General features: G+C 70.2%; 54 protein-coding genes and 1 pseudogene (1 of these 55 cut by a window edge). 17 read left to right on the forward strand and 38 right to left on the reverse strand.

Features of this window, described 5'->3' with window-relative positions; all coding sequences use genetic code 11:
• Positions 1 to 432: 432 nt before the first annotated feature.
• Entirely contained in the window at positions 433 to 1623 is a 1191-nt protein-coding gene (gene mqnC / locus ACIBF5_RS08390; protein WP_396809431.1) for a cyclic dehypoxanthinyl futalosine synthase, read from the reverse strand.
• A gap of 175 nt (positions 1624 to 1798) precedes the next feature.
• Between mqnC and ACIBF5_RS08395 the strand changes: the two genes are divergently transcribed.
• The gene (locus tag ACIBF5_RS08395; RefSeq protein ID WP_396809433.1) at positions 1799 to 2083 is read left to right on the forward strand and encodes a hypothetical protein; all 285 of its coding nucleotides are present in this window, start codon (positions 1799 to 1801) and stop codon (positions 2081 to 2083) included.
• Here ACIBF5_RS08395 and paaE read toward each other — a convergent pair.
• The 5 genes from paaE to paaA are packed head-to-tail and all read right to left on the reverse strand — an operon-like array spanning position 2071 to position 5764.
• Positions 2071 to 3186: a 1,2-phenylacetyl-CoA epoxidase subunit PaaE gene (gene paaE / locus ACIBF5_RS08400; protein ID WP_396809435.1), complete on the reverse strand. Its 1116-nt coding sequence runs from the start codon at positions 3184 to 3186 to the stop codon at positions 2071 to 2073. The two genes, ACIBF5_RS08395 and paaE, sit on opposite strands and share 13 nt — an antisense overlap.
• Positions 3183 to 3665 (reverse strand): 1,2-phenylacetyl-CoA epoxidase subunit PaaD, encoded by a 483-nt coding sequence (gene paaD, locus ACIBF5_RS08405; RefSeq protein WP_396809935.1) that lies wholly within the window; start codon positions 3663 to 3665, stop codon positions 3183 to 3185. The genes paaE and paaD overlap by 4 nt, the downstream gene beginning before the upstream one ends.
• A gap of 13 nt (positions 3666 to 3678) precedes the next feature.
• A complete protein-coding gene (gene paaC, locus ACIBF5_RS08410) occupies positions 3679 to 4404 on the reverse strand; it encodes a 1,2-phenylacetyl-CoA epoxidase subunit PaaC (protein WP_396809437.1) in 726 nt (241 codons plus the stop codon).
• Complete coding sequence (gene paaB / locus ACIBF5_RS08415) at positions 4401 to 4685, reverse strand: 1,2-phenylacetyl-CoA epoxidase subunit PaaB (protein WP_121158135.1); 285 nt, start codon at positions 4683 to 4685, stop codon at positions 4401 to 4403. Before paaB ends, paaC begins: the two co-directional genes overlap by 4 nt.
• Entirely contained in the window at positions 4682 to 5764 is a 1083-nt protein-coding gene (gene paaA, locus ACIBF5_RS08420; protein ID WP_396809439.1) for a 1,2-phenylacetyl-CoA epoxidase subunit PaaA, read from the reverse strand. Before paaA ends, paaB begins: the two co-directional genes overlap by 4 nt.
• Positions 5765 to 6173: 409 nt before the next feature.
• Here paaA and ACIBF5_RS08425 point away from each other — a divergent pair, with 409 nt between their 5' ends.
• Positions 6174 to 7157, forward strand: a complete 984-nt coding sequence (locus ACIBF5_RS08425; protein ID WP_396809441.1) for a serine hydrolase — start codon at positions 6174 to 6176, stop codon at positions 7155 to 7157.
• Positions 7157 to 8110 carry a serine hydrolase gene (locus ACIBF5_RS08430; protein WP_396809443.1) on the forward strand — a complete coding sequence of 318 codons (954 nt, stop codon included), beginning with the start codon at positions 7157 to 7159 and terminating at the stop codon, positions 8108 to 8110. Before ACIBF5_RS08425 ends, ACIBF5_RS08430 begins: the two co-directional genes overlap by 1 nt.
• 9 nt (positions 8111 to 8119) lie before the next feature.
• Here the strand turns inward: ACIBF5_RS08430 and ACIBF5_RS08435 are convergent, their stop codons facing one another.
• On the reverse strand, positions 8120 to 8968 hold the full coding sequence (locus ACIBF5_RS08435; RefSeq protein ID WP_396809445.1) for a menaquinone biosynthetic enzyme MqnA/MqnD family protein: 849 nt from the start codon (positions 8966 to 8968) through the stop codon (positions 8120 to 8122).
• A gap of 368 nt (positions 8969 to 9336) precedes the next feature.
• Here ACIBF5_RS08435 and ACIBF5_RS08440 point away from each other — a divergent pair, with 368 nt between their 5' ends.
• The 6 genes from ACIBF5_RS08440 to ACIBF5_RS08465 all read left to right on the forward strand — a co-directional run bounded on the left by ACIBF5_RS08440 (position 9337) and on the right by ACIBF5_RS08465 (position 14941).
• Positions 9337 to 11319, forward strand: a complete 1983-nt coding sequence (locus ACIBF5_RS08440) for a HelD family protein (protein WP_396809937.1) — start codon at positions 9337 to 9339, stop codon at positions 11317 to 11319.
• 88 nt (positions 11320 to 11407) lie between these two features.
• Positions 11408 to 12229, forward strand: a complete 822-nt coding sequence (locus tag ACIBF5_RS08445; protein WP_396809447.1) for an NmrA family NAD(P)-binding protein — start codon at positions 11408 to 11410, stop codon at positions 12227 to 12229.
• Positions 12230 to 12316: 87 nt separating this feature from the next.
• Positions 12317 to 12958 (forward strand): transporter, encoded by a 642-nt coding sequence (locus ACIBF5_RS08450; protein ID WP_396809449.1) that lies wholly within the window; start codon positions 12317 to 12319, stop codon positions 12956 to 12958.
• A complete protein-coding gene (locus ACIBF5_RS08455; RefSeq protein ID WP_396809451.1) occupies positions 12955 to 13278 on the forward strand; it encodes a transcriptional regulator in 324 nt (107 codons plus the stop codon). Before ACIBF5_RS08450 ends, ACIBF5_RS08455 begins: the two co-directional genes overlap by 4 nt.
• Positions 13275 to 14189: an ABC transporter ATP-binding protein gene (locus tag ACIBF5_RS08460; protein ID WP_396809453.1), complete on the forward strand. Its 915-nt coding sequence runs from the start codon at positions 13275 to 13277 to the stop codon at positions 14187 to 14189. The genes ACIBF5_RS08455 and ACIBF5_RS08460 overlap by 4 nt, the downstream gene beginning before the upstream one ends.
• A gap of 14 nt (positions 14190 to 14203) precedes the next feature.
• Positions 14204 to 14941: an ABC transporter permease gene (locus ACIBF5_RS08465; RefSeq protein ID WP_396809455.1), complete on the forward strand. Its 738-nt coding sequence runs from the start codon at positions 14204 to 14206 to the stop codon at positions 14939 to 14941.
• A 120-nt stretch (positions 14942 to 15061) separates the two neighbouring features.
• On the opposite strand, the gene ACIBF5_RS08470 is transcribed toward ACIBF5_RS08465, so the two are convergent.
• From ACIBF5_RS08470 to ACIBF5_RS08550, 17 genes are all read right to left on the reverse strand, one after another.
• On the reverse strand, positions 15062 to 16951 hold the full coding sequence (locus ACIBF5_RS08470) for a M14 family zinc carboxypeptidase (protein WP_396809457.1): 1890 nt from the start codon (positions 16949 to 16951) through the stop codon (positions 15062 to 15064).
• Between the two features lie 207 nt (positions 16952 to 17158).
• The gene (locus ACIBF5_RS08475) at positions 17159 to 17491 is read right to left on the reverse strand and encodes a DUF4229 domain-containing protein (protein ID WP_396809459.1); all 333 of its coding nucleotides are present in this window, start codon (positions 17489 to 17491) and stop codon (positions 17159 to 17161) included.
• A gap of 14 nt (positions 17492 to 17505) precedes the next feature.
• The gene (locus ACIBF5_RS08480) at positions 17506 to 17928 is read right to left on the reverse strand and encodes a hypothetical protein (protein ID WP_396809461.1); all 423 of its coding nucleotides are present in this window, start codon (positions 17926 to 17928) and stop codon (positions 17506 to 17508) included.
• Positions 17929 to 18024: 96 nt separating this feature from the next.
• Entirely contained in the window at positions 18025 to 18852 is an 828-nt protein-coding gene (locus ACIBF5_RS08485; RefSeq protein WP_396809463.1) for a hypothetical protein, read from the reverse strand.
• Position 18853: 1 nt separating this feature from the next.
• Positions 18854 to 19951 (reverse strand): DUF916 domain-containing protein, encoded by a 1098-nt coding sequence (locus tag ACIBF5_RS08490; RefSeq protein ID WP_396809465.1) that lies wholly within the window; start codon positions 19949 to 19951, stop codon positions 18854 to 18856.
• Positions 19952 to 20119: 168 nt separating this feature from the next.
• Positions 20120 to 21361, reverse strand: a complete 1242-nt coding sequence (locus ACIBF5_RS08495) for an Ig-like domain repeat protein (protein ID WP_396809467.1) — start codon at positions 21359 to 21361, stop codon at positions 20120 to 20122.
• A 303-nt stretch (positions 21362 to 21664) separates the two neighbouring features.
• The gene (locus tag ACIBF5_RS08500; protein ID WP_396809469.1) at positions 21665 to 22504 is read right to left on the reverse strand and encodes a phosphate ABC transporter ATP-binding protein; all 840 of its coding nucleotides are present in this window, start codon (positions 22502 to 22504) and stop codon (positions 21665 to 21667) included.
• Positions 22505 to 22535: 31 nt separating this feature from the next.
• Complete coding sequence (locus tag ACIBF5_RS08505) at positions 22536 to 23453, reverse strand: sortase domain-bontaining protein (protein ID WP_396809471.1); 918 nt, start codon at positions 23451 to 23453, stop codon at positions 22536 to 22538.
• A 14-nt stretch (positions 23454 to 23467) separates the two neighbouring features.
• Complete coding sequence (locus ACIBF5_RS08510) at positions 23468 to 24580, reverse strand: Ig-like domain-containing protein (RefSeq protein WP_396809473.1); 1113 nt, start codon at positions 24578 to 24580, stop codon at positions 23468 to 23470.
• Positions 24581 to 24626: 46 nt separating this feature from the next.
• On the reverse strand, positions 24627 to 25460 hold the full coding sequence (locus ACIBF5_RS08515) for a hypothetical protein (protein WP_396809475.1): 834 nt from the start codon (positions 25458 to 25460) through the stop codon (positions 24627 to 24629).
• A gap of 158 nt (positions 25461 to 25618) precedes the next feature.
• Complete coding sequence (locus tag ACIBF5_RS08520) at positions 25619 to 26365, reverse strand: hypothetical protein (protein ID WP_396809477.1); 747 nt, start codon at positions 26363 to 26365, stop codon at positions 25619 to 25621.
• Between the two features lie 127 nt (positions 26366 to 26492).
• On the reverse strand, positions 26493 to 27578 hold the full coding sequence (locus tag ACIBF5_RS08525) for a hypothetical protein (protein ID WP_396809479.1): 1086 nt from the start codon (positions 27576 to 27578) through the stop codon (positions 26493 to 26495).
• 210 nt (positions 27579 to 27788) lie between these two features.
• Positions 27789 to 30272, reverse strand: a complete 2484-nt coding sequence (locus ACIBF5_RS08530) for a hypothetical protein (protein WP_396809481.1) — start codon at positions 30270 to 30272, stop codon at positions 27789 to 27791.
• A complete protein-coding gene (locus ACIBF5_RS08535; protein ID WP_396809483.1) occupies positions 30269 to 31927 on the reverse strand; it encodes a phosphate ABC transporter substrate-binding protein PstS in 1659 nt (552 codons plus the stop codon). Before ACIBF5_RS08535 ends, ACIBF5_RS08530 begins: the two co-directional genes overlap by 4 nt.
• 16 nt (positions 31928 to 31943) lie before the next feature.
• Positions 31944 to 33311 (reverse strand): phosphate ABC transporter permease PstA, encoded by a 1368-nt coding sequence (gene pstA, locus ACIBF5_RS08540; RefSeq protein ID WP_396809485.1) that lies wholly within the window; start codon positions 33309 to 33311, stop codon positions 31944 to 31946.
• A 9-nt stretch (positions 33312 to 33320) separates the two neighbouring features.
• Positions 33321 to 34349 carry a phosphate ABC transporter permease subunit PstC gene (pstC, locus tag ACIBF5_RS08545; protein ID WP_396809487.1) on the reverse strand — a complete coding sequence of 343 codons (1029 nt, stop codon included), beginning with the start codon at positions 34347 to 34349 and terminating at the stop codon, positions 33321 to 33323.
• On the reverse strand, positions 34349 to 34825 hold the full coding sequence (locus ACIBF5_RS08550) for a hypothetical protein (protein ID WP_396809489.1): 477 nt from the start codon (positions 34823 to 34825) through the stop codon (positions 34349 to 34351). The genes pstC and ACIBF5_RS08550 overlap by 1 nt, the downstream gene beginning before the upstream one ends.
• Before the next feature lie 549 nt (positions 34826 to 35374).
• Between ACIBF5_RS08550 and ACIBF5_RS08555 the strand changes: the two genes are divergently transcribed.
• A complete protein-coding gene (locus ACIBF5_RS08555) occupies positions 35375 to 35824 on the forward strand; it encodes a hypothetical protein (RefSeq protein ID WP_396809490.1) in 450 nt (149 codons plus the stop codon).
• A gap of 77 nt (positions 35825 to 35901) precedes the next feature.
• Here the strand turns inward: ACIBF5_RS08555 and mqnE are convergent, their stop codons facing one another.
• Complete coding sequence (gene mqnE, locus ACIBF5_RS08560) at positions 35902 to 37071, reverse strand: aminofutalosine synthase MqnE (RefSeq protein WP_396809491.1); 1170 nt, start codon at positions 37069 to 37071, stop codon at positions 35902 to 35904.
• A gap of 279 nt (positions 37072 to 37350) precedes the next feature.
• Between mqnE and ACIBF5_RS08565 the strand changes: the two genes are divergently transcribed.
• From ACIBF5_RS08565 to ACIBF5_RS08580, 4 genes are all read left to right on the forward strand, one after another.
• Complete coding sequence (locus ACIBF5_RS08565; RefSeq protein ID WP_396809492.1) at positions 37351 to 38895, forward strand: C40 family peptidase; 1545 nt, start codon at positions 37351 to 37353, stop codon at positions 38893 to 38895.
• 157 nt (positions 38896 to 39052) lie between these two features.
• Positions 39053 to 40570, forward strand: a complete 1518-nt coding sequence (locus tag ACIBF5_RS08570; RefSeq protein WP_396809494.1) for a hypothetical protein — start codon at positions 39053 to 39055, stop codon at positions 40568 to 40570.
• Positions 40571 to 41001: 431 nt separating this feature from the next.
• The gene (locus ACIBF5_RS08575; RefSeq protein WP_396809939.1) at positions 41002 to 42630 is read left to right on the forward strand and encodes a DEAD/DEAH box helicase; all 1629 of its coding nucleotides are present in this window, start codon (positions 41002 to 41004) and stop codon (positions 42628 to 42630) included.
• Between the two features lie 133 nt (positions 42631 to 42763).
• Positions 42764 to 43402, forward strand: a complete 639-nt coding sequence (locus ACIBF5_RS08580; RefSeq protein ID WP_396809496.1) for a putative glycolipid-binding domain-containing protein — start codon at positions 42764 to 42766, stop codon at positions 43400 to 43402.
• 56 nt (positions 43403 to 43458) lie between these two features.
• On the opposite strand, the gene ACIBF5_RS08585 is transcribed toward ACIBF5_RS08580, so the two are convergent.
• The gene (locus tag ACIBF5_RS08585; protein WP_396809498.1) at positions 43459 to 43929 is read right to left on the reverse strand and encodes an Lrp/AsnC family transcriptional regulator; all 471 of its coding nucleotides are present in this window, start codon (positions 43927 to 43929) and stop codon (positions 43459 to 43461) included.
• 248 nt (positions 43930 to 44177) lie between these two features.
• Here ACIBF5_RS08585 and ACIBF5_RS08590 point away from each other — a divergent pair, with 248 nt between their 5' ends.
• Entirely contained in the window at positions 44178 to 44459 is a 282-nt protein-coding gene (locus ACIBF5_RS08590) for a BldC family transcriptional regulator (protein WP_121158100.1), read from the forward strand.
• 110 nt (positions 44460 to 44569) lie between these two features.
• Here the strand turns inward: ACIBF5_RS08590 and ACIBF5_RS08595 are convergent, their stop codons facing one another.
• Positions 44570 to 45217: a UbiX family flavin prenyltransferase gene (locus tag ACIBF5_RS08595; protein ID WP_396809501.1), complete on the reverse strand. Its 648-nt coding sequence runs from the start codon at positions 45215 to 45217 to the stop codon at positions 44570 to 44572.
• A gap of 190 nt (positions 45218 to 45407) precedes the next feature.
• On the opposite strand from ACIBF5_RS08595, the gene ACIBF5_RS08600 reads away from it, so the two are divergent.
• Positions 45408 to 46412, forward strand: coding sequence for a terpene synthase (locus ACIBF5_RS08600; RefSeq protein WP_396809503.1), 1005 nt, complete (start codon positions 45408 to 45410; stop codon positions 46410 to 46412).
• Positions 46413 to 46429: 17 nt separating this feature from the next.
• Here ACIBF5_RS08600 and mqnP read toward each other — a convergent pair whose 3' ends face one another.
• From mqnP to hemL, 10 genes and pseudogenes are all read right to left on the reverse strand, one after another.
• Entirely contained in the window at positions 46430 to 47344 is a 915-nt protein-coding gene (gene mqnP, locus ACIBF5_RS08605; protein ID WP_396809505.1) for a menaquinone biosynthesis prenyltransferase MqnP, read from the reverse strand.
• 10 nt (positions 47345 to 47354) lie between these two features.
• Positions 47355 to 48812, reverse strand: a complete 1458-nt coding sequence (locus ACIBF5_RS08610; protein WP_396809507.1) for a menaquinone biosynthesis decarboxylase — start codon at positions 48810 to 48812, stop codon at positions 47355 to 47357.
• A 64-nt stretch (positions 48813 to 48876) separates the two neighbouring features.
• A complete protein-coding gene (locus tag ACIBF5_RS08615; RefSeq protein WP_396809509.1) occupies positions 48877 to 49281 on the reverse strand; it encodes a hypothetical protein in 405 nt (134 codons plus the stop codon).
• 124 nt (positions 49282 to 49405) lie between these two features.
• A complete protein-coding gene (locus ACIBF5_RS08620; protein ID WP_396809511.1) occupies positions 49406 to 50005 on the reverse strand; it encodes a hypothetical protein in 600 nt (199 codons plus the stop codon).
• Between the two features lie 78 nt (positions 50006 to 50083).
• Positions 50084 to 51055, reverse strand: a complete 972-nt coding sequence (gene ccsB / locus ACIBF5_RS08625) for a c-type cytochrome biogenesis protein CcsB (RefSeq protein WP_396809513.1) — start codon at positions 51053 to 51055, stop codon at positions 50084 to 50086.
• A complete protein-coding gene (locus tag ACIBF5_RS08630) occupies positions 51056 to 52591 on the reverse strand; it encodes a cytochrome c biogenesis protein ResB (protein ID WP_396809941.1) in 1536 nt (511 codons plus the stop codon). It lies immediately after the preceding gene.
• A gap of 137 nt (positions 52592 to 52728) precedes the next feature.
• Positions 52729 to 53625 (reverse strand): cytochrome c biogenesis CcdA family protein, encoded by an 897-nt coding sequence (locus tag ACIBF5_RS08635; RefSeq protein ID WP_396809514.1) that lies wholly within the window; start codon positions 53623 to 53625, stop codon positions 52729 to 52731.
• Positions 53626 to 53729: 104 nt separating this feature from the next.
• Positions 53730 to 54305, reverse strand: a pseudogene (locus tag ACIBF5_RS08640) (TlpA family protein disulfide reductase); the annotation flags it as partial.
• A 2-nt stretch (positions 54306 to 54307) separates the two neighbouring features.
• Entirely contained in the window at positions 54308 to 54955 is a 648-nt protein-coding gene (locus ACIBF5_RS08645) for a histidine phosphatase family protein (protein ID WP_396809516.1), read from the reverse strand.
• Between the two features lie 4 nt (positions 54956 to 54959).
• Positions 54960 to 56297, reverse strand: a complete 1338-nt coding sequence (gene hemL, locus ACIBF5_RS08650) for a glutamate-1-semialdehyde 2,1-aminomutase (protein WP_396809518.1) — start codon at positions 56295 to 56297, stop codon at positions 54960 to 54962.
• A 187-nt stretch (positions 56298 to 56484) separates the two neighbouring features.
• On the opposite strand from hemL, the gene ACIBF5_RS08655 reads away from it, so the two are divergent.
• On the forward strand, positions 56485 to 56820 hold the full coding sequence (locus ACIBF5_RS08655; RefSeq protein WP_396809520.1) for an STAS domain-containing protein: 336 nt from the start codon (positions 56485 to 56487) through the stop codon (positions 56818 to 56820).
• A gap of 182 nt (positions 56821 to 57002) precedes the next feature.
• Here the strand turns inward: ACIBF5_RS08655 and ACIBF5_RS08660 are convergent, their stop codons facing one another.
• Positions 57003 to 57259, reverse strand: the 3' portion of a protein-coding gene (locus ACIBF5_RS08660) for a hypothetical protein (protein ID WP_396809522.1). The gene runs 94 nt beyond the window's last position; only the last 257 of its 351 coding nucleotides appear in the window; the start codon falls outside the window, past its right edge — the gene reads right to left on this strand; its stop codon occupies positions 57003 to 57005.

Below are 57259 nucleotides of genomic sequence, written 5' to 3' on the forward strand. Positions count from 1 at the left end.
GTGGCCCTGCCTGGTTTTTTTACCAAACCACCCCCCCCCCCCCCCCCCCCCTTTTTGTTTTACCCGTCCAAAAAAAAAAACCCCCCCCCCCCCCCGGGGGGGGGGGGGGCCCCCCCCCCCCCCCCCCGCCGACTTGCGTTATGTGGACGGCCCCGCTGGGCCGATGGAGTACGGACGCGCGATTCACCACCGACGCGGCCATGGTGGCGCGGCGGCGCAGAGAATCGCCAGGAGTTTCCCGGAGAAAAGGGAACTACAACCGACGTTAGCGATCACCGTCGACCCGCCGCTACCCGCGTAACTCTTCCGTTATGACGTGCGACGCTGCCGTTTCAGGAATGTCCCATTGATCGGCCCGACCGGCCGGTGGCAGCATCCGACCGGAGCGACCGGGCAACCGGTCGGCCCATGCTGGGCGGCCGACCGTCAGCCCTACTTCGCCTCCACCAACGGTAACGACTTGCCCACCCCTCCGCCCGGCAGGGCGATCGAGGAGAAGTGGGAGACCACCCGGTCGTCACGCGGGTCCTCCTCCGGGGTGCGGTGCACCGCCAGGTGGCGGTAGAGGGTGTCCCGCTGGGCCGGGATCCGGCCGGCGGACCGGATCATCCAGATCAGGTCCTGGAGGTTCGAGCGGTGCCGGGCACCGGCCGAGGAGATGACGTTCTCTTCCAGCATGATCGAGCCCAGGTCGTCGACGCCCATGTGCAGCGCGAGCTGCCCCGCCTCCTTGCCCGTGGTCAGCCAGGACGCCTGCAGGTGCGGCACGGTCTCGAAGAAGAGCCGGGCCACCGCGATCAGCCGCAGGTATTCCAGGGTCGTGGCCTGGGTCCGCCCCTTGAGGTGGTTGTTCTCGGGCTGGTACGTCCACGGGATGAACGACCGGAACCCGCCCGTCCGGTCCTGCACGTCGCGGATCATCCGCATGTGCTCGATCCGTTCGGCGTTGGTCTCGCCGGTCCCCATCATCATCGTGGCGGTGGACTCGATCCCCTGACGGTGGGCGAGCTCCATCACCTCAAGCCAGCGCTGCCCGGACTCCTTCAACGGCGCGATCGCCTTGCGCGGCCGGTCCGGCAGCATCTCGGCGCCGGCGCCCGCGATCGAGTCCAGCCCGGCGACCTTGATCCGACGGATCGCCTCGTCGAGTGAGACGCCGGACACCTTCGCCATGTGCAGGATCTCACTTGGCCCGATCGAGTGGATCACCAACTGCGGGTACGCCGCCTTGACCGAGGAGAAGAGTTCCTCGTAGTACTCCACGCCGTAGTCGGGGTGGTGACCGCCCTGCAACATCACCTGGGTCGCACCGAGTTCGACCGCCTCACCGCACCGGCGCAGGATCTCCTCCGTGGGGTGGGTCCAGCCCTCGCCGTGTTTCGGTGCCCGGTAGAACGCGCAGAACTTGCACGCCGTGACGCAGACGTTGGTGTAGTTGATATTGCGGTCGATGAGGTACGTGACGATGTTGTCCGGGTACCGGCGGCGGCGTACCGCGTCGGCGGCCTCACCGAGGGCGTGGAACGGCGCCTCGGTGTAGAGCAGCAACGCCTCCTCGGGCGTGATCCGCCCACCGTCGGCACCACGTTGCAGGATGTTGTCGATCTCGCGGCTCCCAGTCACAGCTCCGAGCGTACTGGCCGGCCCGGGGGGCGCCCGCAATCGGCCGGGTCAAGCCGGCGTCGGGCCCCCTCCGGAGGTCGATCATCCCGGCACGGGTCCCCCGATCGGTCACCGCGAGGCGATCGAGCCTCGACGGGACAACCGGGTTCGGGGCGAACCCCCAGGCTTCGACGCGATGATCGACACGCGTGGCGGGTGGCCCCAGACCAGTGACAGCGACCCGGGCGCGGATACCCGGTCGGCCCGGTTACGACGCTGGGCGTGGCGACACTCCGCCCCGATCGCCGTAATGCCGTCGCTGTTCTTCATCGGGGTGGGTGCGGTGCTGGGAGCACACCGGATCATGGCGGTACGCCAGGCCGCCGAACCCGCAGCGGAGCCGGCGACAGCCACCGGGCCGGCAACGGCGGCAGAGGTGCCGACGGCGGACGCCGGCCCGGCCACCGGTCAGGCGTCGTAGTCGATCACGAGGCGGTCGCCGACCGGGCTGGACTGGCAGGTCAGGACATAACCAGCGGCGACCTCCTCCGGCTCCAGCGCGTAGTTGCGCGCCATCGACACCTCGCCGGTCACCACCTTCGCCCGGCAGGTCGAACAGACCCCGCCCTTGCACGCGTACGGCAGTTCCCCGCGTACCTTGAGCGCGGCGTCGAGCACCCGCTCGGTCCGGTCCATCCGGAACGACGAGGCCCGACCGTCCAGCACGATGGTCACGTCGGTGCCGGCGGTCGCCGCCGTGGTCGGCCGCACCGGCGGCGCGGGCGGCTCGTCGACATGGAACAACTCGGTGTGTACGGCCTCGGCCGCGACTGCGCGAGCGGCGAGCACGTCCCGGGCGTCGGTGACCATCCCGTACGGGCCGCAGAGGAACCACTCGTCGATCCGCCCGGCTGGCACCAGGTGGTCCAGCAGCCGACGCAGCCGGTCGGCGTCGACCCGACCGGAGAGCAGCGGCGACTCACCGGGCTCCCGGGAGAGCACGTGGATCAGGTGCAGCCGGGACGGGTAGCGGTCCTTCAGGTCGGCCAGTTCCTCGGTGAACATGACGCTGCGCGCGTTGCGGTTGCCGTACACCAGGGTGAAGGTGCTCGCCGGTTCGACGGCGAGGGCGGTCGCGATCAGCGAGAGCACCGGCGTGATCCCCGAGCCGGCCACCACTGCGGCGTAGTGCCGGGTCCGGTCCGGGTGCGGCGCGGTACTGAAGTGCCCGAGCGGCGGCATCACCTCGACCGTGTCGCCGGCGCGGAGCAGACGTCCGGCGAAGCCTGAGAAGGCACCGCCGGGAATCTCGCGGACCCCGATCCGGAGCCGGCCGTGCCCGGCCAACTCGGACGGAGTGGAGCAGATGGAGTACGACCGGCGCACCTCGTCACCGGAGTGTTCGTCGCGTCGCCGCACGGTGAGGTGCTGTCCGGCCTGGAACGCGAAGGTCTCCCGCAGGTCGTCCGGGACCGCGAAGGTGATCGCGACCGCGTCGTCGGTGAGCCGGTCCACGGCGGTGACCGGTAGCGGGTGGAAGACCGGCCGGCGGCGTACCGGACGGGTGATGGTCACGCTGCTCATAACGCCTTCATCTGATCGAACGGTTCACGGCAGGCGCGGCAGCGCCAGAGCGCCTTGCAGGCGGTGGAGCCGAACCGGCTGACCTGCTCGGTGTCGACCGAGTCGCAACGCGGGCAGCGTACGGTCAGCCGCAGCGGCACCGGGCCGTCCGCCGAGGGCGCGGGTCCCGGCGGGGCGATGCCGGCGGCGGCGAGTTTGGCCCGGCCGGACTCGGAGACCCAGTCGGTGCTCCAGGCCGGCGCGTAGACGGTCTCGACCTCGACGTCCGGGTAGCCGGCGGCGGCGAGGGCGATCCGGATGTCCTCCCGGATGACGTCCATCGCCGGGCAGCCGGTGTAGGTGGGGGTGATCGTCACGGTCACCCGGCTGGTTCCCGGGTCCTGCCGCACGTTGCGCAGGATGCCGAGTTCCTCGATGGTCAGCACCCGGATCTCCGGGTCGACCACGGCCGCCGCCGCTGTCCACGGGCTCACCGTCAGCTCCGTCACGGCGTCACCAGCGCGCACCGGGATGCGCCCGGTGCAGCACCTGCATCTCGGCCAGCAGGTACGAGAGATGCTCGGTGTGCACCCCTGAGCGTCCACCGGTCGGCGCCCAGCCGTCGGCCGGGCGTACCAGCGTCGCCTCGGTCAGCACGGCGTCGACCGTGTTCATGAAGGCGGGCCGCAGGCTGGACGGGTCGACCGGCCCCTGGAGGTCGGCGGCGAGGAGTTCGTGCGTGTACGGCCAGATCTGGTCGATCGCCGCCTGCATCCGGTGGTGTGACTCGTCGGTGCCGTCGCCGAGCCGGATGGTCCAGAGTGAGGCGTGGTCGAGGTGGTACGCCGACTCCTTGCGGGCCTTGTCGCCGATGGCGGCGAGCCGCTCGTCGCCGCACCGGCTCAGCGCGGTGTAGAGCGGGAGTTGGTACGCGGCGAGGAAGAGCAGCTTCGCCATGGTGACCGCGAAGTCGCCGTTGGGGAGTTCCACGAGCAGGCAGTTGCGGTACTGCCGATCGTCGCGCAGGTACGCCAGGGCGTCCTCGTCCCGGCCGGCGCCTTCCCGCTCGCCCGCGTACGACAGCAGCAGCCGTGCCGCGCCGAGTTGGTCGAGCGCGATGTTGGCCAGCGCGATGTCCTCTTCCATCTCGGGCGCGGTGGCGGCCCACTCCCCGAGCCGTTGCGCGGCGACGAGGGCGTCGTCGCCGAGCTGGAGCAGGTGTTCGACTGAGGTGGTCACAGGTGAGCCACCCCGTCGGGCACCTCGTAGAAGGTCGGGTGGCGGTAGATCTTGTCGGCGGCCGGTTCGAAGAAGGCGTCCTTCTCGTCCGGGCTGGACGCGGTGATCGCACCCGCCGGCACCACCCAGATGGATACGCCCTCCTGGCGCCGGGTGTAGAGGTCCCGGGCGTTACGCAGGGCCAGTTCTGCGTCGGGCGCGTGGAGGCTGCCGACGTGTGTGTGGGACAGACCCCGCCGGGCCCGTACGAACACCTCCCACAACGGCGACGACTCGCTCATCGGGCCGGCTCCAGGGTGCGGGCGGCGCGCTTGGCGGCGTACGCGGTGGCGGCCTCACGTACCCAGGCGCCCTCGGTGTGCGCCCGACGGCGGTGGTCGATCCGTTGCCGGTTGCACGGCCCATCGCCCTTGATCACTCGCATCAGCTCCGCGTAGTCCGGCTGGGTGTAGTCGTGTGCCTGGCGCTGCTCGTTCCAGCGCAGATCCGGGTCGGGCAGCCGGAGACCGAGGAAGCCGGCCTGCTGTACACACATGTCGACGAAGCGTTGTCGCAGTTCGTCGTTGGAGAAGCGCTTGATCTTCCAGGCCATGGACTGGGCGGAGTGGGTCGAGTCGCCATCGGGTGGACCGAACATCGCCAACGACGGGTACCACCAGCGGTCCACCGCGTCCTGGGCCATGGCCTGCTGGTCCGGGGTGCCGTGGGACAGGGTGTGCAGGATCTCGTAGCCCTGACGCTGGTGGAAGGACTCCTCCTTGCAGACCCGGATCATGGCGCGGGCGTACGGCCCGTACGAGCACCGGCACAGCGGCACCTGGTTGACGATCGCCGCACCATCCACCAGCCACCCGATGGCACCAACGTCGGCCCAGGTCAGGGTGGGGTAGTTGAAGATCGAGCTGTATTTCTGGCGGCCTTCGAGCAGCATGTCGACAAGTTCGTCCCGGCTGATCCCGAGCGTCTCGGCGGCGGCGTAGAGGTAGAGGCCGTGCCCGGCCTCGTCCTGGACCTTTGCCAACAGGATCGCCTTGCGCTTGAGCGAGGGGGCACGGCTGATCCAGTTGCCCTCTGGCTGCATGCCGATGATCTCGGAGTGGGCATGCTGGGCGATCTGGCGGATCAACGTCTTCCGGTAGGAGTCGGGCATCCAGTCCCGGGGTTCGATCTTCTGGTCCGCCTCGATCACGGCGGTGAAGTAGTAGTCGAGATCACTTTCGCTCGCCTCGGACAGATCGACGCCGGCCCCGGGCCGCGCCTGCGTGGCCGCAGCCCGCAACGCCGCCTCAGCCGCCTCGACCTGGCCGATCAAGCCATCGGCCGGCTCGTCGGACGCATCGGAGAAGTCATTGCCGTACACACCCACAGTGTTACAGCTCAAACATGAGTAGGCCAGGGGGTGTCACAGGAAATGAGGGACGAACACTCTGGGTAACCAATTACTTACACAACCCTGCAAATTGGTCCAAGTTGGACAAAACGCCTCTGACTTTCGAAGATCGACTCGCACAAACCCTTATCCCATAAGGGATATATCGGCGTGTCTTTACCGGAACTTCATGCAATGCCCATCGGATACATCGACCCTGGTCACGTAAGCTTTCCGAGTCGGCCCCCATCACTCCCGGGCAGGTCACGGCCGGTGCGACCGGACAACGAGGGGGTCGTCGGGATCGACAGCACCAGACAGCCAGACCCGAGCAGGACCACACCCCAAGCGCGTACGCCCCACTCCCCCGGGGACCCGACTTCGTGGAGTTCGACCGCTCATGCGCCCTCGTGTGATCACGGTGCTCGCCCTCGCGACCCTCGTCGCCGGGAGCGTGCCGGCCACGTACGCCCGGGAGACCGCCCGCCCGGTGCCCGGGCCGACCCCGGCAGCCCCGGCCACTGCCGCCGCCCCGGTCCCGCCCGCCGCCCCGCCACCGCCGCCGACGCTCGCCACCGCCCCGGTGGACATCCGGGTCGACGACGGCTTCTTCGCCTGGGCCCTGCTCGACCGCGACACCGGCACGATCTCCGGCTCGCCGAACCGGGCCGCCACCAACACCAGCCAGTCGATGATCAAAGCCTGGCTGGTGTCGGACTACCTCCGGCGGCTCGGCGACCGGCAACCCCCGGCGGCGCGGCTACGCGACGCCTCCCGAGCCATCCTGGACAGCGACGACCGCGCGGCCGAGACCCTGTTCCGACTGGGCGGTGGTCGACCGGTGATCGACCGCATGATCAAGATGTGCGGGCTGACCGAGACGAAACCGGTGATCCCACCCGGCGACGACGCGGTCTGGTGGAGCTACACGGCGATCTCCGCCCGGGACGCGGTCCGAATGGGTGAGTGCGTCAAGAACGGCACCGCCGCCGGACCGAAGTGGACCCGGTGGGTCCTCGACGAGATGAGCCGGGTGAGAGGCAGCACCGCGGCCGAAGACCAACGCAGCACCAGCGGCGGTGGCCGGTGGGGAATCATCGACGGCCTGCCCAGGGAGATCACCGACCAGGGCCCGATCTCGATCAAGAACGGCTGGACGATGATCGGTGCGGACGGGTCGTGGCACCTCAACTGCCTCGCGCTGGCGGACGACTGGGTGCTCGCGGTGCTGTTGCGCTATCCACAGCGTCGAGGGCTGGACCACGGCGCGCAGCTCTGCGCCAGCGTGGCCACCCAACTGGTCACCCCGCAGCCCGGCGCCGCCCTCAAGGTGCCCGTGCCGGTGGGTAAAGCAGCCCGGGCCGGCACGGGAGGGGCGAACTGATGGCCACGCCGCACAGGACCGACGACCAGGGCGCCAGGCAGATCACGCCACTGCGGATCATCGTCATCACCGGCGTACTCCTGGCCCTGGTCTTTGCCGTGCTCGGGTTTCTGCCGGGATCTCCACTGGCGGTCCGCGCCGCTGTGGAGTGGGCCGACGCCCCGGAGATGGCCGGCACCGCCTCCGCCGGCAAGCGGGTGGTTCCAGCGACCCCGACCCCGACACCCACGCCGACGCCGACGCCGAGCCCGGAACTGCCGCCGCTCGCGCTGCACCCCACCGACGTCAAGATCGACGCAAAGGGCTGGTGGGCCTGGGCCCTCCAGGACACCAGGACCGGTGAGATCCACGGCTCGGGCAACATGGGCGAGACCAATGCCACCGCTTCCCTGATCAAGGCATGGATCGGCGCGGACTTCCTGCGCCGGGCCGCCGAGGCCGACAGGAAGCCAACCGACACCCAACTGCACCAGGTTCGGATCATGATCCGGGACAGCGACAACGCCGCCGCCACCTCGCTCTACCAGACGATCGGCGGGTCCGCCTCGATCAAGCGATTGATCAGCATCTGCAAGCTGACCGACAGCAGGGCCAACGGCGGCTGGAGCCGTACGGCGCTCTCGCCCCGGGACGTCACCCGGCTCGCCGCCTGCATCGGCGACGGCCGGGCCGCCGGCCCCACCTGGACGAAGTGGCTGCTCGACGAGATGCGGGCGGTCCGGGGTTCAGGCGACTTCGGTATCCGCAAGGCCTTCCCGGCGATCGTCCAGAAGACGATCGCGATCAAGAACGGCTGGGTCGAACGTACCGCCGAGCAGGAGGTGAACGTGAACTGCCTGGCCATCGGGGACGGCTGGACCATGGGCGTGATGACCCGTTACCCGATCGAACTCGGCTACTCCCACGGCTTCAAGATCTGCGAGCAGATCGCCGCGCAGCTCCGTACGGACTGAGCCCCGGCCTCAGCCGGCGAAGAAGGCCGGACCGTGCTCGGGCAACGGCGGCGTGGCACCGATCGCCGCGGCACGACGGGCGAACTCCCGCAACCCGCCGACCTGGCGCTCGCCGAGGGAGAAGTCGAGCACCCGGAAGTAGGACGCCAGGGTCGCGGCGTCGAACGGCTCCCAGCGGGCCGCCGCCTCGGCCACCTCGTCCAACTCGGCGACGCAGAGGTCACGGGAGCGCAGGAACGCCTGGTGCACCTCCTTGACCCGGCCCGGGTGGGCGGCGGCGAAGTCGCGCCGTACGGCCCAGACGGCGAAGACCATGGGTAGCCCGGTCCAGTCGCGCCACGCCTGTCCGAGGTCGGTGACCGACAGCCCCCGCCCCGGCGCCTCGTAGAGCGCGCGGAGCGCGACATCGCCGATCAGCACCCCGGCGTCGGCTTCAAGCAGCATCTGGGTCAGGTCGGGCGGACAGGTGAAGTAGTCGGGCCGTACGCCGTACCGGTCGGCGAGCAGCATCTGGGCCAGCAGCACCCCGGTACGGGAGGTCGAGCCGAGCGCCACCCGGGCCCCGTCCAGGTCGGCCAGCGGCCGGGTGGAGACGACGTTCACCGAGAGCACCGGGCCGTCGCTGCCGACCGCGAGGTCCGGCAGGAGGAGCAGTTCGTCGGCGTGACGCAGATACTCGACCAGGGTGATCGGGCCGATGTCCAGGTCACCCGCGACCAGGGCGGCGCTGAGCCGCTCCGGCGTGTCCTTGTGCAGGTCGAAGTCGATCAACGCCCCGGACCGCATCAACCCCCAGTAGATCGGCAGGCAGTTGAGAAACTGGATGTGCCCTACCCGAGGTCGCTGAAGATCACCCATGAACTCCACCGTAACCGCCGTCCCGGGCAGTCGCTCCACCAGTCACCAACGAAGTGGCCAACCCCGCACAGCCGGAGAAGGAAGGGCCCCTTGTTATCGGATTCTGTAGAGGAAGGGGCCCCTCCTACTCTCGCGCGCGTAATTCGGTGGAGCGGTGCGGTTGGGTGGGCGTACTGTGGGTGGTCGCTTGACGGCCGCGGTGAGGTAGCCACCGCAGCGGACGTCCCCGCGCCGGGTGCCGGCCAACCGCCCCCGGACACGCGAGCGAGCAGCAGGTGATCCGACAGGACGTCAACGTGCCCGCACTCGAAACCGACCTCACCTCGGAACGCGAACATCTCGCCGCCTCCCGTGCCGCCCTGCACCGGATGCGACAACGCGCCGAGGCCCTCTTCAGCACCGGCGAGAACGTCGCCGGTGACTCCTACACGGCGGAAATGCTCGGCCGTACGCTCTCCCGCCGGGTCGCCGAACTCGCCGACGACCCGACCACCCCGCTCTTCTTCGGTCGACTCACCTTTCCCGAGGTCGACTACCACATCGGTCGGCGGCACATCACCGACGACCTCGGCGAGCCGATGGTGCTGGACTGGCGGGCACCGGTCTCCCGGTCGTTCTACCGGGCCAGTGTCCGCGACCCGCAGGGCGTCGCCACCCGGCGCCGCTTCGGCTTCAGCGCCGGCGTCCTGACCAGCTTCGAAGACGAGCACCTGGACCGGGGCGAGGAGCTCGGCACCGCCTCCCGGATCCTCACCGCCGAGATCGAACGCCCCCGCGTCGGCCCGATGCGCGACATCGTCGCCACCATCCAGCCGGAGCAGGACGAACTGGTCCGGGCCGAACTGGAGACCTCGATCTGCGTACAGGGGGCACCCGGCACCGGCAAGACGGCCGTCGGGCTGCACCGCGCCGCGTACCTGCTCTACCTGCACCGCGAACGGCTGCGCCGTTCCGGCGTACTCATCGTCGGGCCGAACCGGGCGTTCCTGTCCTACATCGCCGCCGTACTCCCCGCGCTCGGTGAGGTGGAGGTAGCCCAGGCAACGGTCGAGGACCTGGTCACCGCCGCCTCCGTCCGGCCGGAGTTCGGGGAGCGTGGACGCACCGTCGCCGTCCGGGGCAGCGACACCCCGGCCGTCGCCGCGCTCAAACACGACGTACGGATGGCCGAGGTGCTGCGCCGGGCGGTTGACGCCCACATCCGCAAACCCGAGGAGTCGATCACCGTCTCGGACGGTTCGTTCCGCTGGCGGATCGGGGCCGAGGTGCTGCGCCGAGTGGTCGACGAGGCTCGCCGGGAGCGGCTGCCGTACGGCCTCGGCCGCGAACGGGTCCGGGCCCGGGTGGTCAGCCTGCTGCAACGGCAGGCCGAGGCACGCCGGGGCGAGTCCCCGAACGACGCCTGGCTGCGCCGGATGGGCAAGGCCACACCGGTGACCGGGTTCCTCGACGCGGCCTGGCCGGCGCTCACCCCGGACGGGCTGGTGCACCACCTCTTCACCGACCCCGACGCGCTCGCCACCGCCGCTGGCGACCTGCTCACCGCCGCCGAACAGGAACTCCTGGTCTGGGCGAAGCCGCCCCGGGCCGCCCGCGCGGCGAAATGGAGCGCCGCGGACGCGGTCCTGATCGACGAGGCAGCCGGCCTGATCGAACGGGTGGCCAGCTTCGGTCACGTGGTCGTCGACGAGGCACAGGATCTCTCCCCGATGCAGTGTCGGGCGATCGCCCGCCGTAGCGTGCACGGCTCCGTCACCCTCCTCGGCGACCTCGCCCAGGGCACCGCGCCGTGGGCCGCCACCGACTGGCGGGAGTCCCTGGCGCACCTGGGCAAGCCGGACGCCGCCGTGGTGCCGCTGACCATCGGCTTCCGGGTGCCGGCGGCGGTGGTCGCGTTCGCCAACCGGCTGCTGCCGTCGCTCGCGGTCGACGTTCCGCCGGCCGAGTCGCTGCGCCGCGACGGCGCACTCGACCTGCGTACGGTGGACGACCTGGACGCGGCGACGGTGACGGAGGTGCGGGCGGCCCTGGCGTACGAGGGCTCGGTGGCGGTGATCGCCGCGGACGTGGCGGTCGACCGGCTGGCCGGCGCGCTCGCCGAGGCCGGGATCGCCACCTCGACCGCCGACGACGTCGAGGCCACCGAGCGGGTCACCGTGGTGCCGGCGACCCTGGTCAAGGGCCTGGAGTACGACCACGTCATCGTCGTCGAGCCGGCGCAGATCGTGGCCGCCGAGTCCCGGGGTCTGCACCGGCTCTACGTGGTGCTGACCCGGGCCGTCTCCCGCCTTGCCGTGCTCCACCACGACCCACTCCCCGAACCGCTCGGCCCGGTGATCGACACCCGGTAATTCGGTGGCGTGACCGCGCGGCACGGTGTTGCCTGGCGACCGTCGAACGTCCAGACGAGTCCGCTCGCCATGCCTCCAGGGAACTCACGTGATCGTTGTCACCGCCGCATCTGGCGCGCTCGGCCGGCTGGTCGTCGCGGAACTGTGCAAGCGCGTACCCGCCGACCGGGTTGTCGCCGCCGTACGCGACCCCGCCCGCGCCACCGATCTGGCCAGGTGGGGTGTCGAGGTACGGCACGGCGACTACGACGACCCGGCGAGCCTGCGCTCGGCGCTGCGGGGTGCGGAGCGGCTGCTGCTGATCTCCTCCCCCGAACTGGCCCCGGACCGCCGGATCCGGCAGCACCTGGCCACGATCGAGGCCGCCACCGGCAGCGGCGTACGGGCTATCGCCTACACCAGTTTCCTCGGCGCCGACCGCAGCGGTGAGGGCCTGAACGCCGCCCATCACGTCACCGAGCGCGCCATCGTCGACAGTGGACTGCCGTACACCATGCTCCGGCACCCGTTCTACAGCGAGGCGTTCCTCAACGCCGGTCTACGGGCGGCGGTCGACACCGGCGAACTGACCAGCGGTACGGGTGGTCGTGGCCTCAACACGGCGTTCCGGAGTGATCTCGCCGAGGTTGCCGCCAACGTGCTCTCCGATGACGCGCACCTGGGCCGGGGGTACGACCTGACCGGGCCGTCGTGGACGTACCCGCAGCTCGCCGAGGTGCTGAGCGAGGTCAGCGGCAAGCTGGTCACGTACCGGGAGGCCACCGGGGAGGCACCGGGTGCGATGGGCTTCCTGATGGGGCTGGCCCGGTCCGGGGCACTCGTTCGGCAAACCGGGGATCTGCACCGGCTGCTGGGCCGTCCGCCGACCACTCTCCGACAGGCCGTGGTGGGCCTGCTCGGCGGGGAGTGACCACCGGCCCGCGGAGTCGGGTCGGGTCGGGTCGGGTCGGCGACAGGGTCGAGCGCACCAAGCACTTTGCGCGATAAAGTTGTTTGCGTGATCCTCGACGATGACGACCGGCCGCCGGCCAGCCCGGCCGAGACCCTGCGGCTGATCCGCCGGCAACAGGCCGAAGCGGCCCGCCACCTCAGCCCCGACCCCCGCCTCGTCTACTGGCCCTGGGGCATCGCCTGGCTGATCGGATTCGCCCTCTTCTTCCTCCGCTTCGGCCCGGACGACCGGGTCTTCGTGAACCTGCCCGAGTGGCTGCCGCTGACCGCGCTCTTCATCCTGCTCGCCGCCGCCGGGACACTCAGCGCGATCGGCGGCGCCCGGGCGTACGGGCAGGTCACCGGTGACTCGTCCCGCCGTGGCCAGTGGTACGGCATCGCCTGGATGCTCGGCTTCGTCACCTACGGCGTCACCCTCGGCCGGGTCACCGACCACCTGCCGGACGACCTCGCCCGACTCCTCTGGGCGGCCGGCGCGGTCGGCCTGACCGGGGTGCTACACCTGGCCGGCGGGGCGATCTGGCTGGACCGCAACCTGTTCCGGCTCGGCATCTGGCTCACGCTGATCAACATCATCGGGGTGTACGCCGGACCCGGCTGGCACGCGCTGATCGTCGCGGTCGCCGGTGGCGGCGGCATGCTGGTCGGCGGCGTGATCGCCTGGCTCAGGCGCGGGAGCGGTTCGTGACCGGGCCGCCCGAACTCGACCCGATCATCCATGTGCAGGCCCGACTACGGGTGGTCTCGACGCTGGCCACTCTCGCCGAGGGCGACCGGATCACCTTCCCCCGCCTCCAGGAAATCCTGGGGATGACCGCCGGCAACCTCTCGGTGCACCTCCGCAAGCTCGAAGACGCCCGGTACGTCGAGGTCACCAAGACCCACCAGGGACGTACGCCCGCCACCCTGGTCCGGCTCAGCCGGCGCGGGCAACTGGCATTCGAGGAGTACACCGCCGCCCTGCTTGCCCTGCTCGACCCAACCACCCCCGCCAAGGAGTCGACATGATTCTCGCCCGCGCAGAACGGGCCACCCGCCGGTACGGCGAGGTGACCGCGCTCCACCAGGTCAGCTTCGAGGTCGGAGCGGGCGAACTCGTCGGACTGCTCGGGCCGAACGGTGCCGGCAAGAGCACCCTGTTGAGCCTGCTCGTCGGCGTACGCCGGGTCACCGAGGGCCGGGTGGAACTCTTCGGCGGCGACCCGCGCGACCCGGGCCGGCGGCAGCGGCTCGGCGTGACCCCACAGGAGACCGGCCTGCCCCCGACCCTGCGGGTCGGCGAGGTGGTCGACTTCGTCTCCGCGCACTACACCAACCCGATCCCCCGGGCCGAGTTGCTCGACCAGTTCGGCATCACCGACCTGGCCCGACGCCAGACCGGCGGGCTCTCCGGCGGGCAGAAACGGCGGCTCGCCATCGCCCTGGCCTTCGTCGGACGCCCGGAGCTGGTGATCCTGGACGAGCCGACCACCGGCCTCGACGTGGAGGCCCGGCACAGCCTCTGGGCCGCCATCCGGGCCTACCACGCCGACGGTGGGACGGTTCTGCTGAGCAGCCACTACCTGGAGGAGGTCGAGGCGCTCGCCCAGCGGGTGGTGGTGCTCGGCCAAGGGCGGGTGCTCGCCGACGACACGGTCGGGGCGATCCGCGACATCGTCGGCGTACGCCGGGTCAGCCTGACCGTCGCCGACCTGCCGGCGCTGCCGGGCGTGCTCGGCGTCGAGCGAACCGACGGGCGCACCCACCTGCTCACCGCGGACGCGGACCAGCTTGTCCGGGACCTCGTCACGTCGAACGTCCCCTTCTCCGACCTGGAGATCCGGCCCACCTCGCTGGAAGAGGCGTTCCTGACCCTGACCGCCGGTGCCGGCCAACCGGTCGGCACCGGCTCGTCCGCCGCCCAACCGATCACCGCCTGACCGGGGGAACCGCCATGCAGCTCGCGCTCGTACACGCCAGATACCAACTCCTGGAGACGATCCGGATCCCGATCGCGGTGATCGGCAGCGCCTTCTTCCCAGCCGCCTCGATGCTCTTCTTCGTGGTGCCGTTCGCCGGCGACGACCCGGTCGGGGCCACCTTCGCCACCGCCTCGATGGTCACCTTCGCGGTGATGAGCAGCAACATCTTCCAGTACGGCATCGGCGTGGCCGAGGACCGCGCCCAGCCCTGGGACCCCTACACCCGTACGCTGCCGACCGGACCGGCCCCACGCTTCGCCGGCCGGATCCTCGCCGGCCTGGCGCTCACCTTCGTCTCGCTGATCCCGGTGGTGGTCATAGCGGCGGTCGCCACCGCGGCAACGATCACGCCCGCCTCGTTCCTGCTCGCGCTCGGCGCGGTGGTCGTGGCCGCGGTGCCGTTCACGCTGCTGGGGCTCACCATCGGGTACGCGCTGCCAAGCAAGGCCGCGATCGTGGTGGCGCAGATCGTCTTCTTCCCGCTCGCCTTCGGTGGCGGCCTGCTCTCCTCCCCCGGCGACGCGCCCGCGTTCATCGAGACGATTGCTCCCTACCTGCCGACCCGGGGTGCGGTCGAGCTGATGTGGGCGGCGGTCGGCGACTTCCGGCCGGACACCACCGCGCTGGTCATGCTCGGTGTCTGGGTCGTGGTGCTGGCGTCCACCGCCGGGTGGGCGTACCGGCGGGACGAGGGTCGCCGGTTCAGCTGACGACGCCGGTTGCGCCGACGACGCTGGTCCCGCTGGCGACGCCGGTTGGTCTGACGACGCCACCGACGGCTGCCCCGTCGACCGGTCACCGGTCGACGGGGCAGTGTCGCGCGGATGTGATCAGGAGCTGGTGATCGTCACGTTGTCCACGCCCGCCTCGACCAGGCTCGCGCCGGAGGCGTCGGTCGCCTCCACCAGGATCCGGACCGACTGGCCCGCGTACGCGGAGAGGTTGAGGTTCGCCGACGTCCACGCGCCGTCGCGGTTGCTCGCCGCCCCGGCCTGGGTGAGCAGGGCGGTGGTACCGCTGTTGTGCACCACGCTGACCCGGAAGAAGTCCGCCGAGGACGAGTTCGCACCGTGCGCGAGGTACCAGTTGAGCGAGAGGGTCAGCGTGCCGCTGCTCGGCAATGTCACCGCAGGCGAACGGGCACTGGTCAGCCCGCCGTCGATGTCGTAATCACCGGCGGCGGTGCCGGCGAGCCGACCGGTCACCAGGTCGTTGCTGCCGCCCGCCGGGGCGAGCTGCTTGGCGCCGCTGGAGTTGGTCGCCTGGGCGGTCCCCCGCTCCCAGACGCCGGAGGTGGCGGTGTCCGTGGCGGACGGGTTGACGGTCCAGCCGGTCGCGGTCTCGAACGTGTCCGACCAGACGGTGGTACCGCCCCCGCCGCCGCCGCAGTACTGCGCCTGCTTGCCGATCACCCGGTACGGGCAGTCGGCGGCCTCGCTGAGCAACAGCACCGCCTCCCGGTTGCGGGAGGTCTGCGCGGGGATGACCTCGTCGGGTGGGTAGAAGCCGCCGCCGCCGGACGGGCCCGGGTACATCTCGAAGGTGTACGCCCAGATCTTGTGCTGACCCCACATCCAGTCGATGCTGTCGCCGTCGGTGATGTAGAGGTCGGAGGACTGCTCCGGGGTGTAGCCGTTGGTGGCGGCCATCTGCTGGCCGAGGGTCCGGAACGTCGCCTCCTGGTCCGCGTCGAGTCCTGGCGCGGTGTTCGCCGTGGTGTAGCCGTACGGCCAGAGCACCAGCTGCGAGTACGTGTGGAAGTCGATGTTCGCCTTGATCTGCTGGGTGCCGCTGACCACCCGGCTGTTGACGAAGTTGCGCAGCGCCTGGGTCTCCGGGGCGGAGAAGGCGGACGGGCCGCGGTACGTCTCCGACGAGGTCGAGCCGGAGGAGCCGCCGCAGCAGCCCCAGTTGTAGCTCCAGTTACGGTTCAGGTCGGTGCCGACGTTCGACGAGCCGCTGTTCGGCTGCCGGTTCTTCCGCCAGGACCGGTACGAGCCGGTGGCGATGTCGTACTCGCTGCCGTCCGGGTTGACCGTCGGCACGATCCAGATCTCCCGGGTGTTCACGATGTTGGTGATCCGGGAGTCGGAACCGTAGTTGTCGGTGAAGAGGTTGAGCAGGTAGATCGCCATCTCGACGGTCAGGTGCTCACGGGCGTGCTGCTGGGAGTTGAACAGGATCTCCGGCTCGGCCTCGTCCGTACCGACGTTGTCCGAGATCTTGATGACGGGCAGGTCCCGGCCCTCGTACGAGCTGCCGATGCTGGACTTACGGGCGATCGTCGGGTGGTCCGACACCACCTGGTTGATCACCGCTGTCAGCTCCGCGTAGTCGTGGTAGTTCGAGTCCGCGGGCGGGAAGGCGAAGGTGCCCACCCCATCGGTGGCGCCCCGCGACGGGGGTGCCGGTACCGCCTCCAGCGTGAAGCCGAGCGCGGTGATCGCCTTCACCTCGGCTGCGGTGGCGGTGACGTTCAGGATGCCGTGCTCGCTGTAGTTGATCGCCACGCCGGTCCGGGCGACCGCGTTCCGGTCGTCCAGCGTGCGCGGGCCGATCACCCGGTATTCGGCACTGGTGGCGGCGCCGACCACGTCCGGCTTGGGGTCGGCGGAGACCGGGGCGGTCACCGCGGCGAAGAGTCCGATCGCGAGGGTCGTCGCGAGGGCCAGGGTCCGGCGCCGGGACGATCGCCGGGGTACGAGGGTACGGAAGGGCATGCAAAACCTCCTGGGGGTGCGGAGATTCCCGCTCTGTACCGCACACTGCACCACCCGTTACATGGTCATATCAATGGCGATCACTCTCTGTTCCATGTCAACATCATCGTCACGTCGGCAAAAAATGCCGCACAGGCGTGACGGAATGAAGAAAATCGCCAGTAGAACGGGTGCCACCAGGTCGTACTCCGCCCAGCCGCCTCGCGGTCAGCGGGTCGCCGGACCGCCGTCGGTGTCGGTCGTCGGCGGGCTGGTCGGAACCGGACCGGCCGGCGACACCGGGGCCTCGGACGCCTCGTCCTCGCCGGAGAGCGCGGCCCGCAGCCGCTGCTTCTCCGCCTGACGCCGCTGCACCGCACCGGCCACCTGCTCGGCCATCTCGTCGCGCCAGGTCCGGAGCAGGAAGAAGGAGGCCGCCGCCGAGAAGACCACGGCCAGCATGAGCTTCAGGAAGATGTTCATGGGGACCGGCAGCAGCGCCGCCGCGACGACCAGGAACAGCCCTATCCGGCCCAGCGTGTACTTCACCGCGGGACTCACGATTCCGTCTCCGATCAACCTGTCCGGCGGTCGAGCCACCGGACCCCGAAATACCAAATCAGCGTATATACCAGCGCGAACCCGCCAGCCGCCGCCGCGCCCGAGACCAGGGGCGGCAGTCCGGCGGCCAGCCCGGCGGCGAGCAGTCCGGTGGCGAGCCCGACGACGGCGGCCACCGGCGCCGCCACGATCCGGGCCGGACCCGGACCCCAGGCCCGGTATTCCTCCAGGAAGAGCCAGGCCGGCAGGATCACCGCCAACCAGCCGTTGGTACGGCCGAAGTCGGCCAAGCCGATCGACTCGAACGCCCAGTCGAAAACAAGTAGCGCCAGCACCCCGATGACCAGACCGGCCAACACCACGCCGACCAGATCGGCCAGTCCGGTGATCCGTCCGCTCTCGTCCCGCCGGGGAAAACTGCTCTGCGCTTCGCTCATGACCCGTCGAGGGTACGTCAGAGGGCCGCCCGACCCCTCGGCGCGGCGATGCGGCTCACCCGGCGCGGTGGTCCCATCTACGCAACACGGTCCGATCTACCCGATGCGGCGCCATCGACGCCGCATCGCCAGGCCGATGGCAAGCGCCGGCAGGACGAGCAGACCCCAGGGATACGAGTACGTGTGCGCGTAGAAAACCGCTGGCTGATCAGCGCCGAGCAGTTCGCCACGGACCGCGTACCGACCCCAGGTCGGCGCTCCGAAGGTGACCGGCAGATCGAAGGTGCGGCGCTGGCCCGGCTCCAGCAACTCGATCCCGGGTGCCGGGACGATCACATCCGTCCGGCCGGGTCGGCCGCTGGTCAACCTGAGCCGGGGCGCCAGCACGGGCGCCTGGCCGGTGTTGTTCAGGGTCACGGTGACCGTCCGGTGTGCCGGGCCGCCGAAGATCGACGCCCAGGACGACCCGGCCCCGGCGACCCGTACGCCGCTCGCGGCGAGCGCGGTCGGCACCCGGCCGGCGGGCGGGGCGGGCTGCACCGGTACCCCCCTGACCACCACCGGGACGGTGACCGTCACGCCGCTGAGGATCGGCCGTACCCGCACCACGCACGGGCAGCCGCTCGGTGGCGTCGACACGGTCAACGCCACCGAGCCCGATCCGTCGGCCCGGACGGCGGCGGTCACCCCGGTGCCCACCGCGCAGTCGATCGAACCCCGATCCGCCCCATTCCCGCAGAGCTCCACCAGCACGTTGCCGGGCGGCCAGCCGGCGAGCCGTACGGCCAGTTCCTCCCCGAGCGCGACCTGGGTCCGGTCGAGAGCGACCGCCGGCTCGGCCCGCGCCCCGGCGGTCGCCCCGCCGGCCAGCCCCAGGACGAGGATGGCACCGACGGTGACCGCGAACCGGGCGGCCAACGCCACCCTAGGCACGGACCTTGACGGCCGCGCTGGCGTCGCCGGTGGCCGCGCCCGGAGCGCCGGCGGGGGCCGGAGCCGTCGGGTCGGTAGGCGTGCCGTCGACCGCCGTGCCGGTCCCGGGTGCCGCCCTGCGTCCCCGACCCCGCGACCACCGCCACAGCAACAGCGCACCCACCAACAACAACAGGTAGAGCAGCGTCCACGGCGGTGCGAGCACCGAATCGGTACGGGTCGTCTCGGGCAGCGCGCCATCGCTGGTCGTCGGCTTGACGACCACCGAACCGTTGACCAGACCGGCCGGCACCACACCGTCGAGCCGTCGGGTCAGGGCAACCTCGCCGCCCGGCAGCAACTCCGGCAGGTCGATCTGCGCGGCACCGGCGAGCGGGACGCCGAGCAGACCGGTGGCACGGAGCCGTACGGTGCCGCCGACCCGGACATTGCCGGTGTTCCGTACCCGATAGGTGATCGTCATCGGTCCTCGGGTGAACGGCAACACCGGGTTGTCGTAGGTCACCTGCACCGACTCGACCTCGGCGGTCGCGGTGACCGGACCGGCGACCCGCAGGTAGACCCGGGCAGCGACCCGCCGGTCCACGTTGACCTGCTGTCCCTCGGCGTCGACCCGCTGTTCGGTGACCGACGCGATCACGCCAGCGGCGTGGTCACCGGGGGTCGCGTTGCCCGGCACACTGAGCCGGAACGGAACGATGACCCGCTGACCGGGGCGAACGGTGTGGGGCTTGCCGTCGAAGCCGACCCAGCTACCCGCGTCCCGCGCCGGTTGGCTCGCCGACAGGAGCGCGAACGCGCCGTCGGTCGCGGTGAACGCGTCGGTGGCGTACACCGTGAAGACCAGTGGCTTGGCCGACAGGTTGGTGATCGCCACGTGGTCGTCGATCTGCTGCCCGGCGGCCACGTCGTAGACAAACTGGGTACGGCCGGCGGGTCCGTTCGCGTCGGAGGGTTGGACCGCCCAGCGGAACTCGTCCTCCGGCGCGGCACGTGCCGGCGAGGGTGGCAGCACCCCGGCCAAGGCAGTCACGGCGGCGACGAGGAGCAGGACGGCGGCACGGGCGCGGGGGATGCGAGCTGCGGTCATGAGAGCTACTCCGGGGTCCAGATACGGGTGTGCGGTGGCGGTACCGCGAGCGGATCGCTCGCGGGACCACCACCGTGGTGCGTTCGGTCGGCGGATGGTGGCCACCCCCGCAGAGGGCGACCACCGCCCACCGAGCGGTTCGGCTTACCTGGGAACGGACCGGTCAGGTCAGACCAGCGTGAGGGTCAGGGTGGCGCTGTAGCTGCCCGGCACCGCGGTGTCCGGAATCCCGAGGGTCAGCCCGGCGCCGCACTCGAAGACGCCAGCGCTACCCCCCTGGGCGGCGCTGCACAGCGTGCGCGCGTCACCCAGGCCGGCGCCCGGGTTCGCCGCCGCACCGGCCGCAACCGAACCAGAGCCCTGGCCGACCTTGGTCGCGTTCGGGGTCCAGCCGAGCTGGTTGGCCGGGATGGTGGCGCCGGCCGGCCCGGTGAAGTTCTCCACCTGGCCGGTCAGGTTCCACCCGCTGTTGGTGCCGCGCAGGTCGGTGACCGTGGCCTTGTTCAGCGCACCGGTCGCCGTACCACCGACCAGGCCACCGGTGAGGGCAACCGCGCCACCGGCCACCGCGAGCGAGAACGCGCCCGGCGCCACGTCCGCGGTGATCTCCTGCTCGGCGCCGAGGCCCCCCGGAACGGTGACCTGGACGTTGACCGCAGCCGAGGTGGACGGCTGGAAGTCCGCCGCAACCGCCGGGGTGAAGACAGCGGTCAGCGAGTTGAAGCCCGCGACGAGGGTGTTGACGGTGATGCTCGCCGTGCCGTTGACCACCGGCGCGGTACCCACCGCGACGGCGCCACGTCGGAACTCGACCGAGCCGGCCGCGGCGGTCGGCGCCACGGTCGCGGTCAGGGTCACGTCCGTACCCTGCTCCACCGGACCGGCCGGGTCGACCGCGAGCGTGGTGGTGGTCGGGGCGGCCGGCTGGACCGCACCCTTGACCTGCCAGTTGCCGTTGTTGACCGTGATGGTGGTCTGGAACCGGTCGGGGTGCTTGCCGGTGCTCACCCCGAAGCACTCGACGTACACGTCGTAGTCGCCGTTGGCGACCGTCGGGACCGCGAGACCCTGGGCCAGGCTCCGGCTGATCTGACCCCCGGAGAACGTGACCGGAGCGGTGTCGTACCCGCCGGCCCCGAGCGCGGCACCGAGCAGGCCACCGGTGGTGGAGCCGGCCGTGCCGACCCGCAGGCCGACGTTCTGCCCGTAACCGCTCGGGCAGGCGGCGGAGGTCGTCACGCTGGCGAATGCCGGGGCGGCGGCAGTGCTGCCGCTGGCCGGGTTCAGGGTCAGGGTGCCCAGCGGTGCCGCCTGTGCCGGCGCCGCGATACCAACCAGACCAACCGTCGACAGCGCCGCCGCGCTGAACAGCGCGGCCACCCGGCCGAGACGGGACGTGGATGCCTTCATGGATCACTTCCTTCAGGAGAAGTGGCGGTGCGGCAGGCCCGTTACCTGTTGGTGCGTGAAGACCGGCCGCGACTTCGATCAGGCTGCACACGGGCTGTGACCCCGCGTGCAGGCCAACGCCTACGCCAGACATGCATAAAGCGAATTGCGGGTAACGCCGTTACTGGCGCGGGATCGACAATCTCAGGAATCAGCCGGATATCCGGCGTGAATAACAGACGTCGTACCCGCCCGTACCTGGGATTTCGTTCGTTCGATGGCTCGCCGACCGGCTGCCGGCTGTCAACCGGTCGGCGTTCTCGCCTAACCGAACCGTCCGTGCACATAATCGGACGTACGAGGGTCCTGCGGGTGCTCGAACATCGCCTCGGTCGGACCGTGCTCCACAATGGCTCCCGGCGTTCCGTGTTCCGCGAGAAAGAACGCGCACTGGTGGGAGACCCGTGCCGCCTGCTGCATGTTGTGCGTGACAATGACGATCGTCACCTCCGCGACCAACTCCGCGATCGTCTCCTCGATCCGACGAGTGGAAGTCGGGTCCAGCGCCGAACAGGGCTCGTCCATCAGCAACACCCGTGGCCGGATCGCCAGCGACCGGGCGATGCACAGCCGCTGCTGCTGCCCGCCGGAGAGCGCCCCACCGGGGGCGCGGAGCCGGTCCCGCACCTCCTTCCACAGCCCGGCCTTGGTCAGGCACTCCTCGACCAGGTCGTCGCGGGTGGACCGGCTCGCCCGTACCCCGGTCAGCTTCAGACCGGCGAGCGTGTTGTCGTAGATGGACATCGCCGGAAAGGGGTTGGGTTTCTGGAACACCATCCCGACCTGACGCCGGGCGTCGGTGATCCGCCGCGCGGACGCGTACAGGTCCTCGCCGTCGAGCAGCACCTCGCCGGCGAGCGAAGCGCTCGGGATCAGCTCGTGCATGCGGTTGAGAATGCGCAGGAAGGTCGACTTGCCGCACCCCGACGGCCCGATCAGTGCGGTCACCTCCCCCGCGTTCATGGTCAGGGAGACCCGGTCCAGCACCTTGTGATCCCCGAACCAGGCGGAGATCGATCGTGCCTGGAGGGTGCCGAGGTGGGGCGACGCGGCTGCCGGCGCCGACAACGACGGCGGCTTCTGGTGGTCGACGGAAGTCGTCATGTCAGTACCTCACAGAAACGAACGGTGGACGTCACAACAGGTTCGGCAGCAGCCGCATGATCTGGTCGGCGGTGACCATCCCGAGCCCTCCGACGACGGGGAACCCGACCACCCACGCCTGCGGGGCACCCCATCTGACCCGGGCCCAGGCAATCCCGATCACCGCCGCGAGCAACGCCTGCGTCAGCAGCACCAACCCGATCCAGGCGCCCTGGTCCGAGGCGAGCGCCCGCTCTTCGGGCAGCAGTGCCGTCTCACCCCGCCCGAGCACCCGCTTCGGGGACGGCTGTGCCGGGGAGGTCAGCTCCGCGTCGACCCGGACCAGTTCCCGGGGCATGAACGGTCTGCCGGCCACGGTCACCAGGGTGAGCCGGCCGGCACCGCCGGTCAGCGCCGGCGGGGCCGGATCGCCTGGCCGCCGCACCCCACGGACGACGTACGTGTGCACGCCCTGTCCGGTGGTCACGGTCACCTGGTCACCGGGGGAGAGCAGGGCTATCCGGCCGAACGGGCCGCCGTACGTCGCCTGCCGTCCCATGATCACGCTGGTGCCCGCCTGGCCCGGCAGCACCGTGTCCCGGCGATGTCCCGGCCCGGCCATCAGCACACCGGCCTCCGTTCCCTCGACCACGACCTGCCGCTCGCCGAGTGCCGGAATCCGCAGTACCGCGACGGAGGTGCCCGGACGCAACAACCGCCCCTGGTCGTCGGTCTGCCCGACCGGAGCGGTCGCCTCGGCCAGGTCCGCCCGGAAGTCGGCGTACGCGAGTTGTTGGGCCCGGGCGTAACGCACCTGGGAGAGCAGGACGACGTGCGCCACGAACCCGAGCAGGATCACGGCGAGGATGGTCAACGCCGTACCGGGCAGGTAGAGCCCGATCCGCTCGGCCCGTGGCGGTGCGGGTCGCACAGCCGCCGGGCTCTCGCGCGGCTCCGTGCTGGTGGTCATCTGGTCCGACTCCACTAATCGCGCCACTGCGGCAGCCCGCTGGGGACGACCTGGTCGCGACGCCGCCGGACGGCCAGCAACAGGCCGGCGCCGCCGCCGACGAACGCTGCCCCGCTGCCGACGATCAGCATCAGCGGCATACCGGTGACCGGCAGGTTGCCGCTGTTGGCCGCGGGCGTCGGGCTCGGACTGTCGGTCGGAGTCGTGCTCTCGGTGGGGGTCGGACTGTTCGTCGTCGTCGGACTGTTCGTCGTCGTCGGCGTCGGGCTGGTGGTCCGGGTCGACGTGGTGGTCGGGGTCGGACTGTTCGTCTGTCCCGGGGCGACGGTGTAGGCGACCGCCGCCGATGTCGACACGGCGTACGCGGGGTCGAGCGGGGTGAACCTGCCGACGAGCGAGTAGCTGGCTGCGGGAAGGGTGTCGATCGTCAGGAGGCCGACGCCGTTGACGACGTTGCCACTGCTGAGCGAGACCGTGCCGTTCAACAGGTGGAACTGCCCGTTGAGGGTGGCCGGAGTCACGTTCAGGGTGGCGGTGATCCGGGTACCCGCAGGTGCGGAGTTTGCCGGCGACATCACGAGTGTGGCTTCCGTCGGTGTCTTGGTCGGCGTCGGCGTCGGCGTCGCGGTCGGGGTGGGCACCCCTCCGCCGCCCTTGAGTTCCCAACTGCCGTCGGTCACCGTGATGGTGGTCTGGAACCGGTCCGGGTGCTTGCCGGTGCTCACGCCGAAGCACTCGACGTACACGTCGTAGTCGCCGTTGGCGACCGTCTCGACGCCGAGACCCTGGGCCAGGCTCCGGGTGATCTGCCCCCCGGAGAACGTGACCGGAGCGGTGTCGTAGCCGCCGGCCCCGAGCGCGAGACCGAGCAGGCCACCGGTGGTGGAGCCGGCCGTGCCGACCCGCAGGCCGACGTTCTGCCCGTAACCGCTCGGGCAGGCCGCCGAGGTGGTCGCGCTGACGAGCATCGGAGCGGCGGTGGTGCTGCCGGTGAGCGCGGTCAACGTCAGGGTGCCGAGCGGTGCCGCCTGGGCGGTGCCGGCCATGCCGAGGATGGCCGCCGCCGCGCTGGCGGTCACCGTCAGCAGTAGGGCAGCCGCGAACTGCGGGAACCTGGACTTTCGCACGATCATGTCCTTGTCTGTCGGTGGACTGTGGAGGCTCTCGAACGGGTCAGGACTGGTCGTTCCACGTCGCCACGCCGGTCGGACCGGTCGCGGCAGCGCGGCGACGACGGGCGACCAGCAGCGCTCCGGCGGCCACGGCGACGGCGAGGCCACCGATCAGCACGCCGAGCAGGACGACGCTCGGGCCGCCGTCTCCTTCGCCGGCCCGCCGTGACGGGCTGACCGGGGCAGCGGCGGCCGAGGTGGACTCGGTGGTCGGGGCAGCATCGACGGTCGGGCCGGAGCCGGCAGACGGACTCGTCGGGGCGGTGGTCGGGGGCGGCTCCAGGGCCGGAGCGGGCGTCGACGGGCCGGCCGGAGCGGGACCGCCGGTCCTGATCTGCCAGCGGTCGCCGGTGACACTGATCGTGGTCTGGAACCGCTCCGGATGCCGGCCGGCGGTGAGCCCGAAACACTCGACGTACACGTCGTAGTCGCCGTCCTCGGCGGTCTGCACCCCGAGCGCCTGGGTGAGGGTACGGATGGTGGCCGGGAACCTGACCGGGTTCGCGTCGTACCCTCCGGCGTTCTGGGGGGCGAGCAGCAGGCCGCCGCTGCCGCCGGCCGGACCGATCCGCAGCCCGACGTTCTGCCCGTAGCCGGCCGGGCACGGCGCCGCCGTGGTGACGCTGGTGAACAGTGGGTTGGCGGTCGTGCTGCCGCTGGTGGGCCCGAGGGTGAGCGGGCCGAGCGGCGCCGCCTGGGCCGAGCGGCCGAACTCAGCCGGGCCGGGCAGCACGTGTCCGGTGGTGCCGGGCGTGGCGGTGGCGGGTGTGCCGGTCAGCACGAGCGCGGCCAGCAGTACGGCCGCCACGGCGACGGGAAGTCGGGACTTACGCACGAGCCGCGTCCTTTTCTCTGAGCGGGTTACGCCGAACAGGGGTGGTACGGCCACCGCCGCCAAACCGGGTACGGCTTGGCGGCGTGGTCGGGTGGCGGGCTACGGGTCGGGTGCGACTCGTTCCGGCCGGGCCCGGATCAGATTTGGCCGGACGACGATCAGCCGATGACGATGTAGCAGATCGCCGAGACCGAGGGCTTGAACAGCCGAGGGTCGTCGGGGGTGAACTTCGCCTTGACCTGGAGCAGCCCGTTGGGCAGCGCGCGGGTCTTCAGCACCGACTTGCCGTCGACGACCGGGGCGGTCCCGATAGAACTGCCGTCCACCACGTATTCGACGGTGCCGGCGGCGCCTCGCGACACGTTCGCGGTCAGCGTGACCTGCTGTCCCTCGAAGGCGAAGAGCCAGGGCTTGGCCTGCAGGTCGGTGCTGGTGGCGACGGCCGCCTTCACCTGCCAGTTGCTGCCGGAAACGGTGACGAGGGTGGAGAACGTCTTCGGGTGGGTGCCGACCGGCACACCCGCGCAGTTGATGATGACCTCGTAGTCCCCGTCGGCGGGGGCCGCGCCGAGCGCGGTGGTCAGCGACCGGGCGGCGGGCAGGGTGATCGACGCGACCGTGTCGTAGTTGCCGGCGCTGCCGATGGGCCCGAGCAGCCGGGACTGCCCACCCACCGGACCGACCCGCAGCGACGCGTTCTGGCCGTACCCGGTGGGGCAGCCGGCAGAGGTGGTGGCGTTCGCCACGAACGGCGTGTCGCTGACGGAGCCACTGGTCTGGCTGAGGGTGAGGGTGCCGAGGATCGGGCTCTCAGCCTGCGCCGCGCCGGCGAAACCGGTCAGGGCGGCGAAGGTGAGCGCGGCGGACGCGACCAGCACGCCCACCCGACGGGTGAGGTTGTTCATGAACCACTTCCTTTTCTCGCGGGTGCGAAGCCAGAGGACCTGCGGTGTCATGGGCGACCCGGGGACCGGTCGCGGGTGCGGTCCGGTCCCCGGCTCGTAGTGCGCGTTCAGGCAGCCGGCCCGATGATCAGGAGTCGGCCTTCAGCAGGGTCGAGCCACAGGGCAGCTCCAGCAGGTTCGAGCTGGAACCGGTACGGAAACCGAAGCCGTACGCCTTGATGACGTCGTCCTCGTTGCAGACGGACGAGGTCGGGCCGGCGAAGGTGTTCGAGATCAGCGAGCCCGTGACCAGGTCGGCGGTGGGTACGACGTTGTACACGTCGCGGCGGATCGGGAAGTTGATGTTCAAGGTGCCGTCGACGTTGCGGGGGACGACGGCGTCGATCTCAAGCAGCTTCGACGGACCCCGACGGTTGACGATGTCGATCTGGTGTCCACCGACCGTCTGCCCGGCGTTGCCCTGGGCGATCCACTGACCCACCGAGAACGGCAGCAGGTACTCCTCGTGGCCGGCCAGGACGTTGCCGTCGTGCTCCTGGACGGTGTTGCCCAGGTCCTGCAGACACGGGTAGAAGCCAGCGGCGATGTCCTGCTCGGCGACACCCATCTTCTGCAGCCAGAACTGCCGGGTGCCCGAGCCCGACTGGATCAGCAGCGGGACGACCGGCTCACCGGCGATGTCGTCGTCGAAGCACTGGTAGATCCGCTGGGCCTGGACGGAGGTGATGTTCGACGGAAGGAAACTGTTCTCGTTGACCGCCACGGTCACCGCGTCCACCCCGAACGGGATGTAGGTGTAGAGACCGGTGGTCTGCGGGACCGCGTTGGGGTAGCTGGACGAACGGGCGAAGTCGACGCAGTCGTACGTGGCGTTGGTGCTGCTCTGCGCGTTACGCAGCGCGGTCCGGCCAGCGCCCGAGCCGTTCGGACGGGTCTGGGTGCAGTCCCCGTTCGGGCCCGACGCCTTGGTCTTGATGGTCGTCGTCGCGCCGGCCGGCGGCCGGGCGTCCCAGGAGGCGATCGTGCTGCCGCCGCCGACCACCTTGCCGAGGTGGTTCAGCACGTCCTGCGTGGTGTCCGACCCGACACCGGCAAGGAGGCGGTAGTCGTTGGCCGGGGCCGGGTCGGCCGAGGCCGGGACGGCCACGGCGGTGAGCATGAGGGCGGCGGCCACACCGATGCCCATCGTGCTCGCGAGAGCCCTTACCTTCATTTGTTCTCCCCTTCTGAGAGAGACAAAAACGGTTGACTCATTTCCGGTAATCAATGAGCCGGGACCAAGTCTTTCCCACGTTCCCCGGCGTCGATACCGCTGTTTCGCAAACGTTTCGTGCGCTACTTATCGCCAACGTTTAGGCCAAATGAACAGGATTGATCACGCAGCGTCACGTCAATGAAGGAACGCATCAGAAACAAGGGACGGTCAGACTCGGCGCCGCCCGGAGAGCCGGAGCAGCACCGGGCCGGCGGCACCGCCGAGGAGTCCGAGCGCGAGCGCGGCGACCAACGCGTACCGGCCCACCAGTCCGAGCGGTCCCCCCGGGGTGGTCTGGCTGACCGCCGTGGCCGGCGGCACCGGCGCCGGGGTACGGGTCGGGCCGGGTGTCACCGGTGGTAGCCCGGAGTTGGGGGTGCCGGCCGGGGTCGTCGACGCACTGGTGGGGGTGGTCGTTTCCGGCTCCGTCGGCTCGACCGACGGGGTCGGACTGGGGGTCGGCCCGCGTTCGATCGCGTTCGCGGCCAGCATCGTCTGCTGGCGCAGCTTGTTGGTCAACGGAAGGTAGCCCCGGGGCAGTTCGCCCCGGCGGACGCCCTCGGTCTGACCGGCCCCGGCGGCATATCGCAGGAATTGCGCGTAGTCATCGCGCGCTGCCTGATCCTGATTGCTGATATTGACCGCGGCGTAGTTGACCATCGTGAGCGGATAGGCACCGGGTGCCTTCTTCGCCGGGTCGATCATGAGGACGTCGTCATCGGCCTCGCTGGGCACCATGGCGTCGACCGCGGCCAGCATCCCGTCCCGGGTCGGTGCCACGAACTCCTGGTTCTGGTTGATCAGGCTCGCCGCGTAGAGGCCGTAGCGAGCGGCCGACGCGGCGTCGGTGATCGACATAGCCCCTCGGAATCCGACCGGCCGGGCAGCGCCACCGGCGACATAGTCCGGCGGTGTCCTGGTGGCGTCCCAGACCGTCTTCGACTTCGGGTCGGCACGTCGCGTCTGGAGTGCCGCCTCCTCCATACTGCCGAGGTAGGGACGGAGGTGGCCGGTGCCGAAGGGCTTGTCCTCCGGAGCACCCGCACCGACTACCTCTGTGGCGTCGGCCTTGGGAAAGGTGTCGAGCGGCACGCCGGTGTTGAGCACATCCCGGTAGAAGTGGTTGACCACCATCCCGTACTCGTCCGGCTCACCGGCCAGCCACTTCCGCGCCGTGGCATCAGCGAGGATCCACTTCCACACCTCGCGGTACGCGGCCGAGTTGCCCTGCGCGACCATCAGCCCGGAACGCAGCGCGGCGACCTGGGAGAACTGTGCGAACACCGGATTCAGCGACCGCAGTTCCCGGTCCTGGAAGAGATCGCGGGGGTTCTTCCGGACGTGTTCGTTGACGAAGCCACCGGGTACGTCCGAGGAGTACGACTGGGTGAGCAACTTCGCCACCAACCGGGGCGTCAGCTTCAGCTCACGCAACGCGGTCGCCCTCAGCTTCAGTACCTCCGGGGGCGCGTTGACGTCGACCTCCGCGTCGATGTTGAAGGCGATCACCGCCCCGGAGATCACGACCGGAGCGTGCCGCACTTCCGGCCCACCCGGCAGCGGTACGGCGGGTTCAGCGGTGAAACCCATGCCTGGTGCGCCCGGCACGGGGCTGAGCACCTGCCGTATCGCGTCCTCGTCGCTGGCGGCGGAGTAGCCGAAGGTCGCGCCACCGTCCGCACAGAGCGCGGGCTGCCAGGACCGGACCGCGTCGGCGACCAGGTCCGAGCCGACGGTGAGCCGCTCCTCGGCCCCCAGTTCGCAGCCGCCGCCGAGCGACTCGAACTGCAACGGAATGACGATCCGGTCCCGGAAGGTCGATGCCTGCAACGGGCTGTCCACCAGCGAACAGGTCCCGCACAAGGGGCTCCCGTCCAGGTCGTGATCGCCCCGCGGCACCACCACCAGCGAGCACGGCCTCGGCGTCTCGCGACCACCTGGGCCCGACTGGGGTGCCCCGCAGCCCAGATAGGGCTGGGCGATCGCGTTCTGCACCTCGAAGACGACCCGGCCGGTGCCGTCGGCGGCGGTGAATCCCTGGTAGATCTCGTTGGTGTTGTCCGCCCGGAAGTAGTCGGAGACCAGGGCGCCGACGTTGCAGCTCGCGTCGCATTCCGACCCGTCCGACGACCGTTCGCCGGTCACCGCCAGGAACGGAATGATCTTGGCGTCGGGCGACAGGACCGTTTCCAGCGGATCGGGCACCAGCAATTTGGGGATGCGGTTGACCGCCCCACCGGGCCGACCGAATCCCTGCACACAGGTCTCCCGGAAGTCGACCGCCGCCGGGTCGGGCCCCCAACACTGCATGATCTGCAGATAGTTGGCGACCATCTGGGTGGCATCCCGCATCACCGTGGGCTTGCCGCCGGTCCAACTGATCGAGATGCCCTGGCTGGTGAGGTTCCTGGTCTGGGAGACCGTCACCCGGAGGGCGGAGAAGTTGTCGCCGTACACGCCGTCGGCCCGGCCGCTCACGGTCACCGCCGAGTCGGTCGGCGCGTCCACCCCGCCGGACAGCTGCTGCGCTCCGGCCGGGTACTGCGGCGCCACCAACGCGGCTCCGGCCAGCGGTGCGACCACCAGCAGGGCCAGGGCCCGACGCCAGCGCCGAAGCTGCCGGCGACCCGGCCACCGGATCAGCGCCGTCATCGCGGGCTCCGGTGGTCGGTCCCGTTGCGGCCGGCCAGCCGGCGGGTGAACAGCGGCGGCGCGAGCAACAGCCCGGCGAGCAACACCCCAGCCAGCACCATCATTGTGTGCCGCAGCGCCCAGCCGCCCTGACCGTCCAGGGAGACCGGGGTGGCCACCACGAACTCGTCGTTCCCCCCACCAGCGCCGTTACCGAGAGACTCGCCGGTGTCCGGGTCCACCGCGACCGGGCCGGTGGCGGCAGCTCCGGTCGGCGTGGTCCCGCCGGTCGTGCTGCCGCCGGCCGCGGGATTGTTGCCGCCACCAGCGGGACTGTTGCTGTTCCCGCCGGCATTGTTGCTGTTCCGGGTCTCCTGGGTCGCGCCGCCGGTGCCGGTCACACACTGCGTACCGCTGGCCTTCGCGTCGCAACCCGGCGGCTGCGGCGCGTTGCGTGCCAGAGTGTTGGTGCCGTCCCGGGAGAACGTCGGATTGTTGCAGTTCTCGATTTTGATGTCCTGTTTCTCGACCCCGTCGATTCGCGCGACCTGGTCGAAAGCGGCGGTGACCAGGTTGATCGGCAGTGGCGAATAGCCGAGCACCTCGGCCTGTTGCTGGCCCTGACACAGGAAGTAGTAGGCGAACCGGCCGAGGGTGTAACCCTTGTTCTTGGTGAAGCCCAAGACGCTCTCGTTGATCGGCAGAACCATGTAGGAGTACGACGACAGCGGGTAGGTCCGGGCATCGGTGCCGCGGTAGACGTTGTCGAGATTCTGGGTGAGGTCGCCGTTGATCCTCGCGCCGAGCAGGCCGACCGCGACGTTGGCCGCCTTTGGCTCGATGTAGTAACCCGCGCGGTTGAGCACCTTCGCCACCGGAAACCGGTTCTCCAACGCGTACGAGTACTCGACGTAGGTGATCGCTCCCTCGCCGAACCCCTGCGCCACGTAAGCGGCGACCCCGACCGACTGCGCCTGAGCGACGAAGCCCCGACCCGCAATGGTCGGGTAGTACGAGGTGATCCCGCACGGCGTGGCCCGGCCGGCGGCCCGGCAGTAGTCGTTCCACAGGCCGCCGTGCTCCTTGGTCATCCAGAGCGTGAACTGGGCCGTGGTGCCCGAACCATCCGAACGGACCACCGGCACGATCTTGCGGCTGGGTAGGGCCAATCCTGGGTTGTCCGCCTTGATCTCCGGGTGGTTCCAGTTGGTGATCACACCGGTGAAGATCTTGGTAATCACCGGTCCGGACAGTCGTAGGTTCGTCACCTGCCGGCCACCGATCTTCAGGTTGTACATGAAGGACGTACCACCGGCGACGATCGGCATGTACGCGAACTTGCGGCTCGGTGGGGCATCGTCGGCGTTCGGCGTGGCCGGGTCGTCGATCCCGTACGGAATCTCGGACACGGCGAAGTCGACGGTGCCGTTCTTGAACTGGTTACGCCCGTCGGTCGAACCCGTACCGGCGTAGTTGATCGTCATGTTGTACTGGGTGACGTTGCGCCGCCAGGCGTCGACCGCATTCTGGCTCCAGGTCGAGCCAGCGCCGCTGATCGGCACCAGGATGGGCGCGGCGGCGTGGGCCGCCCCGCCGACGAGCACGGTGGCGGCGACCAGGCCGAGGGCCAGCACCCCAGAGGCCAGACGGAACAGCCGCCGACTGACGGCGGACACCCGAAGACTCGTACGTTCACACATCTCGTTCCTCGCGATGGTCGGCGGGATCGACTTCCGGGTCGCGATGGCGGTCCGGAAGGGCGGGGGGAGTCGTCTCCTCGGTGGCGAGCGGCGCCGTCGCCGACTGCCGCTCCAGGAAGCGGCGCTTGTCGCGTTCCGACTGGGCGACGCGGCGCCGCGCCTGGCGTCGGGTGAGTTGACCGGGACCCCGGCCCCCGATGGTCCGGGCCACGATGAAGAGCACGAGCACCAGCACCATCAGGGTGGCCGCGGTGCCGAACCCGCGCGCGATCATGGTCGGCTGCGGCGACTTGACGAATTCGAACGTCTGTAGCGGCAGTGAGATCTGCCAGCCGGAGAAGGGGTTGGCGTTCATCCCCGCGTTCACCCCGGCGGTCAGCAGCACGGGCGAGGTCTCACCCACACCGCGAGCGGTGCCGAGGATCACCGCGGTCGCCAGGCCCGAGCGCGCGGTCGGCAGCACCACATGCCAGACCGTGCGCCACTGGGAGGCTCCCAGCGCCAACGACGCCTCGCGCAGCGAGCCGGGCACCAGTCGGATCACCACATCGGACGCCCGGATGACGATCGGCAGCATCATCACGGTGATCGCCAGGGACGCGGCGAAGCCGGACTTGCCGAACCCGATCATCAGTACGACCGTCGCGTAGATGAACAGGCCCGCGACGATGGAGGGCAGCGCCGTCATCGCCTCGACGATCGTACGGACGAACCGGCTGAACGCGCCCGGCAGTTCGCCGAGGAAGACCGCGCAGAGCACACCGAGTGGCACGGTGATGGCCAGTGCGATCCCGATCTGCTCCAGGGTGCCGACGATCGCGTGCCAGATACCGCCGACGCTCAACGGCTCCAGCGGGCCCGCCAGCCGCATGTCCTGGACGAAGAAGTTGAGGTGCACCAGCGCCGCCCGTCCCCGGAACAGGGTGAAGAGCACCACCACGACCAGGCCGAGCAGGAGCAGGAATCCGAGGCTGTGCACGACCGCCGCGGCCAGCCGGTCGCGGACCGCCGGGCCGTCCTCGTCGAAGCTGACCAGCAGGGCGTAGATGCCGACGAACGAGAGCCAGGCGAACACGACGAAGCCCAGCAGCCCGTCGAAGGGAGCCAACTGGGTGAACACGATCACGGTGCAGGCGAGCGCGGCGAGGGCGGCACCGGCCGCCGCGAACCGGTCACTGCGCCGGCTGGTGCCGGTCGTCCGCCGTTCCTCGGGCCGCTCGGGCTCCGGGCCACGAACCGGTACGGTCGTCGCCGGTGCAGCCGGGTCCGGAGAGCGGCTGGTACGGAGTTCGTCGGCGAGGTGTACGGCCTGCGGTACGAATTCGTCGCGTACCGTCTCGGTGAGCTGCCTGTTAGTCATCACCGCTCCTCACGCCTCGCTCGCCGCGCCGGACCTGGATCGCGCCACGATGCTGGAAGCGATGAAGTTGACCACCAGGGTCATCAGGAAGAGTGCGAGTCCGGCGGCCATCAACGCGGAGATGCCCATCGGCGTCGCGTCGCCGTAGCGGAGCGCGATCAGCGCGGCCACCGAACTGCCGCCGTTCTGCACGATGTTGGGTTGGATCGCGAAGATCATGGAGATGACGAGGTAGACGCCGATCGTCTCGCCCAGCGCCCGGCCCAGGCCGAGCATCGTCCCACCGATCATGCCGCCCTTGCCGAACGGCAGTACGACCGAGCGGATCATTCCCCACTTGGTGGCCCCGAGCGCGTACGCGCCCTCCCGCTCGCCGGCCGGTGCCTGGGCGAAGACCTCACGCATGATCGAGCAGATGATGGGCGCGACCATCATCGCCACCACGATCCCGGCGATGAAGGTGGACGAGGTGTAGACCGAGTCGGTGGCCAACGGGTCCCTCGGGTCCACCCCGTCCACCCGAAACAGCGGGATCCAGCCGAAGTAGGTCGAGATCCACCGGGACAACCCGAGCACGTTGCCCTGGAGCAGGAAGAGCCCCCACAGGCCGTAGACCACACTCGGCACCGCGGCCATCAGGTCGACCAGACTCACCAGGGTCTGTCTCATCCGGCGCGGTGCGTACTCCGAGATGTACAGCGCGGCACCGATCGCCAGTGGCACCGCGATGACGATCGCGACCAGGGCGATGAGCAGGGTGCCGACGAGCACCGCGGCGATCCCGAACCGGCCGGACTCCGGCTCCCACCGCTGCTCGCTCAGGAACGACCAGCCGGCGAATTCGATCGCGTCCAGTGCGCGGTAGGCCAGGAAGACGCCGACCAGCGCCATGATGGCGAGCACGAGCAGCCCACCGGACCGGGCCACCGCGCGGAAGACCAGGTCCGCCGGGCCCGGCCGGTCGACGGTACGCCGAGCAACGTCCGGCGGATCCTTCGGTGCCGGCGGCAACGTGGTGCGGGCGGCGGGCGGCGCCATCAGATCGCCGCCCTGGTTCCGTTGTCCGGGCCGTAGGGCCGGCGCAGGCTGGACGACCTGAACACGGTACGCACGTCACCGCCGAGCCGTTGTCCCTTGCGGACCGCCCGAGTCCCGTCAACCACGTCGGCCTGTGGTACGGCGGCCAGGAACCGCTCCAGGTTGTAGCTGCACTCTCGGGCGCGCAGGTAGGACCGACTGGAGACAGCAACCGTCTCGCCGTCGAGTTCCAGCCGCCACACCCACTGGCCGGTCAACTCGTCGGCCAGGGCCATCGCGTCGGCCCGACGGTGCTCGTCCCGCAGGCGTACGACCGCCGCGCGGCACTCGGCGTACGTCCCGTAGCCCTCATCACCGCGCCCCAACTGTCGATTGTTGGGCGAGACGAGCATCCACAACACCTCCTCGGCAGCCTCGTCCACCTGGCCGCATGATTTCGCCGGCATGGATAGGAAGACGAAACGCGACTGCTGCACCAGTTCCTCCCGTCGAGCGCGGAACGCGCATGCGTGGGCCTCACTGTCGGGGCGACCACCGCGATCAGGCTCCGCACGCTCCGTGACGGGGCGCAGAGCCAAATGCTCACGCCAGACATGCACGGGGTGAACATCAGTTCACTCGGGGTGATCAAATAGGGCGTACCTTGCATTGGCAAGATAAGGCGCAGTAGTTCCATTTATCGTTACCTAGGTAAATGCATCGATAGCGTCTCGGATTCGGTCATTGACCCATTGCGCCGATCACACCTATCGATGTCCGGTTCGCGGATCAGATGACCGTTGGTCAGGCATTCGCCGTCCACAGCGGAGGGTGGAGGGCACCGCGGACGGCGATACCGCGGCCACGTACGGGCGGACGGTGGGCGCGCGGCCGATCGCCGTCCCGAACCGCCGGCCGGATCCGCTCAGGCGGTCCGTCGCTCCGCGGCTGCCCGCAGGCTGAGCCCGACCGCCACCAGGAAGGCGGCGGCGCCGAGGAGCACCATCAGCGGCATCCCGGTTCGGGGCAGGACGCCTCCGGAACCGTTGCCGAGCGGTGCCGGGCTCGTCGAACTGGCCGACGGCCCCGGGCTGCCGGAGGTGCTGGGGGTCGCGGACCCGGTCGGGCTGGTGGACGTGCTCGGACTGGTCGAGCCGGTCGGGCTGGGACTGGTCGACCCGGTCGGCGTGGGACTGGTTGAGCCGGTCGGAGTGGGACTGGTCGAGCCGGTCGGAGTGGGCGAAGGGGTCGGACTGCCCGACCCGGTCGGTGTGGGCGGGCGAGGTCCGATCTCCACCGTGATGTCTACCGATCCGGAACTGCTCGGACCGGGCACCGGCGCAGCGCCCGCGTACGCCGGCAGGGCGGCCACGACGGCGGCCACCAGTGCGGTCAGACCGCCGGCCAGTGGACGGCGGAGCCTCTTGATCCGGCGTCCGGTCTCGACTCGACCACGCTCGGCAGCATCAATCATCACGGTGAATGGAAGCTACTGACGACCAGTGGCGTGGCACGCACGCCAACACGCACGCCGGACATGGGGCAGGTTAAGAGCAGGCAACCCCGCCCGGGGTCAGGCCCAGACCTGCTGCGGCTCCGCCCGGCGCTGCGCCAGGGTCGGCGGGACGTCGTACTCGCGTACCACGTTGTAGCGGGTGTCCCGCTCGACCGGCTGGAACCCGGCGTCCCAGATCAGGTTCAGCAGGTCCTCGCGGTGCATGGTGTTCGGTGTGCCGTACGAGTCGGCGTCGTGGGTGATCTTGTATTCGACCACCGAACCGTCCAGGTCGTCCACGCCGAAGTTCAGCGAGAGCTGGGCGACCGACAGCCCGTGCATCACCCAGAAGCACTTCACGTGCGGCACGTTGTCGAAGAGCAGACGGGAGACCGCGAAGGTCTTGAGCGACTCGGCCGGGGACGCCATCGTGGTCTTGGCCTGGATCCGGTTACGAATCTTGCCGTCCGCCGAGTCGACGAAGTCGTGCTGGTAACGCAGCGGGATGAAGACGGTGAAGCCGCCGGTCTCGTCCTGCAACTCGCGCAGCCGCAGTACGTGGTCGACCCGGTGCCGGGGCTCCTCGATGTGGCCGTAGAGCATCGTCGACGGGGTCTTGAGCCCCTTCGAGTGCGCCAGCCGGTGGATCCGCGACCAGTCCTCCCAGTGGCAGGCGTGGTCCACGATGTGCTGCCGGACCTCCCAGTCGAAAATCTCCGCACCGCCACCGGTGAGTGACTCCAGCCCGGCGTCGATCAGCTCGTCCAGGATCTCGTCCGCCGGCAGCCCGCTGATCTTCTCGAACCACTGCACCTCGGTGGCGGTGAACGCCTTCAGCTTCACCGTCGGCAACGCGGCCTTCAGCTCGCGCAGCACCTTCGGGTAGTAACGCCAGGGCAGCGTCGGGTGCAGACCGTTGACGATGTGCAGCTCGGTGAGCTGCTCGTCCTGCATCTCCTTGGCCTTGCGGACGGCTTCCTCGATCCGCATCGTGTACGCGTCCTTCTCGCCCGGCTTGCGCTGGAAGGAGCAGTACGCACAGGAGGCGCTGCACACGTTGGTCAGGTTCAGGTGACGGTTGACGTTGAACATCACCCGGTCGCCGTTGGTCTCGGTCCGGCGGTGGTGGGCCAGCCGCCCCAACCAAGCCAGGTCGTCGCTGTCGTAGAGGTCCTCGCCATCCTGCCGGCTCAGCCGCTCCCCGGCGTAGACCTTTTCTTCCAGCTCACGCTTGCGTCCGGCATCCATGGCGGGCCCGTCCTTCCCTACGATCCAGGGTCGAGCGTACGTGGCCCACCCGGGAACGTCCGGACGGCCACTGCCACAGCGATGTAGTTCACCGGACCCCCGCCGGCCATCCGACACTCAGGCGGCCGTCATCAGACTCTCAGGCTCTTGTTACCCCCGCCCCGATCGACTTCCTGGGCGCGGTGCGGTAGACAAAAGTGGGACGCCGGGCACATCGCCGGACACGAGGGCACCGGGGCGGTACAAGACCGGGCCCTCGATTGCTGGATAGGGAGCGGAATGGCACAGAAGACGGGCAACCGACGGGGACGACACCGCCGACCGCTGATCAGCCCGGTGCTCAGGCCGCTGGCCTGGTCCGCACTGCTCAGCGGAGTGGTCGCGTTCGCCTTCGCCACCCCGGTCTACGCCGATCCGGCCCTGCCCACCACCGTGCCGGACACCGGCTCGCGGCCGGCGGTGGTCGGTTCCCTGCTGCTGCCCGGCGCCACCGCGCCGACCGGTGGCACCGGTCCCACCACCCCGCTGCCGCCGCTGCTGAGCGGCCCGCTCGCCACCCAGATCCAGGCCAAGGAGACCCAGCTCGCCCTTCTCGGCGACGAACTGCTCCAGCTACGCCAGGATCGGGACACCGCAGCCGGCCTGCTGGTGACCGCCGAGACCGAGTGGCGCTCGGCGCGCGAGCAGTTGCTCGCGGCACAGCAGGCGGCTGACGTCGCCGCCGCCGAGGCGTTCAAGGAAGCCGCCGGTCTGCCGCCGGGCGCGCTCGGCTCCGACCTGGAAGGGCTGGGGGCGCTGAGCCGCCTCCAGAAGGGCGCGCCGGCCGGCACGGACAGCATCGCTCCCGCCCGTGAACTCACTCGTGCCCGAGCGGCCGAGCAGACGGCACGCGAGGGACAACTCGCCGCCGACGCCCGGGTCACTGCCGCGACCACGCTCTTCACCACGAAGGAAACCACCTTCAAGCAGCTCGAAGCCGACCTGCTGAAGTTGAAGCGGGACAACGCGGACCAGCTCGCCGCGATCGAGCGCGCCCGGGAGGCCGCCGAGCAGCAGCTCAGCCCCGGTTCTCTCAACAGCGACAGCGTCGCCGGAATGGTTGCCGACCCGAGAGCTCTCCAGGCGGTGCAGTACGCGCTGGCGCAGCGGGGGGACCCGTACGTCTGGGCGGCCGAAGGACCGGACGAGTTCGACTGCTCCGGCCTGATGTGGGCGGCGTACCGAAGCGCCGGATACCAGCTCCCCCGGGTGGCGAAGGACCAGTACTACGCGACCAGAGCCCGGGCGGTGGACCGCTACTCGCTGCTCCCCGGAGACCTGATCTTCTTCGCCTCCGGCAGCAGTTGGACGACGGTGCACCACGTCGGCATGTACATCGGCGGCGGCAAGATGGTGCACGCCCCGAACTCGGGCGACGTGGTGAAGGTCTCGACCGTCTGGTGGTCGCGCTTCTATGCCGCGACCCGGATCTACGGGGCCGTGCCGGCGCCGACCACGACGCCCACCCCGACGCCGACGAGCACCCGGCCCACGCCGACGCCCACGGCCACCACGCCGACCCCGAGGCCGACGACCACCACGCCGACCCCGAGGCCGACCACTCCGACTCCGACTCCGGAGCCGACGACCCCCACACCGACGCCGGAGCCCACGACCGGGTCACCCGACCCCACCCCCAGTACGGGTACGCCGACGACACCGGGCACACCGCCGACGACGCCGGATACGACGCCGGACGCGACGCCCTCACCGACACCGAACCCGACCACCGGCTCCACGCCGTCGCCGTCGGCCTCGAACAGCGGGACGCCGAGCGGCACCTGACCGCCGCCGAATCGAGCGGGCCGCGTCTGTGGCGCGCGGACCGCTCGGCCGGACAACGGGCTCCGACTGTCCGCCCGTGCCCGGATGTGGCACGGTGAGGATCGAGGGCACTCCCGGTCCGGCGCCACCGGTCCGGGTGCGGGCGCGGGAGGCAACAATGGGCGAAGAGCAGGCACCGCCAGCCGTCGGGCTGGCCAGTTCCAATACCGGAACCTTGACCACGACGCCACCGGAGGCGGCGGACGACGTGACGAAGGTGCCGCCGTTGGGCACCGTCGTGCCGGAGGCCGCCGACGATGAGCTGCAGGAGGCATACGAGGCGCCTCCGCCACCTCCGGACGGCCCGCTCTGGGCGGAGGCGACGATGGCGGAGAGCGCACCGAAGACGGTTCCCGAATCAGACGACGGACCGGAGCCGGTCGACGACGCCGTCTCGACCGACGACGCCACGACCAACGCCGACTCGACCGACGACGCCACGACCGACCTCGTTTCGGGCGAGGACGTTCCACCGAGGTCCACCGACCGCCCCTGGGGCAAGCCGACGATCGGCTACCTGATCCCGACGCAGCGCTCCGGGGAGGCGGGCGAAGCAGGTGTCCGCTCCGGCACGAAAGGCTCCGGAGTCGACACGGCGCCGGCCGAGGGCCGAGCGGGTGGTGCGTCCACCTCGGGCGTCCAGCCCACGGTCTACCGGGCCGGTCAGAGCAGCGGGTCGGTCCCGATCCTGGACCCCGACCCGCGTCCGGCCGTGCCGCCGCAGCCGCCGGATCCGGTGCAGCCGCCCGAGCCGGCCCGCCCGCCGAAGCCGGAACCGCCGAAGCCACCCGGCCCCGGACCGGCGCCGACCCCATTCCCGGTTCCGCCGGCGCCGAAGCCGACTCCGCCCGTACCGGTGCCCGCTCCACCGGCCCCCGGTCCTCACCCGCCCCGACCGACTCCCCCGCCGCCCGGACCGGGTCCGGTCCCGCCTGCTCCGCCAGCGCCGCCCGGCCCGCCGGTGCCGGCCCCGGTACCGCCGTTCCCCCCGCCACCGGCGAGCCGCGTGCCGTCGCCTTCCACCTCGACCGGCATCCCGGCGGCTCCGGACGCGGTGGCGACCCAGCGGATCAGCACTGCGTCGGACGCGCCCACCCGGCCGGTAGACGCGACCGATCCCGCCCTCACCACTCAGCCGATCAACACCTCGACGTCCGCCCTCACCACGCAACCGATCCGACTTTCGACGGGCAATTCCCGGACGGCGGTCGAGAAGCCCGGCCAGGGGACCGTCCACGGCGCAGATGATGGTTCAGCGGCAGACCTGACGGTGCCGATCCGGACGGGGAACGCGGCCGACCTGACGGTGCCAATCCGAACGGGGAACGCGGCAGACCTGACGGTGCCAATCCGAACGGGGAACGCGGCAGACCTGACGATCCCGATTCGGACCGGGAACCATGCGGACCTGACGGTGCCGATCCGGACCGGGAACCCGGTGGAGAACACCGGTTCGCTCACCGGGCACATCCTGGCGCAGGGCTGGGCGGACACGCCCACCAGCAACAGCGGCACGGCGAAGATGATCGGGGTGTTGGTCGCCGGACTGACCGTACTCGTCGCGATCGGTCTGCTCGTGGTCTTCGGGACCGGTGACGCGTTCAACAACCTGTTCGGCGGCCTGCTCGGCGGCTGATCCGGCGCACCGTTCCTTCGCGCACCCCGGCCACGGCGCCCGTGAGAGGGCCCGGTGGTCGGGGTGACCCTGCCCACTGGCCGGGGTCGGTCGATGCTAGGACCACCAAGAAGCCGTACACTTGACGCGATTACTGACCTGGCGCGCACAAAGCGCGCCCCTGGGCGATCTTGCGGGCGATTCAGCGGCGGGCGTTTGCCGCAGTGGGCCATTCGCGAAGATGTGCCCCGCTTGAGAGGTTTTTCTTGACGCCCTTCGCTGATCCCAGCACGTTCCCGTCCGTCTTCGACTCCCCGGTCGACCCCGCAGAGGCCCCGAACGCAACCACGGCCCCGACCGCGCAGATCGATTCGACGGAGCAGATCGAACCCGCAGCCCAGGCGGGGGCACCCGTTCAGCCCGCCGAGGTCACGCAGACCGAAGAGCCCGCTCTGGCCGAGGAGCCCGAGCCGGTCGCCGAGGCCGCACCGGCACCCGTACGCGACTTCGCCGCGCTCGGTCTGCCGCACCAGCTCGTCCGGGCGCTCGCCCGCGAGGGCATCAGCACCCCGTTCGAGATCCAGCAGGCGACCGTTCCTGACGCGCTGGCCGGCCGGGACGTACTCGGCCGTGGCCAGACCGGCTCCGGCAAGACGCTCGCCTTCGGCCTGCCCGTACTGGCCCGGGTGGCCAACGGTGGCCGGGCCCGGCCGCTGCACCCCCGGGCGCTGATCCTGGTCCCGACCCGCGAGCTGGCGATGCAGGTCAACGACGCGCTCATGCCGCTCGGCAAGTCGCTCGGCGTGTTCCTGAAGACCGCCGTCGGCGGGGTGCCGTACGACCGGCAGATCGACGCGCTACGGCGCGGCGTGGAGATCATCGTGGCGACCCCGGGTCGGCTCGGCGACCTGATCTCGCGCGGTGTCTGCAAGCTCGACGAAATCGAGATCACGGTGCTCGACGAGGCGGACCAGATGGCCGACATGGGCTTCCTGCCCGAGGTCACCGAGCTGCTCTCGAAGACGCCCGTCAACGCGCAGCGGCTGCTCTTCTCGGCCACCCTCGACGGTGACGTCGACGCGCTGGTCCGGCGCTTCATGCACGACCCGGTGACGCACTCGACCGCACCGGCGACCGCCGCGGTGTCCACCATGGACCACCACCTGCTGCTGATCCCGCCGCACGACAAGTTCGCGATCGCCGCGTCGATCGCGGCCCGCCAGGGCCGCACGATGATGTTCGCCCGTACCCAGATGGGGGTGGACCGGCTGGTCGAGCAGCTCGCCGCGGTCGGTGTCCGGGCCGGCGCGCTGCACGGCGGCAAGACCCAACGGGTACGGACCCGCACGCTGGCCGAGTTCAAGGAAGGCCGGACGAGTGTCCTGGTCGCCACCGACGTGGCCGCCCGGGGCATTCACGTTGACGGTGTCTCCCTCGTGGTGCACGTCGACCCGCCGAAGGACCCGAAGGACTACCTGCACCGGGCCGGTCGTACCGCTCGGGCCGGTGAGTCCGGTGCGGTGGCGACCCTGGTCCTGCCGAAGCAGCGCCGGACCACGCTGGCGATGCTGGAGAAGGCGGGCGTCGAGCCGGCTCAGACCCGGGTACGCCCCGGCGACGCGGTACTGGCCGAGCTGACCGGCGCCCAGGCGCCGAGTGGCGTGCCGGTGGTGGCCGAGCCGGAACGCTACAGCGACCGCCCGCGCGGTGACCGCCGTTACGGTGACCGGCCGCAGGGCGAACGCCGTTACGGTGACCGCCCCCAGGGCGAACGCCGTTACGGTGACCGCCCCCAGGGCGAACGCCGCTTCGGCGACCGGCCGCAGGGCGAACGCCGTTACGGCGACCGGCCGCAGGGCGAACGTCGCTTCGGTGACCGCCCGCAGGGCGAGCGGACCGCCGGCACCCGTCCGGCCGGCGAGTGGCGCAGCGGTGGGGAATGGCGCTCGGACGATCGTCGGGGCGGGTTCCGGCACGAGAGCACGCCTCGGCACGACCGGCCGAGCGAGGCCCAGGGCGAGCGTCCGCGTACCGGTGGCGACCGCCCGTTCGGCAGCCGCCGTCCCACCCGTACCCACTGATCTCCAGCTGGCCTGACCGACCTTGGCGGCGGGCGGGCGACGTGGCTCGACCACGTCGTCCGCCCGCCGTTTTTGTCGTCGGTGCTGGCATCGTGGCCGGCCGTGAGCGCTTTCCGGCGGTAACGTCCCGGCTATGCCGATGATGCCGAGATCGTTGCTCTGGAACCGTACCGACCTGCCCGGCGCCGACCATGTGCTTCTCGACGACCGGCGCGGGCTGCTCGCCCGGGGCGTTGCGCTGGCGGTCGACCCGCTCCCCTACACCTGTCGGTACGAGGTGACCACCGACGAGACCTGGGCGACGGTACGTCTGGAGGTCAGCGTCGAAGGTGCGGGCTGGCTGCGCAGCATCCGGCTGGAACGGGCCGCCGGGCGGTGGCGGGCCAGCACCGCCGAACAGGGCGACCTCGACGCCGCGCTGGCCGCCGCCGGAAAGCCACCGGCCGGCATTCCCGGGATCGAGGAGCCGCACCGGCTGGCTGACGCGCTCGACGTCGACCTCGGCGGTGCACCGCTGTTCAACACCCTGCCGGTACGCCGGCTCGGTCTGCGCACCGCGACGCCGGGCGCCGTGCACCGGCTCACGGTCGCCTGGGTGCTGGTGCCGAGCCTGGTCGTGGTCCCCTCGGAGCAGGTCTACACGGTGTTGGAGGGCGGCAACGTACGTTTTCTGGACGACGGCTTCGAGGCGGAGCTGCGGCTCGACCAGGACGGGTACGTGGTCGACTATCCCGGCCTGGCCGAGCGGGTCGGGACCGAGGTACGTCGCTGAGCCGGGACGGTGATCCGGGGAGGCGCCGAACCGGGAACCTGAGCCGGGGGACGGGTTCAGGCCGGGCGGTTCGGGGCTTCCGCGGTCGTCGGCTGCGGCCGGTTCTCCCACTTCGTGGAGAGGGCGATCCCGGTCCGGGTCGAGGCGACGCCCGCGGTCCGGTTGAGCCGTACGATCAACTGCTCCAACTCGGCGATCGTGCCGACCCTGGCCTTGAGGAGGAACGACTCGACGCCGGCCATGAAGTAGCACGATTCGATCTCGGGCATGTCGCGGAGCGCGGAGAGCACGTCGTCGGTGTCGCCGCCGGAGTCCTGCACGATGCCGATCAGTGCGGTCACGCCGAGCCCGATCGCCTCCGGTTCGACGTCGGCCCGATAGCCGCGGATGGCTCCGCTCGCCTCCAGCTTGCCGACCCGCTCGTGTACGGCGGGCGCGGAGAGACCGACCTGCCGGGCCAGCTCGGCGTAGGAGAGACGAGCGTTGGCCTGCAGGAGATTGACGAGCACCAGGTCTATAGCGTCCACGGACTGTAGACACTATCCCGGTGGATGGGACGTGTAACGACCGGTAGGCGGTGGGCCACGCTCAAAGCACGTAAAAACCACATATCGGCAGAGCTAACTTCCCACTCAGGGCGTTTTCGCGTTCGCCGGACACGACACTCTGGCGGTGCTGTAATTGCCGTACGTCCCCACCGAAGGCTCTGGCAGGCACTTTTGTCCCGGGGGCGGTCTTACCAGTCCGGGGACTTCGTGGACGCGAGGAGGGGGCTGTGGACACTGGAGATCGTCTGCTGACGCCGGGCGAGGTAGCTGCGCTGTTCCGCGTCGACCCCAAGACCGTCACCCGATGGGCTGCGGCCGGACGGATCGGCAGTATCCGGACGCCAGGCGGGCACCGGCGGTTCCGCGAGTCGGAGGTGCGTGCCCTGCTTGAGGGCGAGGGCATGCTCGACGAGGTCGACGACAACATCGCCAACCGGCCGCGCAACGCCGGTCCGGCAACGCCGACCGGAACTGGCCCAGCCAGTGCCGGCAACGTCGGCCTGCACTGAGAACCAACCAGCGAGTACCACCTGAGGATCGGGCCGGGGACCGGCCCGATTCCCTCACCATCCCAAGCCCTCAACATCCCAGGTAGGGCCGTGACGTTCTGATTCAGACGTCAGTCGACCGATCCCTGGTCATCACGGCCGGCACCGAGTTCGCCGGCCCAGCGCCGGAACAGCGAGTGCGGAACACCGAGCGCGTCGAGGACCTTGCCGGCGACGAAGTCGACGAGCTGTCGTGCCGTGGCCGACGCACCCGCACCGTAGAAGCCGGGGCTCGCGGGCAGGACCACCGCCCCGGCGTCGTGCAACGCGATCAGATGCTCCAGGTGGCTGCGGGTGACCGGGGTCTCCCGGGGCACCACGACCACCGGTCGGCGCTCCTTCAGGTTCACCTCGGCCGCGCGTTGCAGCAGGTCCTTGGAGAGCCCGATGGCGATCCCGGCACAGGCTGCCGTGCTGGCCGGAACCACCGCCATTCCGCGCACCGGATACGACCCACTGCTCGGGCCGGCGGCCAGGTCCCCGGCCGGCCAGTGGGCCAGGTCCGCCGCGGCGAGGTCCCGCCCCAGCCAGGCGCTCAGGTCGTCACGCCAATGGGCGTCACGGAACGCGGAGCCGGTCTCGTCGAGGATGGTCAGCCGGGCCGCCCGGGAGACCACCAGGTCGACCGCCGCCCCGGCGTCGAGCAGCCCGTTGATGACAGCAGCCGCGTACGGCGTACCCGATGCTCCGGAAACCCCCACCACCCACGGCCTGCGCATGCACCCAGCCTGCCCGGTCCGGACGGCGGCCGTGGCACCGGGGGCACTCCGGGCGCAGGGCAGGCCGACCGAGCAGGGCGGGTTCGCATCGAACCGGACGGGAATGAGTAGCGCCGGGGGCCGCCGAAGCGCTGCGGAAATGCCATGCTTTCCGACAGGCCCGGCACCGGTCGTTTGGGGAGGCGACGGCATGGACGGCGAGGCACCCTGGTCGATTGAGTTTGATTGTCCCATTCCATCGCGGATCTCGCCTCATGCGGACTCTATCCAGGATTGGCTACCCGGCTGGCTCCGGCGGTCCGGACTGCCCCTGGACGACCACGCCGCCGCCCGGCTACACCGCCACGGCTTCGCCCGCTACGCCGGACGCCTCTACCCGACCGCCTCCCCCGCCGACCTACGGACCCTCAGCGCACTCTTCACCTGGTTCTTCCTCCTCGACGACGCCTGCGACGGCACCGCCGGTCCCGACCCCGGTTACGTCCGAGGTCTGCGCGGCGGCATCCTGCGGATGCTCCGCAACGGCCCCCGCAGCCGCCACCCGGGCTTCACCGGACCACTGCGGTGGCAGCTCGCCGACGCGTGGCGGGTGCCTTCCCGACGACTCTCCCCGGCCGCCCGGGACCGGTTCGTGGACGCGGTCGCCCACCACCTCGACGGGGTGTTGGTCGAGGCGGACAACAAGGCGGTCGGCCGGCAACCGACCGTGCCCGAGTACCTGGAACTGCGCCGCGCCACCTCGGCCGCGTACGTCTCGTACACGTTGATCGAGTTCGCCACCGGGCGACCACTGCCCGACGCGGTCTACCACCACCCGGCCGTACGCGCGTACGCCGCCACCGGAAACGACCTGCTCTCCTGGTTCAACGACGTGCTCTCACTCGCCCGGGACACCGCCACCGCCGGCGGGCACAACCTGGTGCTCGCGGTCGCCCGAGCCGAGGGGCTACCGGAACACGCGGCGGTACGGGCGGTAGCCCGCCGCTGGCAGCGGACAATGGACGGCTTCGCCGCGCTGCGGGCGGCCGTACCGTCCTTCGGGCCGGGCATCGACGAGGCCCTCGACGACTACCTGGACGGGGTGGCGTACTCCGTACGCGGCACCATCGACTGGTCGCTGGAGAGCAGCCGCTACCGGCAGAGCGGCGGGCGGACCGTCTCGGTGCCTCCCGCCGCGCCACCAGACCTCCGGTAGCGCCCCCGGGCCGCCGCTCAGGCCCGCAGGTGGAGCCGAAACACCAGGTCCAACAGGGCGAAGAAGAAGAGCGCGATCCCGACGAACCCGTTCGCGGTGAAGAACGCCCGGTTGACCCGGGACAGATCGGTCGGCGTCACCACCAGGTGCTGGTACACGAAGGCCACCGCGGTCAGGGCCAGCCCGATCCAGAAGAGCCAGCCCAGGCCGATCAGCACACCGAACCAGCCGAAGAGCGCGAACGTCACCACGTGCGTCACGCTCGACAGGCGCAGCGCGAACGACTTGCCGTACCGGGCGGGAACGCTGCGTACCCCGATCTCACGGTCGATCTCGGCGTCCTGGCAGGCGTAGATCAGGTCGAAGCCGCCGATCCAGAGGCCGACCGCCGCACCGAGCAGCCAGGCCGGACCGGAACCGGAGAAGCTGCCGGTCACCGCGAGCCAGGCGCCGACCGGGCCGACCGCCTGGGCGACCGCCAGGATCGCGTGCGGCCAGTCGGTGAACCGCTTGCCGTACGGGTAGACGACCAGCGGGACGACGGCGAGTGGGGCGAGCGCGAAACAGAGCGGGTTGAGCGCGGCGGCGACGCCGAGGAAGACGATCACGGCGACGATCGCGCCGATCCAGGCCGTCCGGACACTCACCGCCCCGGTGACCAGTTCCCGACCGGCCGTACGCGGATTGCGCGCGTCGATCCGCCGGTCGATGATCCGGTTCGCCGCCATGGCGAAGGTACGGGCGCCGACCATGGCGATGGTGATCAGCAGCAGGTCGAGCCAGCGCACCCGACCGCCGTCGGCGAACATCGCGGCCAGCGCGGAGAGGAACGCGAACGGGAGCGCGAAGACCGAGTGCTCGATCGCGACCAGCTTCAGGAAGGACTTCACCCGCCCTGGCCGCTCGGCGACGGTGGTGGTGGCAGCGCTCACTGTGCCCGCCTCATATTCCGTACTCCTTCCAGCGCTTGTCGACCAGTGCCCGGATCTCGGGCGACATGGTCATCTCCTCCGGCCAGCCTCGGGTGTAGCCCTCGGTGGGGAGCTTCCGGGTCGCGTCGACGCCCGCCTTACCGCCCCAGAACTGCTGGTACGACGAGTGGTCGAGGTGATCCACCGGTCCCTGGGTGACGAGCAGGTCGTGCGAGTAGTCGACGTTGCCGAAGGCGCGGAACGCGACCTCGGAGTAGTCGTGCACGTCGCAGTCCTCGTCGACCACCACGATCAGCTTGGCCAGTGAGAGCAGGTGCGCACCCCAGATCGCGCTCATCACCTTCTGGGCGTGCTTCGGGTAGCGCTTACGGATCGAGACGATCACACAGTTGTGGAACACCCCGGCGGCGGGCATGTCGTAGTCGACGATGTCCGGGATCATCAACTTGAGCAGGGGCAGGAAGATCCGCTCGGTGGCCTTGCCCAGCCCGTGGTCCTCCTGCGGCGGCTGCGAGGTGACGATCGAGTGGTAGATCGGGTCGCGCTGGGTGGTCATCACCTCGACGTGCATCACCGGGAACGGTTCGACCGGGGTGTAGAAGCCGGTGTGGTCGCCGAACGGTCCCTCCGGTAGCCGCTCGCCCGGCTCGATGTACCCCTCCAGCACGATCTGCGCGTTCGCCGGCACCTGCAACGGCACGGTCAGGCAGTCGACCATCTCGACCCGCTCACCGCGCAGGAAGCCCGCGAAGAGGTATTCGTCGATGTCACCGGGGAGTGGGGCGGAGGCGGCGTAGCTGACCACCGGGTCGCTGCCGATGGCGATCGCGACCGGCAGCCGCTCCCCCCGGCGTTCGGCGACGGCGTGGTGGGCGGTGGAGTCCTTGTGGATCTGCCAGTGCATGCCGAGGGTGTTCTGCGAGTGCTGCTGCAATCGGTAGAGGCCGAGGTTGCGCTTGCCGGTCTCCGGGTGCTTGGTGTGGGTCAGTCCGTAGTTGTGGAAGATCCCGCCGTCGCCGGGCCAGACCTGCAGGCCCGGCAGCCGGTTCAGGTCGACGTCCGCGCCCCGGTAGACGACCTGCTGACAGGGGGCGGTCTTGACCTTTTTCGGCGGGACGGACTTGAGCTGGAGCACTTTGCCCAGGCCGTCCCGGATACCGGACCAGCCGACCGGCAGTTCCGGCTTGACCAGGGCCCCGATCCGGTCACCGACCTCGTCGAGGCGCTCCACACCGAGGGCCATCGCCATCCGGCGCTCGGTGCCGAAGAGGTTGACCGCCACCGGCATCTCGCCCCGGGTGGGGCGTTCGAAGAGCAGTGCGGGCCCGTTCGCCCGTACCGTCCGGGTCACCACCTCGCTGATCTCCAGCGTCGGGTCGACCGGCACGGTCACCCGGCGCAGTTCGCCCGCGCTCTCCAGAGCGGCGAGAAAATCCTTGAGATCGGCGTACGGGAAACCACGGGCCATACCCGCCAGTCTCCCGCACCGGCAGGCGGGTCGACTCAACCGGGGTGCCCGCGCCCCGCCTGGTTCAGAGCAGACCGATGCCGAGCAGCAGTGTGCCGGCGGTCAGGCTGGCCCCACCGACCACGACCAGCCAGATCAGCTTGTTCGGCTTGGTGTCCGAGGGACGGACGACCGAGAGGAAGAAGCCGAGTGGCATCAGGATCGGGGCGGCGACGAATAGGCTCCGGACCAGTGTCTTGAGTCCGTCCGAACAGTCCGCCTGGTCGAGGTAGAGGAGAGCGACCAGGGCCAGGAGTACGAGCACTCCGGCGTGGGCGTGGCCGGCGGTCCAGAGCGCGCGGCGTACCGGGTTGTCCAGGTAACCGGGTATGCGCCGGACCAGGTTCATCAGCAACGACAATCCGCCGAAGGCGATGGTGCCGACCGTGATGAGCAGGATGGCGGCGGTGGTGCGGGTTTCCGGTGTCACAGCAGGCTCCCGGGGGCGAGTCGAACACGGCTTGTCAGTGTCAAGATTGGTGCCGACGGCACATCTTGTCAACAGCTAGATCTACTCGGCCTGGTCGGTCGCTTGCGTCACGGCGGTGCTCCGGTCAGTCGCCGCCGTACAACCGCTCCAGGTCGACAAGAAGCACGTCCGGCCGACCGGCCGACGTGGCCAGCAACTGCTCGGTGAACCCGGCCGCACTGGAGAGCAGCAAGCGGGACCGCTCGGCGTCCACCCCTGGTCGTCGCCGCAACAGGTCGCGTACCCGATCCAGCCGGTCAACGTCCAGCTGCCCCAGCGTCCGGCCCCACTTGACCTCGCCGATCGCGAGCACCGAGCGGGGCGCACCACCGAGCGGCTGCTCACCGAGTGCGACCAGGTCCAACTCGTGGCTGGTACGGGTCGCCGGATCGGTCATGGTTGCCGAGCCGACCTGCGCGGCGAGCCCGCCGAGCGTTTCCGGCCCGGCGAACCGGCCCGCCCACTGGCGAACCATCTCCTCGAAGCGCGGGCCCAGCACCGCGACGGTGAACCGCCGTTGCGCCCCTCGCCAGACGTCTGCCCCCCGGCGCTGCTCCAACGCCGTCCAGGCCGGCTTCGTCACCGCCTCGTAGAAGGTGACCAGCGGTTCGGTGATCCGGTACGAACTCCTCCCGCTCCGCAGCGGGTCCGGGTCACGTACGAGCAGGCCAGCATCTTCCAGCACGGTCAGCGGGTGCTGTAGGTCGGTCGCCTTCCGGCCGATGTACTTCTAAGTCTTGCGGCATGAGTCCAGCCGCGAGGCTCAGTTGACCCCGGCGTACGAGTGCAGGCCGGTGAAGAAGAAGTTCACCCCGAAGAGGTTCATCAGCATGGTCAGGAAGCCGAGGATCGAGATCCAGGCGACCACGTTGCGCCGCACGCTCGGCGTCGCCCGTGCGTGCAGGTAACCGGCGTAGACCACCCACGAGATGAACGCCCAGGTCTCCTTCGGGTCCCAGCCCCAGGCCCGACCCCAGGCCGCCTCGGCCCAGACCGCTCCAGCGATCACCGCGAAGGTGAAGATCGGAAAGGCGAACGCGTTCAGGCCGAAGGTCAGCCGCTCCAGGGTGGCGGCACTCGGCGACCGACGGGCCAGGACGTACGGGAAACTCCGCTTGCCGTCCTCGTACCCGGCCCGCATCAGGTACATCGCGGCGGGCACAAAGGCGAGCAGCAGGATCCCGGACGAGAAGCTGATCGTCGTCACGTGGATGTCGAACCAGTACGAGTTCAGCGCCGGCACCAACGGCACCACCGAGGTGTAGAGCACCAGCCCGGCGATGCCGAGCAACACCACCATCACCAACGTCAGGAGGAGCCCCAACTGGCGTACGGCCGGCCACCGGAAGACCAGGTAAAGCCAGCCGGCGGCGCCGACGAAGGTCACCGAGAGCACGAACTCGTACATGTTGCCCCAGGGCAGGCGGTCGGCCGCCACGCCCCGGGTGACCACCGCTCCGAAGTGCAGCGCGGTGGCGATCATGGTGGCCACCAGGGCGACCCGGGCGGCGATCGCCGCCCTTCCGGTCGACCTCGGCCGGGCCGGCCCGGCCGGCGTCGATCCGGTGGGAGCGTCGGTGCTCTCCGCCGAGCCCACCGAGACAAGTTGACGGGCCGGGCGGACCACCCGGGCGACCGCCCCACCGTCGAAGGCGTACGACGCGGCGTGGCTGATCATCGCGATCAGGTAGCCCAGGATCGTGAACACCAGGAGCTGGTCGGAGAGTGCGGCCATCTACTCGGTCCCTTCTCGGCCCCCGGCACCGCGTTTCACCGCGGCGACGAGTTGGTTGAACTCGTCGGCGAACCCGGCATAGTCGGTGCGCGGCAACCCACCAGCCTCGATCAAACTACTACCGCGCGTCGTGGACTCATCGTCCGGGTCGGCCGGCGTCACCCGGAACCAGACCCGCCGCCGCCGCCCAAACAGCGAGAACATCAGTCCGATCAGCAGCGTCGCCGAGCTGACCAGCATCAACGTCGAGGCGGGGGCGTACCGGACGGAGAGCGTGATGTACTGCTGGGTGCCGAGGAACTCGACCGTCGTACCGTCGTCGAGGGTCCACTTCTCGTTCGGACGGAGCAGCTTCGCGTCCCCCACCTGGGTCAGCTTGCCGTCGCTGATCAGCTTCTGGTTCAGGCTGTAGACCGAGCCCGGCAGGCCGGCGTCCATGCCGAGGTTGCCCCGGTACGGGATCAGCATCAGCGCCGGGTTCCGCTCCTCCGGAAACTGCGAGCGGACGAACGGAGGCTGCTCCGGGGCGGTCGGCAGGTAGATGCCCTCGAACGCGACCTGGAGCGACGGATCCCGCTTCCCGGTCGCCGGGTCGAGGTTGACGTCCGGAAACGTCGCCACACCCTCGCTGGTCAGGTTGCCGTCGTTGCTCAGGAACGGCGACGTGAGCGTCTGCGACCTGCCGTTACGGTCGGTGTAGCGGATCACCGGGGCGTAGCCGTGGCCGAGCAGGTAGACGCTCGCCCCGTGCAGGCGCAGCGGCGAGTTGACCGAGAAGTCGGCCTGGCGCTGCGCCCCACCGTTCTCGTCGACCAGAACCGAGGCACTGAACGACTCCGGCTGCCCGGACGGCAGGAACCGGGCCTTGAAGTCGGTCAGTTGCAGGCAGAACCGGGGCAGGTCGGTGGCGTGTACCCGGGGGCCGAGACCGGTTTCGCTGAACTGGTCCAGGGTGCTGCAGAAGGAGAAGTCCTTACCGGCGACGAGCAGCCGGTTGCCGTGCCAGCCGTACCAGGAACCGATCGCCACCCCGAGCAGCATGGCCAGCATCGAGATGTGGAAGAGCAGGTTGCCGCTCTCCTTCACGTACCCCTTCTCGGCCGCGACGGTGTTGCCGTGCACCACCACCCGCCAGCGGCGCTTGCGCAGCACCGACGCGATCGCCGGCAGCTCACCGCCCGCCTCGGTGACGGCCTGACGCCCGGCTTCGTCGAGGTCGGTCAGGACCGCGTGCTGCGGCAGCCGGTCCAACCGCTTCGGACCGGACGGCGGTACGGAACGCAGTGTCCGAACGTGGTCGCGCATCCGGGGGGCGATGCAGCCCACGAGTGAGGTGAAGAGGAGCAGGTAGATCGCGGAGAACCAGATCGAGGAGAAGACACTGAAGCCGCCGAGCCGGTCGAGCACCGGGGCCAGGTCGGGGTGAGCCCTGAAGTACTCGTTGACCTTCTCCGGATTGATATTGCGCTGGGGGAACACCGAGCCGGGGATGGCCGCGACGGCGAGCAGGAAGAGCAGGATCAGCGCCGTACGCATGCTGGTCAGTTGCCGCCACGAGTTGCGCAGCAGAGCGATCGCCCGGTTGCTGCGTCGTACGGTCGACGGGCCACCGTCGGCGCCCGCCGTGGCCTTGCCCCCCGCGTTGGTCCCGGTACGTTCCTCGACGCTGGACATCAGATGCTGACCTCACCCACACCGAACGTGGTCTGCAACCAGATCACGAAGTCGAGCCATCCGCCGCTGACCAGGGCGAGCCCGACCACGACCAGCAGAGCCCCGCCGATCCGGGTGACCCAGAGACTGTTACGCCGGATCGCCTTGAAGACGCCGAGCAGCCGCCGGAAGGCGAGCCCGAAGATCACGAACGGCAGCCCGAGTCCGAGGCAGTACGCGACCGCCAGCAGCGCGGCCCGATCGGTCTGTCCGCTGACGGCGGCGAGCCCGAGCACCGCCCCGAGGGTCGGCCCGGAGCAGGGCAGCCAGGAGAGGGCGAAGACGGCACCGAAGACCGGTGCGCCGATCAGCCCGGCCGTCGGCAGCCGCTGGATCCGGAACTCGCGTTGCAGACCGGGCACCAGGCCGAGGAAGGCGAGCCCGAGCAGGATGATCAGCGCCCCGATGCCGATCTCCAGTGCCCGGCGGTGCGTGGCGAGCAACTGTCCCGCGCTGGCCGCGAGGATCGCGCTGAGCACGTACACGACGGTGAAGCCGGTGATGAAGAGCAGTGTGCCGGCGAGCACCCGACCCTTGACCGCACGAACGCTCGGGGTCGCTTCCGCGACCTCCACCGCCACCGCACCCCCGCTGGCCGGTGCACCGCCGCTGCCCGTTGCACCGCCTTCGACGTTAGGAAGGGCCCCTTCTACAACGGAATCCGATAACAGGGGGCCCTTCCTTACCCGGGAGGCGTCGAGGTCGGCGCCGGCCAGGCCGGTGACGTACGAGAGGTAGCCGGGGACGAGCGGCAGGATGCACGGCGACAGGAAGCTCACCAGGCCGGCGAGGGCCGCCGCGAAGAACGCCAGTACCAGCGGCCCGCTCTCGGCGACGGTCTTGAACGAGTCGCCCATCAGCGGGCCACCGGAGACGGGGATCCGGCCGACGGGGATCCGGCCGACGGGGATCCGGCCGACGGGGATCCGGTGTCGGGCGAGAAGGTGGGGGTGGGCACGGCACCGCCGGTCGCCGGCTTCTCGGCGGCGACGCGGGCCACCACCGGTTGCAGCATCGACTGGAGTACGGGCTTGCGGAAAACCGCCGCGATCTTGCCGTCGCGGTCGAGCACGATCGTCGCCGGGGTGCTGTTCGGCGGGATCTCGAAGTTGAGCGCCACCCGGTTGCCCGGGTCGAAGAGGCTCGGATAGGTCACCCCGAGGCTCTGCTCGAACGCCTTCGCCTTGTCCCGGCCGTCCTGGACGTTCACGCCGATGAACCGGACGCCCTGGTCCCGGGTGGCCGCGAAGGTGCTTTCGAGGTCGTCCGCCTCGGCCCGGCAGGGCGGGCACCAGGAGCCCCAGAAGTTGACCACGACGACCTGGCCACGATCCTGGGTGAGGTCGTACTGGCCGCCGTCGAGTAGTTCACCGCTGACCTTGGGTGCGGGTGCCCGGTCTGCCGGGGCGCACTCGATCGCCTGGTCGGCGTTGGTCGAGCACTTCTCCTCCCAGCTACCGCCGGAGCAGCCGGCGAGCGCCACCACCGCGACGGCGGAGAGCACGGCGCCCACCCAGACCCGCGGCGACAGCCTCATCGTCAAGCCCCCTTGGCTGTCCGCGCGGTCGGCGACATGGCCACCAGGTGTGCGGCCGGCTCGGAGTAGCCGATGCCGACGATTTTGGCGTCCTCGAAGTGGAACGAGGTGAGGCTGGCCAGCCCGCACTGACGCTTGCGCGGGTCGTGCCAGAGCCGCTTGCGCTCGACGTACCGGCGCAGCGTCCAGATCGGTAGCTGGTGTGAGACGCAGACGGCTTCGCGCCCCTCGGCGGCGACCCGGGCGGCGTGTACGGCGGCGAACATCCGCTCGGCGATGACCCGGTACGCCTCGCCCCAGGACGGGGTGACCGGGTCGCGCAGCACCCACCAGTTACGCGGGTCGCTGAACGATCCGTCGCCCGGCGACACCCGCTTGCCCTCGAACCAGTTGGCGCTCTCGATCAGCCGGTCGTCGACCGCGACCGGGAGCCCGAACTGGGCGGCGATCGGTTCGGCGGTCTGCTGCGCCCGCTCCAGTGGACTGGCCACCACGTACGCCAGGTCCCGGTCGGCGAGCGACTGCGCTGCCGCCTTGGCCATCTGGACACCCAACTCGGAGAGGCGGAATCCGGGCAACCGACCGTAGAGAATCTTGTCCGGGTTGTACACCTCGCCGTGCCGGAGCACGTGGACGACCGTCTTGCTCACTCGACTACCCCCCGTGACTGGCCGCTGCGGCTGCTGCCGCCGCCGCGGGCAGTGCTGCCGCGTACTGCTCCAGTGCGGCGTCATCCAACGCCGCCGACACGAACCACGACTCGAACGCGCTGGGCGGCAGGTACACGCCGTGGGCCAGCATCGCGTGGAAGAACGCCCGGAACGCGGCCACGTCCTGGGTACGGGCGGAGTCGAAGTCGACCACGTCGTTCTCGGTGAAGAAGATCGAGAACATGTTGCCCGCGTACGAGAGCTGGTGCGGCACCCCGACGGCGGCCAGCGCCTCGCCGGCCAGCTTGCCGACGGTGTTGGCGGTGGTATCCAGCCGCTGGTAGAGCGCGTCATCGGCGAGCCGGAGAGTGGCCAGCCCGGCGGCACAGGCGAGCGGGTTACCGGAGAGCGTGCCGGCCTGGTAGACCGGGCCGGCCGGCGCCAACCGCGACATGATCTCGGCCCGGCCGCCGAACGCCGCCGCCGGCAGGCCACCGCCCATCACCTTGCCGTAGGTGAACAGGTCGGCGTCGACCGGTTCGTGCCCGGCCCAGCCGCCCTTCGAGACCCGGAACCCGGTCATGACCTCGTCCACCACCAGCAGCGCGCCGTACGCGTGGGCGATGCTGGCCAGGCGGGCGTTGAAGCCGTCGCGGGGGGCGACCACGCCCATGTTGCCCGGCGCCGCCTCGGTGATGATCGCGGCGATGTGCTCGCCCTCGGCGGCGAACACGGCCTCGACCGCGGTCACGTCGTTGTACGGCAGCACGATGGTCTCGCCAGCCGCCGCTCCGGTGACTCCCGGCGAGTCGGGCAGGCCCAGGGTGGCCACGCCGGAGCCGGCCGACGCGAGCAGCGCGTCCACGTGTCCGTGGTAGCAACCGGCGAACTTGACGATCTTCGAGCGGCCGGTGAAGCCCCGGGCCAGCCGGATCGCCGACATGGTCGCCTCGGTCCCGGAGTTGACCAGTCGTACCTGCTCGACCGGGGTGCGCGCGACGATCTCCGTGGCCAGCTCGATCTCGCCCGGCGTGGGCGTACCGAAGCTGGTGCCGAGGGCGGCGGCGGCCTGGACCGCGGCGACCACCTCGGGGTGGGCGTGCCCGGCGATCAACGGACCCCAGGAGCAGACCAGGTCGACGTAGCGTCGGCCGTCGGCGTCGAAGAGCCACGGGCCGGAGCCACGGACCATGAAGCGGGGCGTCCCCCCGACCGCCCGGAACGCGCGTACGGGGGAGTTGACCCCGCCCGGCACGATGGCTCGGGCGCGGTCGAACAGGGCTTCGGATGCCGGGGCGTCGGCCGGGTACGGGCCGGTGCCGGCGGAGTGCGTATCGGTCACGGTGCCGCCATTCTGTCAGCGCCACCGGTCAGCGCGGTAACCACCCCTGGTGGGGTTACCCGGCTCACGTCCGTCACCCCGCCCGCGCCCCGGTGTACGCGATCTCCACAGCGCGGTACGCGATCTCCGCAGCGCGGCGGTATGCCTCAAACCGGCCGAGTCACCTAGATCGCGATACGCTGATCCGGTGGAGCGAGCGGAGCTGACCATAGCGGTCCAGCGGACCTGCGACGAGGTGATCCTGAACCTCGCCGGTGAGATCGACATGCTCACTGCGAGCCGGCTCTCCGCCGCCGTGAACGAGGTGCTCTCCGACGCGCCGCCGCGGGTCGTGCTGGATCTGGGCGGTGTCACCTTCTGTGACTCGCAGGGGCTCGGCACCCTGGTCGTACTGAGTCGCAAGGCGAGTCACGCGCAGACCCTGCTGGTGTTGACCAACGTGGGCGACTTCCTGCTGCGGGTGCTGGACATCACCGGCCTGCGCTCCGCTCTCATGATCCGCAACGAGCCCGCCAACAGCTGACCCGTACCGAGACTCCATCAACGGCTGATCTTGAAATCGGCGTCGTACGGGATCGCGGTGGTGATCGAGAGGCCGTCCGTGGTGCGGCCGACCGGAGTTCGGGCGGCGAGCTGTGGCGAATTACTACCCCTGGAAGGGTAAGAATCCGCCACAGCCCAGACGGCAGCCCGACCCTGCAAAGGTCACGGCCGGGCGGGACTGCCGACAAGGTGACGCATAGAGGTCTGGAACTCGGCCCGACTGTCGCGAAGATCAGCGGTGACGGTCTCGTACGCCTCGTCCAGCCGCACAAGTAGTGCTGCGAGGTCGCCGAGACCATCGCCGAGTTGCCATGCCGGCCACTGCGCACGCAACTTGTCGAGGGACTGACGGAGCAGCTTCAGCGTGAACTCGTGTGCCGCGATCGCCGCCACCGCGCCGATCGCCTCGCCGACGACCT

This window comes from Micromonospora sp. NPDC050417 (assembly GCF_044458865.1).
GTDB lineage: Bacteria > Actinomycetota > Actinomycetes > Mycobacteriales > Micromonosporaceae > Micromonospora_G.

What these genes read in the sequence shown, in the direction of transcription:
- ACIBF5_RS08395 (WP_396809433.1), top strand. Translation starts at nt 1,799, where the DNA reads ATGATCGACACGCGTGGCGGGTGGCCCCAGACCAGTGACAGCGACCCG.
- paaE (WP_396809435.1), bottom strand. Translation starts at nt 3,186, where the DNA reads ATGAGCAGCGTGACCATCACCCGTCCGGTACGCCGCCGGCCGGTCTTC.
- paaB (WP_121158135.1), bottom strand. Translation starts at nt 4,685, where the DNA reads ATGAGCGAGTCGTCGCCGTTGTGGGAGGTGTTCGTACGGGCCCGGCGG.
- ACIBF5_RS08425 (WP_396809441.1), top strand. Translation starts at nt 6,174, where the DNA reads ATGCGCCCTCGTGTGATCACGGTGCTCGCCCTCGCGACCCTCGTCGCC.
- ACIBF5_RS08430 (WP_396809443.1), top strand. Translation starts at nt 7,157, where the DNA reads ATGGCCACGCCGCACAGGACCGACGACCAGGGCGCCAGGCAGATCACG.
- ACIBF5_RS08435 (WP_396809445.1), bottom strand. Translation starts at nt 8,968, where the DNA reads ATGGGTGATCTTCAGCGACCTCGGGTAGGGCACATCCAGTTTCTCAAC.
- ACIBF5_RS08440 (WP_396809937.1), top strand. Translation starts at nt 9,337, where the DNA reads ATGCGACAACGCGCCGAGGCCCTCTTCAGCACCGGCGAGAACGTCGCC.
- ACIBF5_RS08460 (WP_396809453.1), top strand. Translation starts at nt 13,275, where the DNA reads ATGATTCTCGCCCGCGCAGAACGGGCCACCCGCCGGTACGGCGAGGTG.
- ACIBF5_RS08465 (WP_396809455.1), top strand. Translation starts at nt 14,204, where the DNA reads ATGCAGCTCGCGCTCGTACACGCCAGATACCAACTCCTGGAGACGATC.
- ACIBF5_RS08470 (WP_396809457.1), bottom strand. Translation starts at nt 16,951, where the DNA reads ATGCCCTTCCGTACCCTCGTACCCCGGCGATCGTCCCGGCGCCGGACC.
- ACIBF5_RS08480 (WP_396809461.1), bottom strand. Translation starts at nt 17,928, where the DNA reads ATGAGCGAAGCGCAGAGCAGTTTTCCCCGGCGGGACGAGAGCGGACGG.
- ACIBF5_RS08490 (WP_396809465.1), bottom strand. Translation starts at nt 19,951, where the DNA reads ATGACCGCAGCTCGCATCCCCCGCGCCCGTGCCGCCGTCCTGCTCCTC.
- ACIBF5_RS08495 (WP_396809467.1), bottom strand. Translation starts at nt 21,361, where the DNA reads ATGAAGGCATCCACGTCCCGTCTCGGCCGGGTGGCCGCGCTGTTCAGC.
- ACIBF5_RS08500 (WP_396809469.1), bottom strand. Translation starts at nt 22,504, where the DNA reads ATGACGACTTCCGTCGACCACCAGAAGCCGCCGTCGTTGTCGGCGCCG.
- ACIBF5_RS08505 (WP_396809471.1), bottom strand. Translation starts at nt 23,453, where the DNA reads ATGACCACCAGCACGGAGCCGCGCGAGAGCCCGGCGGCTGTGCGACCC.
- ACIBF5_RS08520 (WP_396809477.1), bottom strand. Translation starts at nt 26,365, where the DNA reads ATGAACAACCTCACCCGTCGGGTGGGCGTGCTGGTCGCGTCCGCCGCG.
- ACIBF5_RS08525 (WP_396809479.1), bottom strand. Translation starts at nt 27,578, where the DNA reads ATGAAGGTAAGGGCTCTCGCGAGCACGATGGGCATCGGTGTGGCCGCC.
- ACIBF5_RS08530 (WP_396809481.1), bottom strand. Translation starts at nt 30,272, where the DNA reads ATGACGGCGCTGATCCGGTGGCCGGGTCGCCGGCAGCTTCGGCGCTGG.
- pstA (WP_396809485.1), bottom strand. Translation starts at nt 33,311, where the DNA reads ATGACTAACAGGCAGCTCACCGAGACGGTACGCGACGAATTCGTACCG.
- pstC (WP_396809487.1), bottom strand. Translation starts at nt 34,349, where the DNA reads ATGGCGCCGCCCGCCGCCCGCACCACGTTGCCGCCGGCACCGAAGGAT.
- mqnE (WP_396809491.1), bottom strand. Translation starts at nt 37,071, where the DNA reads ATGGATGCCGGACGCAAGCGTGAGCTGGAAGAAAAGGTCTACGCCGGG.
- ACIBF5_RS08565 (WP_396809492.1), top strand. Translation starts at nt 37,351, where the DNA reads ATGGCACAGAAGACGGGCAACCGACGGGGACGACACCGCCGACCGCTG.
- ACIBF5_RS08570 (WP_396809494.1), top strand. Translation starts at nt 39,053, where the DNA reads ATGGGCGAAGAGCAGGCACCGCCAGCCGTCGGGCTGGCCAGTTCCAAT.
- ACIBF5_RS08580 (WP_396809496.1), top strand. Translation starts at nt 42,764, where the DNA reads ATGCCGATGATGCCGAGATCGTTGCTCTGGAACCGTACCGACCTGCCC.
- ACIBF5_RS08595 (WP_396809501.1), bottom strand. Translation starts at nt 45,217, where the DNA reads ATGCGCAGGCCGTGGGTGGTGGGGGTTTCCGGAGCATCGGGTACGCCG.
- ACIBF5_RS08600 (WP_396809503.1), top strand. Translation starts at nt 45,408, where the DNA reads ATGGACGGCGAGGCACCCTGGTCGATTGAGTTTGATTGTCCCATTCCA.
- ACIBF5_RS08610 (WP_396809507.1), bottom strand. Translation starts at nt 48,812, where the DNA reads ATGGCCCGTGGTTTCCCGTACGCCGATCTCAAGGATTTTCTCGCCGCT.
- ccsB (WP_396809513.1), bottom strand. Translation starts at nt 51,055, where the DNA reads ATGGCCGCACTCTCCGACCAGCTCCTGGTGTTCACGATCCTGGGCTAC.
- ACIBF5_RS08630 (WP_396809941.1), bottom strand. Translation starts at nt 52,591, where the DNA reads ATGCGTACGGCGCTGATCCTGCTCTTCCTGCTCGCCGTCGCGGCCATC.
- ACIBF5_RS08635 (WP_396809514.1), bottom strand. Translation starts at nt 53,625, where the DNA reads ATGGGCGACTCGTTCAAGACCGTCGCCGAGAGCGGGCCGCTGGTACTG.